Below are 55,529 nucleotides of genomic sequence, written 5' to 3'. Positions count from 1 at the left end.
GTTCGCGAATCTCGCAAAGCAGGGCAACACGCTGATCGTGCCGTCGAACCTGGCGGATCTCGGCGGTGCAATCGCATCGGCGATGTCGATCGTCAAAAACGCGTCGCCGGCTGCGGGCGGGAAGGGCTGAGCGGACGGGCGCGATTGGCTGGCGGTCGCCGCGTGCGGCTGGCGTGCGGCGAATCGTCGCGCAGCCGGGCGGGCCAGGATGATGTCCGTCGGTTGCCGGCCAACCCCTGTCGTTGGCCGAAACGACACGGCGTCCGGAATCCCGCCGCCCGCGTCCGGTCGCCGAAATGTGCGAATCACGCGGTACAAAGCAACACGGCCCGCTTCGAGCGGGCCGTGTCGTTTGCGATGCGTGTCGTGTCGCGCGCGTCAGGTGCCGGCGCGCATGATGCGTGCCTTCTCGCGTTCCCAGTCGCGCTTCTTCTCGGTTTCGCGCTTGTCGTGCAGCTTCTTGCCCTTTGCGAGCGCAATGTCGCACTTCACGCGGCCGCCCTTGTAGTGGAAGTTCAGCGGCACGAGCGTGTAGCCGCGCTGCTCGACCTTGCCGATCAGTTTCTTGATTTCTTCACGGTGCAGCAGCAGCTTGCGCGTGCGAACCGGGTCGGGATTGATGTGCGTCGAGGCTTCGGGCAGCGGGCTGATATGGGTGCCGATCAGGAAGATCTCGGCGTTCTTCACCACGACGTAGCCCTCCTTGATCTGGCCGCGCCCGGCGCGCAGCGCCTTGACCTCCCAGCCCTCCAGCACGAGCCCCGCCTCGTAGCGTTCCTCGATGTGATAATCGAAGTGCGCTTTCCTGTTGTCGATGATGCTCATGAAAGGATTGGGCCAACTCGTTTAAAATCACGATTTTAGCAAAGCGGGGCGAGAATCGCCCGGCTTGCTTTCCCACCTTCAGCGATGCCGCGCGATTTATGGCAGATGTCCAGAAAACCGTATTGATCCGTCATTCGGCGGAACAGATGTTCGACCTCGTCACCGACGTGGCCGACTACCCCAATTTCCTGCCCTGGTGCGGCGGCGTCGAAATTCGCCGTCAGGACGACAGCGGGATGGAAGCGCGCATCGATATCAACTTCAAGGGCATCAAGCAGCATTTTGCGACGCGCAACACGCAGCAGCGTCCGACGCGGATCGACATGGAGTTCACGGACGGCCCGTTCAAGAAGTTCACGGGCTCGTGGCGTTTCACCGCGCTGCGCGCCGATGCATGCAAGATCGAATTCGCGCTGCACTACGAGTTTTCGAGCGTCCTGCTCGAGAAGATCATCGGGCCCGTGTTCAGCCACATCGCGAACACGTTCGTCGATTCGTTCGTGAAGCGCGCGGACCAGCGCTACGGGAAGGGGTGACGCGATGCTGTCGATCGAAGTCTGTTATGCGCTGCCGGACCGCCAGACGCTGATTCCGGTGTCGCTGCCCGAAGGCGCGACCGTTCGCTCGGCGATCGACGCGAGCGGCGTGCTCGCGCTGCACCCGGAGATCGACCTCGCGCAAGCGAAGACGGGCGTGTATGGCAAGCTCGCATCGCTCGACGCGCCGCTCGCCGACCACGACCGCGTCGAGATCTACCGCCCGCTGATCGTCGATCCGAAGCTGGCGCGCCAGCGGCGCGTCGACAAGTCCCGCCGCGCCGGCTCCATCGAGGGCCGCAAGTGGATGCACAAGGACGCGCGCTGACGCGCGCGGTTCCGCTCCTTCCATCCCCATTCGTCTGATCAAACGCCGCGGCGCTCAGTGGGCCGCGACGTTCGCATTGACCGACGCGCTGCCTGGCGTAGCGCCGCCGGCGGGCGTGTCGCCGTGCTGTCGCACGGAGCCGTACACGCCTGCGAGCAGCAGCACGAGCGCTGCGATCTCGAGTGCGTGCGGCATCCGCTGGTCGTAGACGAACGCGTAAAGCATCGCGAACACGGTTTCGAACACGATCAACTGGCCCGACAGCGTGAGCGGCAACCGCTTCGACGCGGCATTCCACAGCCCGTTGCCGAGCCACGACGCGCCGATCGCGAGCACGAGGTTCAGCAGCCAGAACAACTGCCAGCGCGACGCCGGCACGGCCGCCTGCACCGTACCGGCCGGCAGCGCGAGGATCGCGATCCAGCAGAGCCCGCCGATCAGGCCCGTCACGACGCCCCACAGCACCGACCATTCGTTGCCGCCGAAACGATGATGGCGCTGCAGGTAGCGCGCGTTCGCGACCGCGTACCAGGTCCAGCTCGCCAGCGCGCCGGCCGCGCAGGCGATTCCCGCGAGCTTCTGGTCGAGCGTCGTCGCGTGCGCGGCCTCGGACGTGAACAGGTCGACGTTGATGCAGACGATGCCTGCGATCACCAGTGCCAGCGGGACGGCCAGCCGCCGCAACGGCACGGCGCCGTGGTCGCCGAGACCCGCGAGCGTGACGGTAACGGGCAATACGCCGACGATCAGCGAGCTGGGCGCGATGCCGATCAGGTGCACCGCGCCGGTCAGCAGCATGTAGTACGCGACGTTGCCGACGACCGCAAGCTTCACGAGCGCGACGAGATCGTCGCGGGTCAGCCGCGCGAGCAGCGAGCGGGCGGCCGGCAGTGCGGCCGCGAGCGACACGAGGCCGTACATCGCGTAGCGGCCGGCGCTCAGCAGCAGCGGCGAGAAGTCGGTCAGCAGCCGCGGAACGAGAAACACCATGCCCCACAGGGCACCTGCCAGGACACCATAGACCACACCGCGCCGCATCGACTGCTCCGAACACATGAACGAGCGCGCATCTTAGCGACGCCGGTTCGGCGGCGTCTTGTTCATTCCTGCACTCGGAGCATGGCTGGGCTTCGACGTGTTGCGCGACGGTGCGGCCGCGATCCGTTCCTGATTCTGGAGAGTTCGCGGCCGCAGTATGTTCCGGATCAGCGGTCGGTCGAATCAGCCGTCGGCCGGATCGGGCGTCGCACCGGCGCCGTCGCCCGGCGTCCGCGCTCGCGCCGGGCGCCGCACGATGCGCAGCTTGCCGCTGTTGCCGCCGCCGCAGTAGAAGCGGTCGTGGCCGTCGGATTCGAGCCCCGACACGCCGACGCCGGGCGGCATGTCGACCTGCTCGAGCACCTGACCCGTACGCGGATCGATGTGCCGCAGCTCGCTCTGGTCGGCTTCCCAGGTGCCGTGCCACAGCTCGCCGTCGACCCACGTCACGCCGGTGACGAAGCGGTTCGACTCGATCGTGCGCAGCACGGCACCCGATTCCGGATCGATCTGATGAATCTTGCGTTCGCGGTACTGGCCGACCCACAGCGTGCCTTCGGCCCACGCGAGCCCCGAGTCGGCGCCGCCGCCGGGTGCGGGGATCGTCGCGAGCACGCGGCCCGATTCCGGATCGATCTTCTCGATGCGGTCTTCGACGATCTGGAACAGGTGGCGGCCGTCGAATGCCGTGCCCGCATGCGCGGCAACGTCGAGCGAGCGGACGGTCGTGCCGCGCTCGGGATCGAGTGCATTCAGCTTGTCGCCGGACGCGTACCACACGTGCTGCCCGTCGAACGTGACGCCGTGCACGCCGTCGACGCCCGGAAACGGGCCGTACTCGCGAATGATCTCTGCATGGGAGCGTTTCATGTTCGTCACCTCGTCGTTCGGTGAGGCCATCCTAATCTCCCGGTAGCGGCGCAGGGAGTAACAAGGTCGTCGCGAATCCGGGCAGCGGCGGCGTCATCCAGCGCCGCGCGCGTCCGCGTCCGAGCGCCTGCACCTTGTCCGCTTCGGCAAGCGCGTCCAGCGCGCGCTGCACGGTGCGCTGGCTCGCGCCGAGCGCGAGCGCCAGCGCGGAGCTCGACCACGCTTCGCCGTCGGCGAGGAGCGCGAGCACGGCTGCGTGGCGATCGTCGACCGGGCGTGCGAGTACGACGGTCTCGCGTACGCCGAGCGGTTCGAGCGCGAAACCGCGCGCCGTTGCGGTGACGTTCGCGAGCGGTCGCAGCACCGCGCGCAGCCGGCCGATCTCGACGCGCAGGCGCGCGCGATGCGATTCGTCCGCATGTTTCGCGCGGAACGCGGCGGCCACGAGCGCATTTCTCGATACGTCGGCCGGCCATGCCTCGCCGAGCGTACGGGCGAGCACGAACAGCACGGGGCGGCGTGCGAGCGACACGGTCGTGCGCGCGTCGCGCACCGTGTGACGGCACGCATCGACGACGAGCGTATTCGACGCGAACAGCGTCTCGACTTCGTCGAGCTGTACGAGCCGCGACGTGCCGCGCGTTATGAGTCGCGCGGCCGGCGCATCGAGCACGCGCACGGCGGTGTCGACCTCGGCCGTCAGCGCGGCGATGCCGGCGTCGCGGGCGGCCGTGCGCGCACGGTCGAGCGCAGCGCGAGCCGCGTGCGTGCGAATGCGGCGCATCGCGATGCCGGCCGCGATCAGTTCATGGGCGGCGCGCGACGCGGCCGGCAGCGGCGCGGGATCGAGAGTCGCGAGCATCCGTTCGGCATCGTCGATATGACCGATCAGCAGCAGCCGGCGCACGCCGAGATAGCGCGCATGTGCGGCGTTCGCGCGGTCGCCGTGCGCGTCGAGCGTCGCGCACGCGGCATCGAGCGCGCGCGTCGGCCAGCGGAGGTCGCGCGACGCGAGCGCGATCTCGGCTTCCGCGACGACGCAGCGCGCACGCGCGACAGCTTCCTTCGCGCCGAACGCGCGGGCGGCGCCGCGCACGAGTACCCGCGCGCGTTCGAAATCGCCGAGCTGCGCCATCGCGATCCCGCGCAGCGCGAGCGCCGGCGCGTCGTCGCGCAGCGCGACGCGGTTCAGCGCGCCGAGCGCGTCACCGGCCGCAAGCGCGCGCGCAGCCGCGGTGATCAGCGAATCCATCCGAATCCCGACACACTTGTCACTCCCTCCGGCCCGATGCCGAGCACTAATCTAGCACCACGCACACGGCGCCGTACGCCGTGCCCGGATACCCATCGGAAGGAGGAACCCGCAATGACGACCCATCTCACCGGAACGCGCGACGAATGGCTGGCCGAGCGCAGGGCGCTGCTCGAGGCCGAAAAGGCGCTGACGCGGCAAAGCGACGAACTCGTGCGGCGGCGCCAGGCACTGCCTTGGGTGCGCGTCGACAAGACCTACCGGTTCGACACCGAAGAAGGGCAGGCGACGCTCGACGACCTGTTTCGCGGCCGTTCGCAACTGCTCGTCTATCACTTCATGTTCGGCCCCGACTACAAGGCGGGTTGCCCATCGTGCTCGGCGCTCGCGGACGGCTTCGACGGTTTTGCCGTGCATTTGGCGAACCACGACGTGACGCTCGCGGCCGTGTCGCGCGCGCCGCTCGCCAAGCTGCTCGCGTACCGGCAGCGGATGGGGTGGTCCTTCCCGTGGGCGTCGTCGGTCGGCAGCGATTTCAACTTCGACTTCAACGTGTCGTTCACCGAAACGCAGCGGCGCGCGGGCGACGTCGAATACAACTACGCGCGGGCGGCGCACGCGATGGACATGGATCCGCCGCCGGCGCCCGTCGTGCAGTTCGCGGCGACGTGCGGCACCGACGCGGCCACCTATTCGCTCGACCGGCCGGGGATGAGCGCGTTCGTGCGCGAGGACGGTGCCGTCTATCACACGTACTCGACCTATGCGCGCGGGCTCGACGGGTTGTGGGGGATGTATCAGTGGCTGGATCGCGCGCCGCTCGGGCGCAACGAGGCGGGCCCGTGGTGGCGCCGCCACGACGAGTACGCGCGCGGTTGAGCGCGGGCCGGCGACGGGCGGGAGCGCGCGATGACACGGCCGGCAACCGGCGATCCGGGCCGCGATCGGCGGGCGTTCGGCGCGGCGCTCGTTGCCGTGTTCGCCGCCGCCGCGATGGCCACGCTGGCGCAGCACGCAGCCATGGACGCGATGGGCGGCGAACCCATGCACGGCGGCTGGACGCTCTCGTCGGCGTGGCTGCGGCCGTGCGGTTGGGGCGCCGGCCGCGCGTTCGCGGCATTCGCCGGCATGTGGGGCGCGATGACCGTGACGATGATGCTGCCCGTGCTGGCGCCGACGCTCTGGCGATACCGGCAGCGCGTCGGCTCGCTGGCCTCGGCGCGCTCGACCTGGCTGGTCGTCGTCGCGGGCGCCGGGTATTTCGCAGTATGGATGGCGCTCGGCGCGATTGCGTTTCCGCTCGGCAGCGCGCTGACGGCCGCTGCGGCCCGGCTGCCGGTGCTCGCCCGCGCAATGCCGTTCGCGGCCGGCGCAGTCGTGTCGGGCGCGGGCGTATTGCAGTTCTCGGCGTGGAAGGTGCGCCGGCTGGCGTGCTGTCGCCACGCGTGGGCGCACCCGCACCCGCACCCGTCGCGGACGGATGCCGGCGCGGCATGGCGGCACGGCGTGCAAGTCGCGATGCGTTGCGGAGCGTGTTGCGGGAACCTGATGGCGGTCGCACTGGCGGCCGGCATGATGGATCTGCGCGTGATGGCCGCCGTGACGGTCGCGATCGCCGCCGAGCGCCTGGCGCCAGGCGAGCGTGTTGCGCGGCTCGTCGGTGGCATCGCGATCGGGGGCGGCATCGCGATGATCGCGCGTGCGGCCGGGCTGGTGTAAGACCGGGGAGGCGAGTGGCGTTGCGGGCCTATTCGGCGCGTTGCCGGGCCGCGGCCGTCACCGCCGTGTGGCCCGGTCGCGACAGGCGCAGTTGCCGAGGTGCAGCCCGTTGCGCGAATGGCTCGATGCGGCGGTGAAACGAAAGGCGATCGAAAACGAACCGAACGGCGATCCGAACGATTCGGCCCCTGACCGCATGAAAACGGCTAAGCCGTTGTTCGTGTTGTGAAAATTCGCAGCGCTTCGCGTATAATTCGCTTTTGCGCCCATAGGATTTGCCATGCGTCTGATCCAAAAAGCACTCACTTTCGATGACGTGCTCCTCGTACCCGCCTTCTCCGACGTTCTCCCGCGCGACACCAGCCTCAAGACCAAGCTGACCCGCAACATCTCCCTGAACATGCCGCTCGTGTCCGCCGCTATGGACACGGTCACCGAAGGTCGCCTCGCGATCGCGATGGCGCAGCAGGGTGGGGTCGGTATCGTCCACAAGAACCTCACGCCGGCCGAGCAGGCCCGCGAGGTCGCGAAGGTCAAGCGTTTCGAGTCGGGCGTCGTCCGCGATCCGATCACGGTGCCGCCGCAGATGAAGGTGCGCGACGTGATCGCGCTGTCGCGCCAGCATGGCATCTCGGGCTTCCCGGTCGTCGAAGGCCCGCAGCTCGTCGGCATCGTCACGAACCGCGACCTGCGTTTCGAAACGCGCCTCGACGAGCCGGTCAAGTCGATCATGACGCCGCGCGAGCGCCTCGTCACGGTCAAGGAAGGCACGCCGCTCGCCGAAGCGAAGGCGCTGATGCACAGCCACCGCCTCGAGCGCGTGCTGGTCGTCAACGACGCATTCGAACTGCGCGGCCTGATGACCGTCAAGGACATCACGAAGCAGACCGAGCACCCGGACGCGTGCAAGGACGAACACGGCAAGCTGCGCGCAGGTGCGGCGGTCGGCGTCGGTCCGGACAACGAAGAGCGCGTCGAGCTGCTGGTGCAAGCCGGCGTCGACGTGATCGTCGTCGATACCGCGCACGGTCACAGCAAGGGCGTGCTCGAGCGCGTCCGCTGGGTCAAGCAGAACTTCCCGCACGTCGAAGTGATCGGTGGCAACATCGCGACGGCCGCTGCCGCGAAGGCGCTCGTCGAGTACGGCGCGGACGCGGTCAAGGTCGGTATCGGCCCCGGCTCGATCTGCACGACGCGGATCGTCGCGGGCGTTGGCGTGCCGCAGATCAGCGCGATCGCGAACGTCGCGGAAGCGCTGAAGGGCACCGGCGTGCCGTGCATCGCCGACGGCGGCGTGCGCTTCTCGGGCGACGTGTCGAAGGCCCTCGCGGCCGGCGCGAACGCGGTGATGATGGGCAGCATGTTCGCGGGCACCGAAGAGGCGCCGGGCGACGTGTTCCTGTATCAAGGCCGCCAGTACAAGTCGTATCGCGGCATGGGTTCGGTCGGTGCGATGAAGGACGGCGCGGCAGACCGCTACTTCCAGGACAACTCGGCGAACATCGACAAGCTCGTGCCGGAAGGCATCGAAGGCCGCGTCGCGTACAAGGGCTCGGTCAACGCGATCCTGTTCCAGCTGGTCGGCGGCGTGCGCGCCAGCATGGGCTATTGCGGCTGCCGGTCGATCGACGAGCTGCACGACAAGGCCGAGTTCGTCCAGATCACCGCGGCGGGCATGCGCGAGTCGCACGTGCACGACGTGCAGATCACGAAGGAAGCGCCGAACTACCACGTGGACTGATCGCCGATGAAACCGCTGCTGCGAGCTGTGTTGATCATCGATGCCGTGCTGCTGCTGGCGTTCGGCGTGCTGTTCGTGCTGACGCCCTGGCAGTCGCTCTTCAACGCGCTGCAGCTGGCGAACGTCCAGCCGGCGATGCTCGGCCAGGCGTTTGGCATCGCGTTGCTCGGGCTCGCGTGGCTCGCGTTTCATGCGGCGTTCAACGGCGACCTCACGGCACCCGTCGCGCGGTCGGTCGGCCATGTGTACTGGCTGACCGGCGCGCTGACGATTGTCTGGTCGCTCGGCACCGGCAGCGGTCCCGCGCTCGCGGCCGCCGGCAGGGTGCTGTCGGTCGTGGCCGGGGGCGCGCTGATCGTGCTCGGCCTCGGCGGTGTGCGGCTCGCATCGGCCGTGCGCCGGCGCGAGAAAGCGCAGGCGCTCGAGGCGCGCGCACCGGCGCAGCGTCCGGCCGAGCCGGCGATGGCGCCGGCGTCGTCGCCGGCACCACAGCGTGTCGAGCCCGTCGCCAGCCGTCCCGCGGCGCCCGCGGCGGCGCCGTCGGCCGCATCCAGCCAATCGTCAGGCGGCATCGCACTCGACGAGCGCCCGCCGATGCAGGATTGACCGGCCATGCGTCGCGCGTGCCACCTGCCGCCCGACGCCGCCGTCCATGCTATTGACGCAGCGCACGATGCGCTGCTTTTCTTATTCTCTTCATCCCGTCCGCAGCCATGCACGACAAAATCCTGATTCTCGACTTCGGTTCGCAAGTCACCCAACTGATTGCGCGGCGCGTGCGTGAAGCGCACGTCTACTGCGAAATCCATCCGAACGATGTGTCCGACGACTTCGTCCGCGAGTTCGCGCCGAAGGCGGTGATCCTGTCGGGCAGCCACGCGAGCACGTACGAAGACCATCAACTGCGCGCGCCGCAGGCCGTGTGGGATCTCGGTGTGCCGGTGCTCGGCATCTGCTACGGCATGCAGACGATGGCCGTGCAGCTCGGCGGCAAGGTCGAGTGGAGCGACCATCGCGAATTCGGCTATGCGGAAATGCGCGCGCACGGCCATACGCGCCTGCTCGACGGCATCGAGGATTTCACGACGGCCGAAGGCCACGGGATGCTGAAGGTCTGGATGAGCCACGGCGACAAGGTCGCCGAGCTGCCGCCGGGCTTCGCGCTGATGGCGTCGACGCCGAGCTGCCCGATCGCCGGCATGGCCGACGAGGCGCGCGGCTACTACGCGGTGCAGTTCCATCCGGAAGTCACGCACACGGTGAAGGGCCGCCAGATCATCGAACGCTTCGTGCTGCAGATCGCCGGCGCGAAACCCGACTGGATCATGCGCAACCACATCGAGGAAGCCGTCGCGAAGATTCGCGAGCAGGTTGGTGACGAGGAAGTGATTCTCGGCCTGTCGGGCGGTGTCGATTCGAGCGTCGCGGCCGCGTTGATCCATCGCGCGATCGGCGACCAGCTCACCTGCGTGTTCGTCGACCACGGCCTGCTGCGCCTGAACGAAGGCAAGATGGTGCTCGACATGTTCGAGGGCCGCCTGCATGCGAAGGTCGTGCACGTCGACGCAGCCGACCAGTTCCTCGGCCACCTGGCCGGCGTGACCGATCCGGAAGCGAAGCGCAAGATCATCGGCCGCGAGTTCGTCGAAGTGTTCCAGGCCGAGGCGAAGAAGCTGTCGAAGGCGAAGTGGCTCGCGCAGGGCACGATCTATCCGGACGTGGTCGAATCGGGCGGCACGAAGACGAAGAAGGCGACGACGATCAAGAGCCACCACAACGTCGGCGGCCTGCCGGAAACGCTTGGCCTGAAGCTGCTCGAGCCGCTGCGCGACCTGTTCAAGGACGAAGTGCGCGAGCTGGGCGTCGCGCTCGGCTTGCCGCCGGAGATGGTGTACCGCCATCCGTTCCCGGGCCCGGGCCTCGGCGTGCGGATTCTCGGCGAAGTGAAGCGCGAATACGCGGACCTGCTGCGCCGCGCGGACGCGATCTTCATCGAGGAGCTGCGCAACACGACCGCGACCGCGCAGGATGCGGCTGCCGGCCTGTGCGGCGAATCCGATGTCGGCAAGAGCTGGTACGACCTGACGAGCCAGGCGTTCGCGGTGTTCCTGCCGGTGAAGTCGGTCGGCGTGATGGGCGATGGCCGCACGTACGACTACGTGACGTCGCTGCGTGCAGTGCAGACGACCGACTTCATGACCGCACACTGGGCGCACCTGCCGTACGCGCTGCTCGGCCGCGCGTCGAACCGGATCATCAACGAGGTGCGCGGGATCAACCGTGTGGTGTACGACATCTCGGGGAAGCCGCCGGCGACGATCGAGTGGGAGTAAGCATTCCTGCTGAATCAGCGCTTGATTCCGCTCTCGTCGTCGCGCATTGGTTGATGTCGCGATAGTTCGTAAGCGGATTGCTGGTTCAGTTCGTCTGCTGCCCAGTCGCAGATTCGGACAAGAAACGGCCTGGCGGTTGCCAGGCCGTTTTGCATTGGCGCGTTGCGCGAGTCAGGAAACGTCGGTTTCCGTTCCTTGGATCTCACGCGTGCGTTCGCACGAGCGAACGCAAGTACATAGGCACCTTCACCTTGCTCGTTGTCTGGACACGTGTCATCAGATCGTGATCGATACGATTCAGTCCGTAAGTCCGGGCAATGTCGTGCTGCAACCGGCACCACAGATGACTGGCCATCTCGGCGTCGACCATCGCCCGGTGAGCGCGGCCCGATTTCGGCAACTGCAGCGTCTCGGCCAGGCTCGACAGGCGGTGACTCCGGGCGTCCGGGTAGATGCGTCTCGCCACGAGCATCGTGCAAGCAAAGGAATGCTCGGCTGACATGTCGAGAAGCCCGAGCTCCGCCTGCCAGAACCGCTTATCGAAACCGGCGTTGTGTGCGACGACCGCATGCTTGCCGACGAACGCCGCCGCTTCCTTCATCACTTTCGACGCCGGGGGCGCCGATGCAATCATGTCGTTCGTGATGCCGGTCAGCGCGACGACGTCGGACGGTATGCGCCTGCCCGAATTCATCAAGCTCTGGAAACGGTCGACGACTTGTCCGTCGCGTAGAAGAATGACGGCAATTTCGGTAGCACGGTCGCCCAGATTCGGCGAAAGCCCGGTTGTTTCGAAGTCCAGTACCGCAACGGTTTGCATGGTTGAATCCTGTTGCATCATGCGATGGCGTGAGTTTGGCCGAGAGGGTAGCATCTTCGGGCCAGTGAAAGACTCGTTCAGCCCGAGAAGCGATTGTCCTCGCCATTTCGCCGTTTGCGATCCTGTGCCATGCGTTGCCGTCAACGCCCAAGTCCGGAGCGGGGCCTTGAGGTCTTGATATCAAGTTCCGCAGTCAGGCATCGTTACTCCCTCTGGATCGGGTGCCGCTGGGTTCTTTGCAATGCCGAAGATGAACTGGCGATAGGCCTCATCGGGTTGACCTGATGCTGTTCGCATGCCAGCCGTGCGTTCGCAAGCATGGCCGCTGACGAATGGCGGCTCATCGGCCTGATCGTCATGTCGGAAGTTCACTCGGGACTTCGACCATCCGGATCGAGTGCGTGGTTTGCTCCTCCCCCTGCCTGATGCTGAAGTCGATCAGCGCTTCGAAAATCTCCCGCTGCCCGGCGGGCAGCAACGGCCTCAGCGTCTCGCGGCGCTTGTCCGCGTCGAACATCGATTCCACGAGCCATCCCGTCAGATAGAGCGCTGCAAGGCACCCGCCGGCGGTCGCGACGTTGTCGCGACACAAAAGCGGCTGGTCCGGCACCTGCAGCCCGCGATCGATCAGGTCGCTACGCGCGTCGGGATGCGTTGTCGCCCGACCGTCCGGAACGAGTCCGAGCCGTTCGAGAACAAAGGCGCCCGCGCAAATCGATCCGATGCGCTGGCGAGCCGGATCGAGATCGAACGACGTCAGGAAATCCGGGCTCGCAAGCGCAGCCGGTATCCCTTGCTTGCCGCTCGAGAACAGGACCGCATCGGCGTGATTGGCGTCCGACAGCGGGCCGTGAACGGGAATGGCCAGGCCATGTGCGGAATGCAGCACCGGCTGCGCGCCGAGAATCCGGACACGCCAGTCCTGGCTGTTGCGGCCGAGAATGTCCCACATCAGGAACAGGTCGATATCGGTGAACTGGTCGAATGCAACGAGAACGATGTCTTTCAACGCGAACTCCATGAGTTGCGGCGCCGTGCCGGAAGCGGCGGCGGCCGTGATAGAGTTCGCAGCCTATCTGTCCATGCCGCACCATACACAGCCTGTATGGCGATGCCGATGAGCACACTGACTCGAAACGACTGGATTGCAGCGGGCTTCGATGCCCTCGATGGAGAAGGGTACGCAGGCATTTCGGCCGAGAGTCTCGCGCGACGGCTGAACGTAACGCGCGGTTCGTTCTATCACCACTTCCGCAATCGCGACGACTTCGTCAGGACGCTGCTGATCGCGTGGGAGGACGACTACACGACGCGCATGCTCACGTATGCGGCGGACGGCCACGGTGCTGGCGACACGTTGGCGCGCTATCTGCGCATTGCCGCCGAAAAACGACCGGGGCGTGAAGTCGCGATTCGCGCATGGGCGCTGCACGATCCGCTGGTCTCGGAATTCCAGCAGCGCGTCGACGCGGCGCGGCTCGCGTTCGCAATCGACACGTCGCATCGGCTGGTGCGCACGTCGGGCGAGGCCGAGATCGTCGGGCAGGCCGTGCATTTGTGCCTGATCGGCGGACAACAGGCCGGGCTGCGGCGCGACGCTGACCGGTTTAACGGTTTCATGCAACGCGCCTTCGCGATCGCCGAACGCGTGCTGCCGATGCGTCGCGCATGACGTGTCACGCGCGACGTGGCTGCTCGTCGGTGCGTGTGACGCGTGCCGCGTGCGTTGAGCGGATTCGGCATCAACCGGCCGCGTTCGCATGTCGATAGGCGTGCGGCGTGAACGGCAGCCCGATATCGCTCGAGCGAGGTTACGCGCGTTCCTGTGAGGACGGCCGTGCCGCGCGATAGCGCAGGTGAATCAACGGATATGCGCGCCCTTGTCCATCGAGTGCCGATCGCCCGCAACGCTCGAATCCGAGCCGCTCGTAGAATCCCGCCGCCGCTTCGTTCTGCTCGTTGACGTCGGTCGACAGGTCGGGATGGCGCCTGATCGCTTCTTCCACAAGCAGCCGCCCGACACCCGCGCCGTGGTGAGCGGGATCGACGAACAGCGCTTCCATATGACTGCCGTCGAGCAGCATGAAGCCGATCGCGCGGTCGTCATCATCGACAGCCAGATCGAGCGGCGCGACGGGCAGAAACGCGATGACTTCGGTTTCGATTGCGCGACGGTCGTCGTCGCTCAGGAAGTGGTGCGTTGCATCGACCGCGCTGCGCCAGATGTCCAGCACGCGTGTGCCGTCGGCCTCGGTGGACTTGCGAATTCTGATCATGGTTTGACGTGTAGTGACTCGGAGTTCGGCGGCTGGCCGACACCGTCATGGCCTCCGACCGGGCCGCCCGCACCGGACGCGGGAATGACGAGGATGTTTCAAGTCGTTGATGGACGCTGCGCATCGCCAAGGCCCGCGGCCCGTTCGATCGCGCGTCGCGCGACATCGCGGACACCCGCACTCATCGGCAAGTCGTCGCGATCGAGTTCGTCGAGGCCGAAGCAGCGTGCGTCGAGCGCATCGTCGCCGGCGGCGGGTGTGCCGCGCAACCATCTGCACAGCACCGCGATCATGATGAAATGCTGGCGCACGCCGCCGTCGGCATCGTAGTCGAAAGCATCCAGTGCGGTAAAGACGTCAAGCGCTTCGACGTCGACGGTCGTCTCTTCGGCGATCTCGCAGCGTTTTCGGGTGCATGGCGGCGGCGCGCATCGAGGTGCGGTTTGCCCGATGCAACGATGGCCCGACGACGGTCAGCCTGCGAGTTCGCTGGATGTGCAGATGCAATGCGCCGCGATGTTTGCATCCCTCTCGCGCTTGCCGAGTTCCATCAGATACGGCCACGGGTAGATGCCGCGCGCATGACCGTCGCCGAACAGCAGGCGGATGCCGTAACCGGCCGGTTCCACGCCGTCCAGCGTCAGATTCGGCATCACGTTGATAACGTGTCCGTCGAGCCGGATCTTTCGGCATGCGGCACAGGGGCAGTCGTTGCGCAACCGTGCGTAGCCGATGCGCTGCACGTCGCCGCCCGGCCAGCGCAATGTCAACGCATGGGCCGCGTGATCGAGCGCGATCTCGGTCGGCGGCGTCATTGCCTCTCGCCGAGTTGCCCGATCTGTCCGATCGCGATCCGCACCGCCTTGCGGACCTCGGGGTCGCGATCCTCCAGCGCGTCGTGCAGCGCGGGCAGCGTCGCGGGGGCGCGCAATTCGCCGAGCGCAAGCGCGGCTTCCTTGCGCAGATTGCTGATCGCATGCGAGAGCAGCGCAACGATGGCCGGTGCCGAGGCAGCATCGCGTAGCTGCCCGAGCGCGCGCACGGCACGCAAGCGCACTTGCCAGTAATCGTCGTCGAGCGCGGCAACGAGCGGTTCGCGCGCGTCCGCAACGCGCAGCTTGCCGAGTGTTGCGGCCGCTTCCTCGCGGACCTGCCATGCAGCGTCGCGCAGTGCCGCGAGCAACGCGGTGACGACGGCCGTGTCGCCGGGTGCCGCGAACCCGATCGCACCGACCGCAATTCGCCGCACGTCTGCATCGGCGTCGGCCGTCGCGATGCGTGCGAGCGGCGGCAGCGCGCGCGAATCCTTGAGCCAGCCGAGCACGGCGACCGCCTCGGCGCGCACGGCCGCGGTGTCGGCGTCGAGCGCGCGCAACGCAGGCGCAAACGCGTCGGGGGCGCGCAACTCGCGCAGCCCGCGCAGCACGGCGCCGCGCACGAACGGCTCGGGCCGGTCGGCCCAGCGGCACAGCACGGTACCCGATGCCGCGTTCTTCAGTTCGGACAGGCTCTGCGCGGCAGTGGCGCGCACGCCGTCGTCCGGATCGAGCAGCGCGCGGCACAGCGCGTCGACGACGTCGGGTTGTTCCCATTCGCCGAGGACGCGGGCCGCTTCGCTGCGCACGTCGGCCGACGGGTCGTCGCGCAGCGCCGCGACGAACGCGGGCACGAGATCGGATTCCTCGAGATCGGCGAGCTCGAGCAATGCGATGCGGCGCACGGATGCATCGGGCGCAGCGAGGCGGGCGACGAGCGCGGCAAGATCCGGATCGTGCGTGCCGGGCAGCGAGGAGGTGGAAGAGAAAGCGGTCATGGGCAAAAGGTCGGTTCGATGAAAGGGCGGCTGCTCACGGAGCGCGGTGCATCGGCGGTGCGGTATGGCGAAGCGAACCTGGCGAACGCGGGCCCGGCCGTCGCGTCGTCGATGCACGGCCCGCGCGGGCGGCACGACGACGATCGGCCGCGCGCCCGGTCAGCGCAGCAGGTAAGGGATATCGACCTTGACCGCGCCGGTCGGGCAATCGCGCTCGCACGGCATGCAGTACCAGCATTCGTCGAACTGCATATAGGCCTTGCCCTTGGTCACGTCGATCGCGAGCAGGTCGAGCGGGCATACGTCGACGCAGACGGTGCAGCCCTTGTCGGCGATGCACAGTGCCTCGTCGATCGTGACGGGTGCGCTGCTGCGCTGGAAGATGTCGTGCGGGGTATGGGGCACGGTAAGGCTCCTCAGAGAGAGGCCGCGAGCGCGGCCGGTTCGCGGATGCGCAGATGCGCGTAGGCGCCACGTTCGTCGTCGGCAAGCGGTACGATGTATGGTTCGACCGGCCGCTTCTCGCTGCGCATCGCGCCGTCGGCATCCTTGCGCAGCCAGGTGTGACAAAACCATTCGGCGTCGTTGCGGTGCGGAAAGTCGACCCGATGGTGATACAGCCCCCAGCGGCTCTCGGTGCGAAACAGCGACGCGCGCGCGGCCATCTCGGCGCAGTCGCGGATCGCTCGAACTTCAGCCGCGCGCATCAGTTCGTGAGGATGGCTCGCCTTTATCTCTTCGATATCCTCAGTAATCTCGTCGAAACGTTGCAGTCCGATTTCCATCTTGCGCGTCACCTTCGGCGGTTGCAGGTAGTCGTTCACCATGCGGCGCAGCTTGTATTCGACCTGCGCCGGCGCCAGGCCGCGCTCGCGAAACAGCGGGGCGAGCACGCGGGCGCGCTCGGCGTCGACCTGTTCGTCATCCACCGGTGCATGGTCGCGGCCGGCCACGTAGTCGGCCGCGTTCTGTCCGGCGAACCAGCCGTACGTGAACGCGCCGAGCATGTAGTTGTGCGGGACGGCCGCCATGTCGCCGGCCGCATAGAGCCCCGGCACGGTCGTTTCCGCGCGAGCGTTCACGTACACGCCGGATGCGCTGTGGCCGCTGCAGAAGCCGATCTCGGAGATATGCATCTCGACCATCTGGCTGCGGTAGTCGGTCCCGCGCCCGGCATGGAAGCGGCCGCGGCTTGGCCGCTCGTTCGTATGCAGGATCTGCTCGATGGTCTGGATCGTTTCTTCCGCGAGATGGTCGAGCTTCAGGAACACGGGGCCGTTTCCGCTTTGCAGTTCCTGGTAGAACTCCCACATCATCTGGCCGCTCCAGTAGTCGCACTCGATGAAGCGCTCGCCCTTGCCGTTCGCGGTGAAGCCGCCGAGCGGGCCCGTCACGTACGCGCATGCGGGGCCGTTGTAATCCTTGATCAGCGGATTGATCTGGAAGCATTCGAGATTCGCGAGCGCGGCGCCGGCGTGATAGGCCATCGCATAACCGTCGCCTGCGTTGGTCGGGTTCTCGTACGTGCCCATCAGGTAGCCCGACGCCGGCAGCCCGAGCCGGCCGGCCGCGCCGCAGCAGAGAATCACGGCCTTCGCGCGGATCACGTGGAACGCCGCGGTGCGGCAGTCGAAGCCGAGCACGCCGCTCGCACGTCCGTGCGCATCGGTCAGCACGCGCGTCGCGACGATCCGGTTCGTGATCGCGATGCGCGCGCGCTTCAGTTGCCGGTACAGCACCTTCTTGATGTCGTGTCCTTCCGGCATCGGCAGCACGTACGAGCCCATGTGATGGACCTTCTTCACCGCATAGTCGCCGGTGCCGTCCTTCTCGAACTTCACGCCCCAGCGGTCGAGCTGTTCGATCGTCGCGAAGCTGTGCGTCGCATACGCGTGCACGGCTTCCTGGTCGACGATGCCGTCGTTGGCGATCGTGATCTCGCGCGTGTATTGCTCGGGCGTCGCATGCCCGGGGATCACCGCGTTGTTCAGGCCGTCCATCCCCATCGAGATCGCGCCGCTGCGCTTCACGTGGGCTTTTTCGAGCAGCAGCACGCGCAGGGACGGGTCGCGTTCCTTCGCCTTGATCGCCGCCATCGGGCCGGCCGTGCCGCCGCCGATCACGACGACGTCGTATTCGTGCACATGGGTATTCATCGCGGGTTCCTTGCAGGTTTGCGCGCCTTCTGCCGGTCGATGCGCAACCGGTACTGGAAGGCGTCGCCGCGGAAGTAGAGGTATTCGTAGTCGATCGGCGCGCCCGATGCGTCGTGCGTGAGACGCTCGATGCGCAGCACGGGGCTGCTTTCCTCGACGTGCAGCGCATCGACGATCTCGTCGTCGGCGAGGATCGCGTCGATCGACACGTCGGCATGACCAAGCGGGATGCCGCAGTCGTTTTCGAGGATCAGGAAGATGTCGCGGGTTGCGAGATCGGCGCCCGCGAGGCGCTTGCCGAGCGCTTCGGGCACCCAGGTCTGTTCGAGCGACACGGGCTCGCGGTTCAGCAGTCGCACGCGGTGGATCTCGACGAGCGGCGCGCCTTCCGGCACGTTCAGCTTCGTCGCGAGATGGCGGTCGGCCTTCACGGTGCGAAAGCTGCGCAACTGGTTGACGATCTCGTAGCCCATCGACGACATCGCCTCGGCGAAACCCTGCAGCGACGTCACGTTCTGGAACGCCTTCGGCTTCGACACGAACGTGCCCTTGCCGTGCAGCTTGAACAGCAGGCCTTCCTTCTGCAGGTCGCCGAGCGCCTGGCGCACCGTGATGCGGCTGACGTCGAACATCGCGCAGAGTTCGTGCTCGGACGGCATCCGGCTGTGCGGCGCATAAGTGCCGTCGAGAATGCGCGCGCGCAGCGTGTCCTTGATCTGCACGTAGAGCGGGGCCGCCGACAGCGGCACGACGTTGGGTGGGGTCATCGGTCAACTTGTTATGACAAGATGGGTCGAGTGTAGCCAGCTCGATCGGGTGTCCAAACCAACCATTTCTGATTTCGACTTTCCGAATCCGGAAAAGCGGGGAGGCAGGCGGTGGGCAGAACGGGCGATCCGGCGTCCGGTGTTCGAACGATCCGCCCCTTGCCAGTCGCGCGGATTGGCCGACAATCGAAAAGATTCGCCGGCGCGTGCGCGCGCATGTCGATTTCCCGATGTGTTGCTCGTCGTATCCATGTCGACCGGGCTCGCGACAGCGTCGATGCGGCAGCCGGACAGGCTGCCGCGCGGCGCCGCAGGAGCGCGGTTTCCGAGGATTGCCGAAACGAGACAGGAGACGCCAAATGCCGGATTCCCGATACCGCTGGGTGATCGTCGCCGCAGGCGGCCTGATGGGCTGCATTGCGATCGGCGCGATGTTTTCGTTACCGGTGTTCCTGCGCGCGATTGCGCGCGACACCGGCTGGTCGATGACCGGCATTTCCGGTGCGATGACGCTCGGCTTCATCGCGATGGCCTTCGCGAGCATGGGGTGGGGCAGCCTGTCGGACCGCATCGGTACGCGCGCGGTCGTCATGACGGGCGCCGTGCTGCTGTCGGCGAGCCTCGCGCTGGCGAGCCGCGCGCCGTCGCTGCTCGCGTTCCAGCTGACCTTCGGTCTTGCCGTCGGCAGCGCGACGGCCGCGATATTCGCGCCGATGATGGCGTGCGTGACGGGCTGGTTCGACACGCACCGCAGCCTCGCGGTGTCGCTCGTGTCGGCCGGCATGGGGATGGCGCCGATGACGATGTCGCCGCTGGCCGCGTGGCTCGTATCGACGCACGACTGGCGCACGTCGATGCTGCTCGTCGCCGCGCTGGCGGCCGTCGTGATGATTCCGGTGTCGCTGCTGGTGCGCCGGGCGCCCGCGCTCGACCGCGCACACGCGGCGCCTCCGTCTGCCGGCGCGCCCGCGGCGATGTCGGTCGCGGACGCGCTGCGCTCGCCGCAGTTCATGGTGCTGGTGCTGACCAATTTCTTCTGCTGTGCGACGCACTCGGGCCCGATCTTCCATACGGTCAGCTACGCGGTGACGTGCGGGATCCCGCTGATCGTCGCGGTATCGATCTACAGCGTCGAAGGGCTCGCGGGCATGGGCGGCCGGATCGCGTTCGGACTCCTCGGCGACCGCGTCGGCGCGAAGCGCATGCTGGTGGCCGGGCTGCTCGCGCAGGCGCTGGGCGCGCTCGGCTACTACTTCGTGCGCACGCTCGACGGGTTCTACGCGGTCGCGACGCTGTTCGGCTTCATCTATGCAGGCGTGATGCCGCTGTATTCGGTGCTCGCGCGCGAGAACTTCCCGCTGCGGATGATGGGCACCGTGATCGGCGGCTGCGCGATGGCCGGCAGCCTCGGGATGGCCGCAGGGCCCGTTGCCGGCGGCCTGATCGTCGATACGTTCGGCAGCTACGGCTGGCTGTATATCGGTTCGTTCGCGATCGGTCTCGGTGCGTTCCTGATCGCGATGATGTTCCGCCCGTTTGCGAAAGCGCGGTCGGAAACGTTAGCCGCGTGATCCGGCAACGGCGCACCGACGCCTGCCGTTTCACCGGATTCGCGACACCCGTCCTGTGTCGTCGCAGATAAAAACAGGGCCCGACACCGCTTGTATTTGCCGGTGTCCGGAAGGCGCTCCGCCTGCTGCGGCGCAGCAGAGCGGCAAGTGGCGCCGATCGTCACGCATGCGTCGCGATTCGGCCCCTAAAAAACACAATATCGAGCATATATTCGAAGGGCCTGTCATACCCGCGTCACCCTGCTAGAATTCGGCCTGCCGCATTGTTCCAATTGACTGATGAGATTGCTTGACGCCCTGGTCGAACAACGTATCGCCGCCGCCGCCGCGCGGGGCGCGTTCGACGATTTGCCGGGTACCGGCGCGCCGCAGGCGCTGGATGACGACCTGCTCGTGCCCGAGGAGGTGCGGGTGGCCAACCGTATCCTGAAGAACGCGGGCTTCGTGCCGCCTGCCGTCGAGCAATTGCGCGCGCTGCGCAACCTGCATGACGAAGTGCAGGCGGTCAGCGACCGTGCCGCGCGCTGCCGGCTGCAGGCGAAGATCCTGGCGCTCGACATGGCGCTCGAATCGCTGCGCGGCGGCCCGATGGTGATGCCGCGCGACTACTGCCGTCGCATCGCGGAACGCCTGTGCGAGCGCGGGCTCGACGAGGTGCCCGCCGAAGCGGGGCCGATGTGACGTCCGACGCGCTGCACGACGCAGCCCGATCGGCGGCCGACGCGGCCGCTGAACCCGCCGCCAAGTCTCCTGCTCCCGAAGCTGCGCCCGTATCGGCGCGCGACCTGCATTTCATGCGGCTCGCGCAGGCCGCCGCGGAAGAGGCGCGCGCGGCCGGCGAAGTGCCGGTCGGCGCGGTGCTCGTGCGCGGCGACGAAGTGATCGCACGCGGCTTCAACCATCCGATCGGCGGGCACGACCCGTCGGCCCATGCGGAAATGGCCGCGCTGCGCATGGCCGCGCAAAATCTGCAGAATTACCGGATGCCCGGCTGCGAGCTGTACGTGACGCTCGAGCCGTGCCTGATGTGCGCGGGTGCGATCATGCATGCGCGCATCGCGCGGGTCGTCTACGGCGCGGCCGATCCGAAGACGGGCGCGTGCGGCAGCGTGATCGACGCGTTCGCGAATCCGCAGCTCAACCACCATACCGAAGTGACCGGCGGCGTGCTCGCCGACGAGTGCGGCGCCGCGCTGAAGTCGTTCTTCGCCGAGCGCCGTCGCGCGCTGCGCGAAGCACGGCTGGCCCGCGACGCCGAAACCGGCGCGTCATAGTCGCGCCGACCGTGCCTGTCGCTCCGGGCGCACACGGTTCCCTGAACCGAAGACGGTTCGGACCCTCTAAGCAGGTTTGACGACCCGACACCTTTCGCCATGTCCTTCCAGCCCGCCGCGTCCTACACCATCCGCCTGCTGGCGCCGTCCGGTTATCCGCACGATCCCGACGCGATCAATCGCGCGCTCGAACGCCTCAGCACCGCGCAGCAACGCATCGAGAACATCGAAGCGACGCAGCGGCGCTTCCAGCGTTTCGGCGGCACCGACGGCGAGCGGGCAGGCGACCTGAACCGCCTCGCCGATCCCGAGCGGCCGCTGCCGGACATCGCGCTCGCGGTGCGCGGCGGCTACGGTGCCGCGCGGATCCTGCACGGGCTCGACTATCGCGGGCTCGAGCGCAGGCTGCGCGACCAGCCGGTCGCGCTCGTCGGCCACAGCGATTTCACGGCGATCCAGCTCGCGCTGTACGCGAAGGCGCGCATCAAGACGTTCGGCGGCCCGATGCTGTCCGCCGATTTCGGCGCGGAAACGCCGAGCGACTTCACGATGCAGCACTTCTGGCAGACGCTGACGCAGTCGAGCACGACGATCATCGCCGAGGCGCCGCAGGTGCAGACCGTGAACGTGACGGGCACGCTGTGGGGCGGCAATCTTGCAATCCTCACGTCGCTCATCGGCACGCCGTTCATGCCCGACATCGAGGGCGGCATCCTGTTCATCGAGGACGTCAACGAACAGCCGTTCCGGATCGAGCGGATGATCTATCAACTGCATCTGTCGGGGTTGCTCGCGCGCCAGCAGGCGCTCGTGCTCGGCCAGTTCACCGGCGCGCGGCCGTTCGAATACGACAACGGCTACGACATGCAGGCGATGATCGACCAGGTGCGCGAGGTGGTCGGTATTCCGGTTGTCACGGGGCTGCAGTTCGGCCACGTGCCCGACCTGCTGACGCTGCCGTTCGGCGCGCAGGCGCAACTGGTCGCGAATGCGCACGGGTTCCGGCTTACGCTGTCGGACTATCCGCACCTCGGCTGATGCGGACGCGGGTGATCGAAAGGCGGGTTTCCCGCCTTTTTCTTTATTTGAGTGTGCAACTAACGGTCAAAAATTTCGGCGGGCGCTGACAGGGTCGTCACCGTGTTTTGCACCAGTATTGTCAACAAAATGTCCGGAAGAGTATACGACGAGAACGGCCTCTGCCATGGCATTCAGGCTTGATATGCATGGACTTCGCGCATCATGCACCGATTGGAGTCGCGTCCATGCACGCCGATTGTGCGAAATTCCGGAAAAGAATTGTTGACAATCTTTATGTCCATCCTAGGATGAGGACCATCACACGATGCAGATCATGAACGAGCCCGATTCCCACCCGTCCGGTGCAGCCAGTCCCGAAGCGATCGCCGAACGGATCCGCACGGCGATCCTCGAGCATCGGCTCGCGCCCGGCGCGAAGCTGACGGAGGCGCAGCTCTGCGACGTGTTCGGCGTGAAGCGCGGGACGATTCGCCAGGCGCTCGCGCAGCTCGCGACCGACAAGCTGGTCGAACTCGAACCGAACCGCGGTGCGTTCGTCGCGAGCCCGACGCTGCAGGACGTGCACGAGGTGTTCGAGATGCGCCGGATCATCGAGCTCGCCGTGGTCGAACGGCTCGCGGCCGGGCCCGGCGCGAAGCGGCTGAAGGGCGTCGCCGCGCTGATCGACAAGGAACGCAAGGCGTTCGAGCGGCACGACTTCGCGGCATGGATCCGCCTGTCGGGCGAATTCCATACGGCGCTCGCCACGCTGATGGGCAATGCGACGCTCAGCGAGTGCCTCGAAGGGCTCGTCGCACGCTCGACGCTGATGTCGGCGCTGTACGAATCGCACGGGCGCAGCCCGTGTTCGTGCGACGACCACGACGAGATCCTCGCCGCGCTGGAGGCGGGCGATCCGAAGCGGGCGGTGACGCTGATGGCGCACCACCTGCAGCATGTCGAACTGAAGATGCTGGACCGGCCCGCGCAAGGGCAGGTCGATTTGCGCGAAGTGTTCGGCGGCGCCTGAGCGGCGACGCGAACCCGGCCGCGCGCCACAGAACGAGAGCAATGCAGGCCTGCGGCGTTCGCCGCGGGCCGCTGGTCCGACTCCGGGCGACGATCCGGAGCGATATCGATGACGGTGGAGCGGCCACCCGGCCGCGTCAAGGAGAAGTCATGGCTCAGTTCAGTGTGGCGCACGACAGCGCCTATCCGGCGGAAGAAGGCGGCGAGGGCGGCGATCCGACGCTGCCGGGCGGTTACAGCGAACGTCTGTACAACGAAGATTTGGCACCCCTGAAGAATCAGACATGGGGCTCGTACAACATCTTCGCATTCTGGATGTCGGACGTGCACAGCGTCGGCGGCTACGTATTCGCGGGCAGCCTGTTCGCGCTCGGGCTGACGAGCTGGCAGGTGCTGATCGCGCTGATCGTCGGGATCGGCATCGTGAACCTGCTGTGCAACCTGATCGCGCGGCCGAGCCAGCAGATCGGCGTGCCGTATCCGGTCGCGTGCCGCGCGACGTTCGGCGTGCTCGGCGCGAACGTGCCGGCCGTGATCCGCGGGCTGATCGCGATCGCGTGGTACGGCATCCAGACCTATCTCGCGTCGAGCGCGCTGGTGATCGTCGTGCTGAAGTTCCTCCCGCAATGGCTGCCGTACGCAGACGTCCATCGCTACGGTTTCCTCGGGCTGTCCGCGGTCGGCTGGGCCGGGTTCATGCTGCTGTGGGTGCTGCAGGCGTTCGTGTTCTGGAACGGGATGGAGACGATCAAGAAGTTCATCGACTTCGCGGGCCCGGCCGTCTATGTCGTGATGTTCATCCTCGCAGGCTACATGGTGTGGCGCGCGGGCTGGCGCAACATCGGCCTCAACCTCGGCGGCGTCAAGTATCACGGCGCGGAAGTGATCCCGGTGATGATCACGGCCGTGTCGCTGGTCGTGTCGTACTTCTCCGGGCCGATGCTGAACTTCGGCGATTTCTCGCGCTACTGCCGCTCGTTCGGCGACGTGAAGCGCGGCAATTTCTGGGGGCTGCCCGTCAACTTCCTCGCGTTCTCGCTCGTCACGGTGATCACGACGGCCGCGACGCTGCCCGTGTTCGGCGAACTCATCACCGATCCGGTCGAGACGGTCGGCCGCATCGACCATCCGACCGCGGTGATCCTCGGCGCGCTGACGTTCACGATCGCGACGATCGGCATCAACATCGTCGCGAACTTCGTGTCGCCCGCGTTCGACTTCTCGAACGTCGCGCCGCGGCTGATCAGCTGGCGGGCGGGCGGGATGCTCGCGGCCGTCGCGTCGATCTTCATTACGCCGTGGAACCTGTTCAACAACCCGGCCGTGATCCACTACACGCTCGACGTGCTCGGCGCGTTCATCGGCCCGCTGTACGGCGTGCTGATCGCCGACTTCTATCTCGTCAAGCGCGGCCGGCTCGTGCGCGACGACCTGTACACGATGTCGGAAAGCGGCACCTACTGGTACACGGGCGGCGTGAACCGTCGTGCGCTCGCCGCGCTGCTGCCGGCCGCGGTGATCGCGGTCGTTTGCGTGATGGTGCCGGGCTGGCAGGGCGTCGCGAACTTCTCGTGGTTCATCGGCGCGGGGCTCGGTTTCGTGTTCTACCGGCTGCTCGTGAGCGCGAAGGCGTGAGGAGCATGCGATGAAGATCCGACTGATCAATCCGAATACGACGCAGCGGATGACCGACGCGATGGGCCGCTGCGCGCGCGACGTCGCGGCCGCGGGCACGGAGATCGTCGCGGTGAGCCCGCCGATGGGGCCGCCGTCGATCGAAGGGTATTACGACGAGGCGCTCGCGACGCCCGGGTTGCTCGCCGAGATCGCGCAGGGCGAGCGCGACGGCTGCGACGCGTACGTGATCGCGTGCTTCGGCGATCCGGGCCTCTATGCGGCGCGCGAGCTCGCGCGCGGGCCGGTGATCGGCATCGCCGAGGCCGCGATGCATGCGGCGAGCGTGCTCGCGCCGGGCTTTTCGGTCGTCACGACGCTCGCGCGCACCTGCGGGATGGCGTGGCACCTGGCTGAACGCTACGGGATGAAGCGGTTCTGCCGCAACGTGCGCGCGACCGACGTCGCGGTGCTCGAACTCGACCGGCCGGGGTCGGCCGCGCGCCGGATCATCGTCGACGAATGCCGGCGCGCGCTCGACGAGGACGGCGCGGACGCGATCGTGCTCGGCTGCGCCGGGATGGCGGAGTTCGCGCACGAGATCGAGCAGCAGATCGGCGCGCCGGTGGTCGAGGGCGTCACGGCGGCCGTCAAGTGGGCCGAGGCGCTCGTTGCGCTGCGCCTCGCGACCGCGAAGCGCGGCGACTACGCGCGGCCGCTGCCGAAGCGCTACGACGGCGCATTCGCCCGCTTCAGCCCGCCGGACGGGGATGCGGCGGAACCGGTCCCGAATTTGCCGCAACCGCACATACACACCGTGTGACATGCACTATCTGCGCCGCTGTATGGGCGCGTATGGACGTTTTCGCTACACTGGGCCGTCATCGCATCGGCCCGCGCGGCCGGCCTGCGGCACCCGCGCGGTCGATGCGAACCCATTATTTCAGCGAACTTTCGCCGTACTTCGAACCATGTCACTCGATCCCAACTATCCTCGCGACCTGATCGGCTATGGCCGCCATCCCGTGCAGGCGAACTGGCCGGGGCGCGCCCGCGTCGCCGTGCAATTCGTGCTGAACTACGAAGAAGGCGGCGAGAACTGCGTGCTGCACGGCGATCCGGGCTCCGAGCAGTTCCTGTCCGAAATCGTCGGCGCGGCCGCGTATCCGGACCGCCACATGAGCATGGAGTCGATCTACGAATACGGTTCGCGGGCCGGCGTGTGGCGCATCCTGCGCGAATTCGAGAAGCGCGGGATGCCGCTGACGGTATTCGGCGTCGGCATGGCGATCGAGCGTCATCCGGAGCTCGCGCGCGCGTTCGTCGAGCTCGGCCATGAAATCGCGTGCCACGGCTGGCGCTGGATCCATTACCAGAGCATGACGCCCGAACTCGAGGCCGAGCACATGCGCCTCGGGATGGAAGCGATCGAGCGCGTGACGGGCGAGCGCCCGCTCGGCTGGTATACCGGCCGCGACAGCCCCAATACGCACCGCCTGGTCGCGGAATACGGCGGCTTCCTGTACGACTCCGACAACTACGGCGACGACCTGCCGTTCTGGATGGACGTCGGCGTGTCGGGCGGCGGTACGTCGCCGCAACTGATCGTCCCGTACACGCTCGACACGAACGACATGCGTTTCGCGACGCCGCAGGGCTTCAACACCGGCGATCACTTCTTCGACTACCTGCGCGACGCGTTCGACGTGCTGTACGCGGAGGGCGACGAGGCGCCGAAGATGCTGTCGATCGGCATGCACTGCCGACTGCTCGGCCGGCCGGGCCGGTTCCGCGGGCTGCAGCGTTTCCTCGATCACATCGAGAAGCACGATCGCGTATGGGTGACGCGCCGTGTCGATATCGCGCGTCACTGGCGTGAACATCATCCGTATCAGCCCAATCATCGAAACGAAGGGAAAGCATGAAGGCGATGCGTTACACGTTGAATCAACTGAACACGATGGCGCCGAGCGCATTCGTCGCGGCGCTGTCGGGGATCTTCGAACATTCGCCGTGGGTGGCCGAGGTCGCCGCGGGCGAGCGGCCGTTCGCGAGCATCGATGCGCTGCACAAGACGATGTCGGGCGCGGTGGAAACGGGCGGCGAAGTGCGCCAGCTCGCGCTGATCAACGCGCACCCGGAGCTGGCCGGCAAGGCCGCCGTGCGCGGCGAGCTGACGGCCGAGTCGACGCGCGAGCAGAGCGGCGCGGGCCTCGACCAGTGCACGCAGGAAGAGTTCGACAAGCTGCTGACGCTGAACCGCACGTATCGCGAGAAGTTCGGCTTCCCGTTCATCCTCGCGGTGCGCGGCTATGACCGGCACGGCATCATCGCGAACTTCGAGTCGCGCGTGAATCATTCGCGCACCGAGGAACTGCGCGCGAGCCTCGACCAGATCTACCGGATCGCGCGCTTCCGCCTCGACGACCTGATCGACGCCTGACACCCCAATACGGCCTGCTGCACAGCAGCGGCCCGATCGCCTCACTGAAACAAGGAAACATCATGGCTGTTCCGCTTCTCGATCCCAACGCTCCCGATTTCACGCGGCGCTACGTGAATCTCGCCGACCCGCGTCTCGGTGCGCAGGCGCTCGAAGCCAGCGACGATTTCTTCGCGCCGAAGGACCGGATGCTGAACCCCGAGCCGGCCGTGTTCATTCCCGGCAAGTACGACGACCACGGCAAGTGGATGGACGGCTGGGAAACGCGCCGCAAGCGCACGACGGGCTACGACTGGTGCATCGTCAAGCTCGCGCGCCCGGGCGTGATCAAGGGCTTCGACATCGACACGAGCCACTTCACCGGCAACTTCCCGCCGGCCGCATCGATCGAGGCCGCCTTCGTGGCCGACGGCGCGCCGACGCACGCGACCGAGTGGGTCGAGATCGTGCCGTCGACGACGCTGCAGGGCAACAGCCATCACTACGTCGAAGCGAGCGACGCACGCGCATTCACGCACTTGCGCGTGAACATCTACCCGGACGGCGGCATTGCGCGCCTGCGCGTGTACGGCCAGCCGCAGCTCGACTGGGCCAGCGCGAGCGCGACCGAGCAGTTCGATCTCGCGGCGATGGAAAACGGCGGTTATGTCGTGGCCGCGAACAACCAGCACTTCGGCGTCGCGTCGAACTTGTTGCTGCCGGGCCGTGGCGTGAACATGGGCGACGGCTGGGAAACCCGCCGCCGCCGCGAACCGGGCAACGACTGGGCGATCATCGCGCTCGCGCAGCCGGGCGTGATCCGCAAGATCGAAGTCGATACCGCGTTCTTCAAGGGCAACTACCCGGACCGCTGCTCGATCCAGGCTGCGTACGTGTCGGGCGGCACCGACAGCTCGCTGATCACGCAGTCGATGTTCTGGCCGGTGCTGCTCGGCGAGCAGAAGCTGCAGATGGACAAGCAGCACTACTTCGAGCACGGCATCGCGTCGCTCGGCCCTGTCACGCACGTGCGACTGAACATCATTCCGGATGGCGGCGTGTCGCGCCTGCGTTTGTGGGGGACGCTCGACAAATGAAGACGCTGGTTATCGAACCGCTGACCAAGGAAGCGTTCGCGCCGTTCGGCGACGTGATCGAAACGGCAGGGGCGAAGCAGATCCCGATCAACCTCGGCACGACGATCCGCTTTCACGATCTCGCGAAAGTCGACGTGACCGACGAAGACGGCCGCACGCTCGTCAACCTGTTCCGCGGCCAGCCGCGCACGCTGCCGTTCGAAGTGAAGATGCTCGAGCGGCACCCGCTCGGCAGCCAGGCATTCGTGCCGTTGAACGACCTGCCTTATCTCGTCGTCGTGGCGCCTGCCGGCGATCTCGATCCGGCAAGGATCCGCGCGTTCGTGACGAGCGGCTGGCAGGGCGTCAACTATGCGAAAGGTGTGTGGCATCACCCGCTGATCGCGCTCGGCGGCGTCAGCGACTTCATCGTCGTCGACCGTGGCGGTGATGGTCTGAACCTCAACGAGCAGGATCTGCAGGAGTCGCTGTGGCTCACCGACGAGGCGCTAACCGCGCTGACCGCCTGAGTCGCCGGCGTTTGCGCACCAGCTTGTCAAAACCCGCGCATGTTGCGCGGGTTTTTTTATGTGCGGCCGTTGATGCGCGATTCAGGTCGCCACAGCCTTGCGCGTGTCGCGCGAACCGTTGCCGCCGCGACGCCGGTTCGCGACCGGCGCATGCTGCGCCATCAGGTCGGCGATCCAGTCGACGAAGACACGCAGCTTCGCGCTGACGTGCCGGTTCGGCGGGAACGCGACGTACATCGGCATCGGTTCGAGCTGCCACGCTTCGAACAGCGGCACCAGTTCGCCACGCGCGCGATGCGCGGCAGCCATGTAGTCGGGCAGCCACAGAATGCCCAGCCCGGCGAGGCCGGCCTCGAGGTACGCATTGCCGTCGTCGACCGCGAGCACGTAGCGCCCGCGCACATCGACGCGCTCGCCGTCGCATTCCATCGCAAACGGCAGCGCCTTGCCGGTACGCGCCCACAGGAAACCGACGATCCGGTGATGCGTGTCTTCCAGTTCATCCGGATGCGACGGCGTGCCGGCACGCGCGAGATAGGCCGGCGACGCGTACACGCCGAGCCGCAGGTCGCCGACGCGGCGCGCGACCAGCGAGCGGTCGGCCGGTTCGCCGCCGCGCACGACGCAGTCGACGTTCTCGCCGATCACGTCCACCACACGGTCGCTCACGCCCATGTCGAGCTGGAGGTCCGGATAGCGCGCATGGAACGCCGGCAGCGCGGGAATCAGGATCAGGCGCGCGAACGGGCTCGGCACGTCCACGCGCAGCCGCCCGCGGGGCGACGCGGACGCGGCGGACAGGCTCGTTTCGGCATCGTCCATGTCGGCCAGCAACCGCACCACGCGCTCGTAGTACGCGGCGCCGTCGGCCGTGACGACGACCTTGCGCGTCGTGCGGTTGAACAGCTTCACGCGCAGCCGTGCTTCGAGCTGCTGCACCAGTTGCGTGACGGTGGTGCGGCTCATGTGCAGCGTCTCGGCTGCCTTCGTGAAGCTGCCGGCTTCCACTACGCGGGCGAACGCCTGCATTGCGTCGAATCGGTCCATCGGGTCGGGGCTCCGCGTCGTCGGGAATTGTTTGGGGCGCGCAAACAGTGTTGGACAGGGTTGCCGGTTTATCCGCCGGGCAACGGTCCTTAAAGTGCCTTCATCGTTGATGCAGGGGCGGCGTCGCCCCACTGACTGATGGAGGTGTTGGATGGCAAAGCGTAGCGTAGTTTTCCCGCCCGGTCGCCAGGCGCTGTATGAGCGCAACCGTTATTCGCCGGCGCTGCGCTCGAACGGCTTCCTGTTCGTGTCCGGGCAGGTCGGCAGCCGCGACGACGGTTCGCCCGAGCCGGAGCTGGGCGCACAGGTCCGCCGCGCGTTCGACAACCTGAACGCGGTGCTGCGCGCGGCCGGCTGTACGTTCGACGATGTCGTCGACGTGACGGTATTCATCGTCGACCCTGAAGCGACGTTCGAGCGGATCTGGGAGATCGTCCCGGAGTATTGGGGCGACGCGCCGCACCCGACGCTGACCGCCGTCGGCGTGACCTGGCTGTACGGCTTCCAGTTCGAGATCAAGGCGATCGCGCGGCTGCCGGAGTCTGTCGACGGGTGAGGTGACCGGCAGCGCACGCGCGTTTCGTGTCGGTGCGCGTCACAGGGCGATGAGCGGCTCCTGCTCATACGCGCGATGCAGCAGCGCGGCGAACGACGGCGAGTCGGGCAACGTCGCCGTGCCGAGCCGGCGCACGGCGATGCCGGGCGTCCACGAATTCATCGCGACGGCGCCGGCCATCGAAGGAATATCGGCCGGCGTCAGTTCGCGATCGTGCTGCGCGACGCCGAGGCGCGCCAGCTGCCGGCGCGCGATGCGCATCGTGATGCCGCCGAGCATGCCGGCCACCGGCCATACGACTGCGTTGCCGGTCCAGAACGCCAGGTTCCAGATCGAGCCTTCACTGATGCGCCCGTGGCGATCGGTGAACGCCGCATCGTCGAAACCCTGCGCGACCGCGCGGCGCAGGAAGTGTGTCTTCGCGACTTCGCCGACGTGCTTGATGTCGGGCAGCACGCGCTCGTATTCGAAGAGCGCGAGGTCGAGCGGGCCGGCCGGCCCCGACGACGGCGTGGCGGTACGGACCAGCACGTCGAGTGCTTCGTCGTCGCGCGCCGCGACGAATTCGCCTGTCGTCGCATGCACGGTCGCGGTCAGCGACAGCGCCGATGGTGCGCGCTCGAGCGCGGCGCACAGGAACGCGCGAATCCGCTCGTCGGGTAACGCCTGGCCGAACAGTGCGTTCGATGCGTCGCGCAACCGCGCGAGGTGCAGGTCGAGGCCGCGCACGCGGCCGTCGCGCACCTGCATCGCGGTGAAATGCGCATGGCCCGCGAACGCCAGCGCGGCGAGCGCGTCTTGCGTGGCGGCCACGCCGTTGAGCTGGGCGACGGACGGGAACGGGGCAGCGGTCATCGGCGAATCTCCGGGTTCGGCCGCGGGCACGGGGCGGCTCGCGGCATCTTCAAGAAAGCCTATTGTTTGCCGATTGATGGCGTGCTGAAAAACGAGTAGTTTTGCAACAGTCATCAAATTTTTCTTGAAGATCGATGGAACGCATGTGGCCCGGTACGCGCGCGCTGAGAACGTTCGATGCGGCGGCGCGGCACCTGAATTTCTCGCGGGCGGCCGACGAGGTCGGGCTGACGCCGGCGGCGGTCAGTCACCAGATCAAGGAAATCGAGGCGCAGCTCGGCATCGAGTTGTTCATCCGCACGAGCCGCAGCATCCGGCTGACGCCGGCCGGCGTCGTGCTGGCTGGCGCGGCCGCCGATGCGTTGGCGGGCCTGCAGCGCGCGACCGCACGGGCGCGGCGCACCGCGCGGGAGCAGACCGAGCTTCGCGTGTCGGTCGGCGCGCGCTTTGCGACGCACTGGCTGCTGCCGCGCCTGCTGCGTTTCAGGGCCGCGCATCCGGCGTTCGAACTGACGTTTGACATCACCGACCGGTTGCGCGATTTCGATGACGACGACGTGGATGTCGCGATCCGCTTCGGCACCGGGCGTTACCGCGACGCGTGCGCGCAGCGCCTGTTCGGCACGTCGGTCGTCGCGGTCTGCAGCCCGGCGCTGCTGTCGGCCGGGCCGCCGCTGCGCAAGCCGCGCGATGTGCTGCGCCACACGCTTTGCCACGTGGACTGCGAAGTCGACGGCGTGATCTGGCCGCGCTGGTCGGCATGGATGGCCGCGGCCGGCGTCGACGGTTTCGACGACAGCCGGTGCGTCGCGTTTCCGGATTCGAGCCACGTCGTGCAGGCCGTGACGGACGGCGCGGCGGTCGGTCTCGCAGAGCCGCACATGATCGCGCGCGATCTCGCGGACGGACGCCTCGTGCAGCTGTTCGACGTGGGCGTCGCGCTGTCGCCCGAGGTGGCGTATCACGTCGTGTATCCGGCGCGCACGCAGGACGATCCGCGCATCGTCGCGTTGCGCGGTTGGCTCGCGGACGAAGTGGCAATGGTGCATGCGTAGTGCCATCGCCGCGCGTGCTATCGTGCCCGCATCGCCACCGCATGACGTCCGGTTCCGGACGTGTTCCTTCGATGAGCCAACCTGAAAACGACCTCTCGATCCTGCTGCGCACGATGCAACCCGAACTGCATCCGGGTGCGTTCGCGTTCGTATCGCTGCCGACCGATGCAGACGTATCGTTATCCGAAACGATTGCGACGTTCCGCGAAGCTGAAGGCCTGACGGTCGTGGTCGGCGAGGAGGTGGCCGCGCGTCGCGGCTGGCCGGTGCTGTTCCGCGCCGCGTGGATCACGCTGACCGTGCATTCCGATCTTGCGGCCGTCGGCCTCACCGCGGCATTCGCGCGGGCGCTCGGTGCGGCCGGCATCAGTTGCAACGTGATGGCCGCCGCGTACCACGACCACATCTTCGTGCCGTTCGACGACGGCCCGCGCGCGCTCGATGCGCTCGTCGCGCTCCAGCGCGACGCGATGCGCGGTTAGCGAGCGGCGCATTCGGAACAGGCAAGAAAGATTCTTCGCGGATTTCCGAGGGTGTTGCCAACCACCGTCGGCTTGTTCACACAGACTTCGGCCAGCCGGCTAGGAACGCGGCCCGAATCCCCGATAGGGAGCTAACGGCACGATGTGGGTGATCTCGAGCATGCCGGCTGCAACGAGCGGGAGCGATTCCAGTCCTTCTCGTACCTGTACTTCGTCGTCGGCTTCAAGAAGCAGGCAAGCGCCAGGCATGTCGCCGCGTTGCCAGATTTGACGAATGAACCCCTCGGAATAAAGCGTTCTGGCACGCTGCGCCTCGGCCTCGAGCCGGGATTGAAACTCCGTGTCGGAAAACTGCTCCGTTCTGCGGCGCGATAGTGTCAGGAATTGCATGGCGTTCCCCAAGTAGCGATTCACGCCAGTTTCCTACCGGATATCATTGCGGCATAGGACTGATCCGGTCATGGATCGGACCGAAAAGGGCCGACATGATAAATCTCCGACAGCTCGATTGCTTTGTTGCGGTAGCCGAATGTGAAAACCTTGCGGGGGCCGCACTGCGTCTTAACATCTCGGCTTCGCCGCTGAGTCGTCAGATCCTTGCCCTCGAGGAACGGCTCGGACTGCAGCTTTTTGAGCGGTCCCGTCAGCGCTTGTTCTTGACCGAAGCGGGGCAAGCCTTCCTTGACGAAGCGCGCACGCTGCTGGCTCATGCGGCACGTGTGGAGAACAGCGCGAGAGCCTTGGGCCGCGGCGAAATCGGGAGAGTCACGGTCGGTTATGTCGAGGCTGCGGTGCACACCGGCGTACTTGCGGCAGCCATACGCGGCCTCAGAAGGCACTTTCCAGATATCGAAGTACAGCTTCAATCGCTGCGTTCGGCACAGCAGTTAAGCGCGTTGCTCGACCGCGAGATAGATTTTGGCTTGTTGCATACCCCACCGGACAACGTGGACAGGCTGGTTTGCGAACCGGTCTGCGAGGACGCGTTGCTGCTGGCAGTCCCGGCATCGGATGCGCTTGCAGCGGCAGACAGCGTGTTGCCGGAACAGCTTGACGGTCGGGTCTGGATCACACGGCGTCGCAGTCTCAACCCGTCGGCGCACGAACGATTCCTCGCGGCTTGTCGCGCTGCGGGATTTTCCCCCGACAATCGATTTGAAGCGGACGACGTTCTGACTTTGCTTGGCATTGTCGGAGCGGGCCTCGCCGTTGGTCTCGTGCAGGCCAGTGTGTGCCACATCGTTGGGCCTGACGTGGTCTTGAAGCCGATTCCGTGGTTCCCCCAGCGCGTACCCATCCATCTTGCCCATCGGCATGGCGACGGCCGTCCCGCTATCGAAGTGTTGCGCAACATGGTTCTCGATACGGCTGGGCCAACCTCGCGACAACGTCAACACACCGTTTGATCGTGCGATAAGAGTGTGAGTCCAGCGACCGCTTGCTGAATGGAGCCGACGTCCGAGCCGACGTCCGAGCCGACGATCGAAGGTACGAGCGAGCGACACGTCATGGCGAATGCCGACAGTCTGTCGAGCGCTCGCCGGAATTCCGCGATGAACCAAAAAAAACGGGCCCGTCACCGGGCCCGCGAACGGAGAGGATTGCGCCGGCAACCGGCGCACGGCGGCTTACTTGACCGCGCCACCCTCGAACCAGGCGGCGAGCTTCGTGCGCTCGTCGTCGGTCATGTGCGTGACGTTGCCGATCGGCATCGCCTTCAGGCGCACGGCCTGTTCGTAGATACGCTGCGCGTTCTTCGACACTTCGTCCGGCGTGTCGAACATCACCCCCGCGGGTGCGCTGCCCATCAGCGTCGGCTTCGACGAGTGGCACTCGACGCAGCGCTGCTGCAGGATCGGCATGATGTCGTTGATCACGATCTTCGGCGCGTTCGCGGCTTGCGCCTCCGGTGCGACCGGCTTCGGCATCGTCCACACCAGTGCGCCCGACAGCAGCGCGACGCCGCCGATCGGCAGGTACCACAGCTGCTTGCCGCGGTGACGCATCACGAAGAACTGGCGGATCAGCGCGCCGGCCAGCATGATCAGCACGAGCACGACCCAGTTGAACTTGTTCGTGTACGTCATCGCATAGTGGTTCGACAGCATCGCGAACACGACCGGCAGCGTGAAGTACGTGTTGTGCACCGAGCGCTGTTTGCCGCGCTTGCCGTAGATCGGGTTCGGCTCTTCGCCCTTGAGCATCTTGTCGACCATCTTGCGCTGGCCGGGGATGATCACGAAGAACACGTTCGCCGACATGATCGTCGCGAGCATCGCGCCGACGATCAGGTACGCCGCACGGCCCGCGAAGATGTGACACGCGAGGTACGCTGCGACGACGACGTAGAGGCCGACGCAGATGCCGAGCACGCGGTCGTTGGTGCCGAGGATGCGGCACAGCGAGTCGTAGACGATCCAGCCGGCGGCGAGGAAGCCGAGCGCGGATGCGACGGCGACCACCGGGCCCATGTCGAGCACGCTCTTGTCGATCAGGTAGGTGTTCGGTGCGAGCAGGTATAGCACGAAGAACAGCGAGAAGCCCGACAGCCAGGTCGTGTACGACGGCCACTTCGACCAGTGCAGGTCATCCGGCATTTCCGGCGGGGCGACCGTGTACTTCTGCATGTTGTAGAAGCCGCCGCCGTGGACGTGCCACAGTTCGCCGAACACGCCGCGCTTGCGCTGGTTCGGGTCGGTCGGCGGTTTCAGGCTGTTGTCGAGCGCGACGAAATAGAACGACTCGCCGATCCACGCAATGGCGACGATGACGTGCAGCCATCGCAGCGCGAGGTTCAGCCAGTCGGTGATGAAGCCTTCCATGAAACTCCTCCAGACTCAGATCGTTTGTCTTTGATGTGGGCGCCGATACGTATGTCAGCTGCCGCGATAGGTGCTGTACGACCACGGCGACACGAGCAGCGGCACGTGGTAGTGCGAGCCGGTGTCGGCGATGCCGAAGCGCAGCACGACGCGGTCGACGAAACGGGGTTCGGGCACCTTCACGCCGAGCGACGCAAAGTAGTCGCCGGCATGGAACACGAGTTCGTATTCGCCGGCGGCGAGCGCGGCGCCTTCGAGCAGGGGTTCGTCGCAGCGGCCGTCGCTATTGGTCAGTACGGTCTTGATCGCGCGGCGCGATTCGCCGTCCAGCGCGTAGAGATCCACCTTGAGTGCGGCGCCGGGACGACCGTGCGCCGTATCGAGTACGTGGGTAGTGAGCTTTCCCATTCGTGTGTCCTTGAGTGAATGCGAGGTTCGGCGGCGACTCGATCCATTGACCGTGCGGCGGATCGAGGCTCCACGTCACGTGGCTACATACCCGTCGGCGAGGTGAAGCGAGCGCCGTGCAGGCATTGTAAAAAGGTTCCCCGAGCAAATACGGGCGCGATATCAAAGATAATGCGCCGCGCATGAGCGGCTGTCGACGGCACGCCGGCAGGGCTTCCAGCGGGCGTTTCGGGCCTCCGGCGGCAGGACGGACCACGCGCGCGCGGCGTACCATATCGAATCCGTGAAGCGCGGTATTCCGGATCGCGCATTGTGTGCCGCGCGTGCTTGGGCGATCCTCCCGCCGTGCGCGTCGGCCTGTGGCCCGCGCGTACCCCGAAGACGGCGAGCACGCCGGGTAACCGGGCCAGGGCGTTCGAACGGACGCAGGCACCGGGGCGTGCCGCGAATCAGCGTTCGAACGGCTTTGTGACCGTCCCCAGGATCAGCCCCTGGGGGCAGACCGACGCGGAGAACGCATGAACCTCGAGCAGCACGCCGGCGCACGCGCGCCGAACGCATCCCCATCCCGCCCGAAAACCCTGCTGGTCAAGCACGCCGACGTGCTCGTGACCATGGACGACACGCGCCGCGAGCTGCGCGACGCAGGGCTCTACATCGAAGACAACCGGATCGTCGCGGTCGGCCCGACCGCCGAGCTGCCCGACACGGCCGACGAAGTGCTCGACCTGCGCGGCCACCTCGTGATCCCGGGGCTCGTGAACACGCACCACCACATGTACCAGAGCCTCACGCGCGCGGTGCCGGCCGCGCAGAACGCCGAGCTGTTCGGCTGGCTCACGAACCTGTACCGGATCTGGGCGCACCTGACGCCCGAGATGATCGAGGTGTCGACGCTCACCGCGATGGCCGAGCTGCTGCAGTCGGGCTGCACGACGTCGAGCGACCACCTTTACATCTACCCGAACGGCAGCCGGCTCGACGACAGCATCGGCGCCGCGCAGCGGATCGGCATGCGCTTTCATGCGAGCCGCGGCGCGATGAGCGTCGGCCAGCGCGACGGCGGGTTGCCGCCCGATTCCGTGGTCGAGCGCGAACCCGACATCCTGCGCGACACGCAGCGCCTGATCGAGTCCTATCACGACGAAGGCCGCTACGCGATGCTGCGCGTGGTGGTCGCGCCGTGCTCGCCGTTCTCGGTGAGCCGCGACCTGATGCGCGACGCGGCCGTGCTCGCGCGCGAGTACGGCGTGTCGCTGCATACGCACTTGGCGGAGAACGTCAACGACATCGCGTACAGCCGCGAGAAGTTCGGGATGACGCCCGCCGAATATGCGGAAGATCTCGGCTGGGTCGGCCACGACGTATGGCATGCGCACTGCGTGCAGCTCGACGATGCGGGCATCGGCCTGTTCGCACGCACCGGCACGGGCGTCGCACACTGTCCGTGCTCGAACATGCGGCTCGCGTCGGGTATCGCGCCGGTGAAGAAGATGCGTCTCGCGGGCGTGCCGGTCGGCCTCGGTGTCGACGGCTCCGCGTCGAACGACGGCGCACTGATGGTCGCGGAAGTACGGCAGGCGCTGCTGCTGCAGCGGGTCGGCTTCGGGCCCGATGCGATGACCGCGCGCGAAGCGCTCGAGATCGCGACGCTCGGCGGCGCGAAGGTGCTGAACCGCGACGATATCGGCGCGCTGAAGCCCGGCATGGCCGCGGACTTCGCCGCGTTCGACCTGCGTCAGCCGTTGTTCGCGGGCGCGCTGCACGATCCGGTTGCGGCGCTGGTGTTCTGCGCGCCGTCGCAGACGGCGTACACGGTGGTGAACGGAAAGGTGGTGGTGCGGGAAGGGCGGCTGGCAACGCTCGATCTGCCGCCCGTCATCGAGCGCCATAACGCGCTCGCGCAGGCGCTGGTCGAGGCATCGCGCTGAGCGAAGCCTGAAGAAGCGAGTCGGCGGCCGCCTTGCCGGGCGTGCCGCTGGCCGTCGCCACGTTGCTCCGCGCCGCGACGGCGCGGGCGGCGTGTGCCGTTACGCCTCGATCAGCGTGCGGGTGGCTTCGGCGACGAGGCTGCGCAGCCAGCGCACTTCGTCGGAGTAGTGGCAGCGCTCGTGCCACAGCTGGTAGTACTGCATCGGCGGGAAGTCGAGCGGCGCCGGCACGACCGACAGCGGCAGGAACTTCGCGTAGTGATCGGCGAACAGGCGCGTGGTCGTGAAGATCAGGTCCGACTTCACGAGCACGTACGGCGCGAGGTTGAAGTACGGCAGCGTGACGACCACGTGGCGCTTGAGCCGTTCGCGCGCGAGATGCACGTCGATCGCGCCGCGCTGGCCGACCGAGTACGGCGTCGGCGCGAGATGCGGCGCGTTCAGGTACTGGTCGAGCGTGAGCCCGCCGCGCTTCGCGAACGGGTGCGTGTTGCTCATCAGGCAGACGATCTCGTCGACGAACAGGTTCGACAGGTGCAGTTGCTCGGGCGGTTCGGGCCAGTTGCCGACGACGATGTCGAGCTTGCCGTCTTCCAGCGCGAGTTCGTAGTCGAACGCGGGGCCGAGCGAGTGAAACTCGAGCGTCGCGTTCGGCGCGGCCAGGCGGAAGCGCTCGACGACGGTCGGCACGAACAGCACGTTCAGGTAGTCGGGGCAGCCGATCCGGTAGCAGCGGATCGACGTGGCCGGGTCGAAGTTGTGCTGCTGGAACTTGATGCGCTCGATTTCACGCAGTGCGTTCTGCACGGGCTCGAGCAGACGCAGCCCGTATTCGGTCGGCACCATGCCGGATTTGCCTCGCACCAGCAGCGGGTCGCCGGTGATGTCGCGCAGTCGCCGCAGCGCGGCGCTGATCGCCGGTTGCGACTGGTTCAGTTTGACGGCCGCGCGCGTGACGCTGCGCTCCATCAACAAGGTGTGCAAGACGCGCAAGAGGTACGTGTCGATCGCCTCGCGTTGCTGACTCATGATTTCTCCGGGTTATATGTCTGGGCTGATCGAGGGGTACTGTGGGTATATCGTTTTTAATATGAACGAAAGTCAGCGTCAAGAGATGGATACCCGCAGGCACCCGCCGGCCAGGCCTGGGCAAGGGGCCTGAACGGGGCGGAATGCGGGGCGCGCGGCGCCGCGCGGAGGCGCATGGCGCGCATCCGGATCGCGGCGCGGCGTGTGACGCGGCGTGCGCGTCAGTCGTCGATGCGCATGCCGACCTTCAGCGTGACCTGCCAGTGAACGACCTGGTCGCCTTCGATGTGGCCGCGCGTTTCGGTCACCTGGAACCAGTGCAGGTTGTGCAGCGTCTTGCCCGCTTTCGAGATCGCGTTGCGGATGGCATCGTCGCTCGATTGCTGCGACGAACCGGTCAGTTCGATCATCTTGTACACGTGGTCGCTCATGATGCGCTCCCTGGGATATCGGCATATATCGTCGGTGCAGGTTGCGGTCCAGAAGCTGCGCCGCGCGTGCCCGGCTTCTTGAGTGATAGGTATGATGGGCGGCAAGTGCAACCCATATCGGAGACGAGGAACATCGTGGAAGTCGGATTTTGCGGACCGGGATTGATGGGCGCGCCGATGATTCGGCATTTGCTGGCGGCCGGGCGTCGGGTCAGCGTGTGGAATCGCTCGCGCGACAAGGCCGAGGCGCTCGTGAAGGACGGCGCGCAGGTGGTCGGTACGCCGCGCGAACTGGCTGAACGCGTCGATACGGTATTCGTCTGCGTGCTCGACGGGCGCGCGGTCGGCGACGTCGTGTTCGGCGAGTACGGGCTGCTTTCCGGCGATGTGGCTTCGCGCCGCCTGCAGCGCATCGTCGATCATTCGAGCATTGCGCCTGCCGCGACGCGCGACTATGCGGCGCGCGCGGCCGCGCTCGGCGTCGGCTGGGTCGATGCGCCGGTGTCGGGCGGCGTGCCGGGCGCGCAGGCCGGCACGCTCGCGGTGATGGCCGGCGGCCGCGCGGCCGATCTCGACTCGGTGCGGCCGCTGATCGGCACCTACGCGTCGCGCATTACGCACATGGGCGACGCGGGCGCGGGCCAGACGGCGAAGCTGTGCAACCAGGCGATCGTCACCGCAACGGTGACCGCGATCGCCGAGGCCGTCGGCCTGGCGCAGGCGAGCGGCATCGACGCCGCGCGCCTGGCCGAGGCGCTGGCCGGCGGCTGGGCCGATTCGGTGCTGCTGCAGACGTTCGTGCCGCGCATGACGTCGGGCGGTCACACGCCGATCGGCGCGCTCGGCACGTTCCAGAAGGATGTCGATGCGATCGCCGACGCGGCGCGCGACACGGGTGCGGTGATGCCCGTGTCGGCCACCGTGCAGCAGGTGCTGCGGCTCGGCGCCGCACAGGGGCTCGCCGGCGCCGATTTCGCCGCGTTCATCGACATCGTGCGGCCCGGCAACGGGCGTCGGCAGCCCGCGTGACGGAAACGCGGGGCGCGTGAATGGCAGATGGGCCGCCCGGAGGCGGCCCATCGAATGACTGGCGGTTCAGCCGAGGGAGCGTGGTGTCGTGTCGCCGGCGTTCTGGCGACCGAGCCCGCCGCGCAGGCTCGCTTTCGTGCCTGCACCAAACTCGGGCAGGATACGCGCGCGTGCCCGGCTCGCGAATACCAGGAAGCCGAAGCCGTTCGCTTCGTACCAGTACCCGCCGTTTTCGAGGCCGTCCAGCGGCTGCTCGAGCGCGTTGGCGATCGATTCGATGCAGCGCTTGCGCAGCTCGGCAATGGCCGGATAGGGCGGCTGTGCGCCGCGCACGCTGCACAGGAGCACGTCGAGACCGGGCAGCACATGCGCGTACAGGACGGGTTCGTCCTGCGCACGGGCGCGGGCAATCTTGGTGTCGAGCTGGGCGAAAGGTTTCGAGTGGCGCAAAACCGCGAGGAATGACTCCTGGCCATCCTGTTGGGCACGCCGACGTTTTTTCGGGAAGGACATAAACACTCGCCTCAAAAACAATTGCAAGAAATGCGGCACTTTCATGCGACCCACTCCCGGCTATGTACGCCGCATGTCGATCCTTTATAGCACACGAAAATGCTGCATTCGTGCAGTACGACGATCAATGTCTCCCGTCGACCTGCTCGCCATGATCGACACAGCCAGCGTCTTGGCGCCCGTACTGTCGTTTAGTCTCCATCATAGACCTGCTTTCCCCGCACGTGCATTCGCGCGTCACAAAAAAGTGAGATAGGCCGCATGCGGCGGGCGGTGCACGGCACGCGCAATAAAAAAGGCCCGCACGGGGCGGGCCTGGCAGGCGGGGTGCGCGGCGCTCAGCGCTGCTTGAGCGAATCGCGGATCTCGCGCAGCAGCACGGTGTCTTCCGGCGTCGCGGCCGGCGCGGCTTCGTCCGGCTTGCGCAGCTTGTTGATGAATTTCACCATCAGGAAAATGATGAACGCGAGGATGACGAAATTGATCGCCACCGTGATGAACGAGCCGTAGCCGAACGCGGCGACGCCGGCGGCCTGCAGGTCCTTGAACGAATCGGGATTACCCTTGAACGTCGGGGGGATGGTGCCGAGCAGAACGAACTTGTTCGAGAAATCCAGACCGCCGGTCAGCACGCCGATGACCGGCATGATGAGATCTTTCACGATCGAGTCGACGATCTTCGAGAACGCGCCGCCGATGATCACGCCGACGGCGAGATCCATCACGTTGCCCTTGACGGCGAACTCCTTGAATTCCTTGATGATGCTCATGAGCGGCTTTCTCCTTGTTGGGGCGAAGGGAGGCGTGCCGCGACGCGCAGGGATGCATTGCGTCGAATGAGGGTCGGTGGCACGCCGATGGCCGCATGATAGCGAACGCTCCCCATTGCCGGTAGTCCATCTTGAAATGATTGACAAATCCGCGCGTCGGCGCGGCCGGTCATGCAGGGGGGAGCGTGGCGTGCATTGCGGCGCGTCGTCGGGAACGTCGACGCGCCGCGCAAGGTCAGGTGTTGTCGTCCGTCCAGCCGTCGTCGTTGCTGCCGAGATCGACGTTGCCGCTGCCGCCGTCGCTCCAGTTCGACGCGTCGCCGCGGCCGAGGTCGAAGCCCGGGTCGGTTTCCTGCCGGCGTCGCTCGCCGTCGACGATCACGTCGCGTTCGACCACGCGTTCGCGGCCGCCCGACATCGCCTCGCCGAGCAGCACGCCGGTCAGCAGCCCGCCCATCCCGCCGCCGAAACCGCCGCCGCCTTGCTGGATCACCACCGGCGGCTGCTGTTGCGGGTAGGGCTGCTGCGGATACGGCTGGCCTTGCGCGCCCGTAATGCGATCGGCTTCCTGCGCGTACACGGAGCCGCTGCCGTTCGCCGGTGGCGCGGGTTGCGCGGCCGGATCGGGGCGGCCTTCGACGCGTGCCTTCACGCTCGCATGACGCTGTTCGAGTTCGTCGACGCGATACGGCGGCACCGGATTCTTGCCGTTCGACAGCGCCTCGACGAGCGTGCGCGCGTCGGTCTCGATCGCTTCGAGTTCGCCCATGAACGCCGCGGCGCCGGGCGCCGTCGACAGCTTCGCGTCGAGTTTGAGCGGACGGATGTCGTTCAGCACGTCGGTCGCACGCTTGAGTTGCGTGCGGCGTTCATCGTCGGCGCGGCTGTTGTCGGCCGTGCGTGCACGCCGCAGCGTCCAGCGCAGCACCAGCGCGATCACCGCGACGATCAGCCCGAGGCCGATCCACATGCCGGTCGACGGGCCGTGTTTTTCGGCGGGCGCGACGGCGGGCGCGAGCGACGACTGCAGCGTGCCGGCCTGTGTGGCCGACGGCGCGTTGCCGCTTACGCGCGCGACGTCGGCGCGAATGCGCGACTCCGTCTGCGCGAAGTGCGACGCGTCCGTGAAGCGCAATTGCGGATCGAGCGACTTCGCACGCTGCAGTTGCGCGAGCGCGTCGGACGCGCGGCCTTCGCGGTCCAGTACCTGCGCATACAGGTAGCGCGCATGCGCGTTGTTCGGATGGGCGTCGATGACTTGCGACAGCTGCGTGTCGGCTTGTTGCCAGTTGCGCTGCGCGATCGACTGCTCGACCTGCTGCAGCGACGGTACCGCAAACGCGGCGGACGACAGCAACATCAGCGAGAGGCCGAGTGCGGCGAGAGATTTCTTCATGGTCGAACCGGGCGCGGGCGCCCGTCTCCTGACGATCGGTTCGCGCCGCGCGCCCGGGCGGGCCGCGGCGCGGTTGCCGTTACTGCGCGGGCGTGTCGAGCTGCTTCTTCAGCGCGGCGAGGCGATCCTCGACCGACGGGCCCTTGTTCAGCGCGGCGAGCTTGTCGTCGAGCGCCTTGCCGCTCGACGTGTCGGCCGAATTGAGGCGCGCGTCCGAGCGTGCGTTCTGCAGCGCGACCTTGTCCTCGAGCTTCTGGAAATCCTCGGACAGGTTCGTGCCGCCGATGCCGCCCAAGGCGCTGGCCGCGACATCCTTCGCCTGCGCGATTTCCTGCTTGGCCTGCAGGATGTTCGAGCGCGCGTTCAGGTCGTTGCGGCGCTGGCGCATGTCGGCGATCTGCCCCTTCAGCTTGTCGACCGACGGTTCGAGCGTCGTCAGCTCGGCGGCGAGCGCGTCGCGCTCGGCTTCCGCGTTCGACTGCGCGGCCAGTGCCTCGCGTGCGAGCGCTTCGTCGCCGGACTGCAGCGCGCGCTTCGCGCCGTCTTCGTACTTCTTCACCTTGTCGTCGGCCGCGTCGCGCTTGCTGCGCTGGGTCGCGACCTGTGCCTCGATCTCGATCAGCGAATTCTCGGCACGGCCGATGCTGTCGTCGAGCTCCCGCACGATCTGCCGTGCGTCGCGCGACGGATCCTGTACCGAATCGGCAGCATCGTTCAGCAGGCCTTTGATCGTGCGCGAAACAGAGTCGAAAAGCGACATGAAATCCTCCGTGGTTGAAAGGCGCCGCGTGACCGCGGCAGTGCCCGCCGCGAGCCGGTTGCGACCCGCGTGAGCCGGCGGATATTACACCACCGGTTCACTTAAATACGGCTTAAACGCGCGAGTTCAAGCGGCTGGCGTATCAGGATGCCAAACCTTTCGCGATTGAAAGAAAATCGGCCGCGCGCGCCATATTGCGTGTCCATGATAGGCCGAGGATGCCGACAATACGTTCCGCAAATCACGGCGTTGCGGGAATTTTTACAAAAAATCGCGAAGTCACCCGGTCGATTTCATTAAAATGCGCTGTCACGTCGCGGGAACGGATCGCCGCGCGGCGGGTCTGTCGACGTGACAGTCGCATCTCGATGCACCCGCTCTGATCCATCCGCTTGCATTTCCGCATGCGTTCGAGGGCGCCATGTACGCCCGCCATTCCGACATGCCAATTATCAAACGACCGCCTTCTCCTTCCGACAGGAACGAACCCCACTACACGCTGCGCCGTTCGCCGTCCGGAGCCTATTACCCCGATGACGACGATCGCGACCCTCGCAACGACGACCGCCGCGCACAGCGCAGCGGCGGCGGCGGGGGCCGCCGCTCGTTCGGCTCGCGCGTCGCGCTGTGGTTCGTCGGCCTGTTCGTCACGCTGGCGATCGTCGGTGCGTTGATCGTCGGCTACGCGCTGGTCGTGATGGCGCCGCAACTGCCGTCGCTCGATGCGCTGACCAACTACCAGCCGAAGGTGCCGCTGCGCGTGTTCACGGCCGATCACGTGCTGATCGGCGAGTTCGGCGAGGAGCGCCGCAGCCTCGTGCGCTTCCAGGACATTCCCGACGTGATGAAGAAGGCCGTGCTCGCGATCGAGGACTACCGCTTCTACGAGCACGGCGGCGTCGACTTCCTCGGCATCCTGCGGGCGGGCGTCGCCGACCTGATGCACGGCGGCGCGCGCCAGGGCGCGAGCACGATCACGATGCAGGTCGCGCGCAACTTCTTCCTGTCGAGCGAGAAGACCTACACGCGCAAGATCTACGAGATGCTGCTCGCGTACAAGATCGAGAAGGCCCTGACGAAGGACCAGATCCTCGAGCTGTACATGAACCAGATCTATCTCGGCCAGCGCTCGTACGGCTTCGCGGCCGCTGCGCGCGTGTACTTCGGCAAGGACCTGAAGGACATCACGCTCGCGGAAGCGGCGATGCTCGCGGGGCTGCCGAAGGCGCCGTCCGCGTATAACCCGGTCGTCAATCCGAAGCGCGCGAAGGTGCGCCAGGAATACATCCTGAAGCGCATGCTCGAGGTCGGCTACATCACGCAGCCGCAGTACGACGCGGCCGTGAAGGAAGAGATGCGCGTGCGCACGCCGGGCAACCAGTATGCGGTGCACGGCGAGTACGTCTCCGAGATGGTGCGGCAGATGATGTACCAGCAGTACAAGGACGAAACCTATACGCGCGGGCTGACCGTCACGACGACGATCAACTCGGCCGATCAGGAAGCGGCGTACCAGGCCGTGCGTCGCGGCATTCTCGATTACGAGCGCCGCCACGGCTATCGCGGGCCGGAAGCGTCGATCAACCTGCCCGCGGCCGGCGACGACCGCGACGAGGCGATCGACGACGCGCTCGCCGATCACCCGGACAACGGCGACCTGCAGTCGGCAGTCGTGCTGTCGGCCTCGCCGAACGCGGTCGAGGTGCAGTTCGTCGGTGGCGCGACGACGACGATCGGCCCGGCCGGGCTGCGCTTCGTGTCGGCCGCGCTTGGGGCCCGTGCGAACGACGCGCTGCGCATCAAGCCGGGCTCGATCGTGCGCGTGCTGAAGGACGGCAAGACGGGCTGGCAGGTCGTGCAGCTGCCGCAGGTCGAAGGCGCGCTCGTCGCAATTGCGCCGCAGGACGGCGCGATCCGCTCGCTCGTCGGCGGCTTCGACTTCAACAAGAGCAAGTTCAACCACGTGACGCAGGCATGGCGGCAGCCGGGCTCGTCGTTCAAGCCGTTCATCTATTCGGCGTCGCTCGACAAGGGCATGGGGCCGGCGACGATGATCAACGACGCGCCGCTGTACTTCCCGCCGAGCGTGCCGGGCGGTACCGCGTGGGAGCCGAAGGACGACGACCAGCCGGACGGCCCGATGACGATGCGCACCGGCCTGCAGCGTTCGAAGAACCTCGTGTCGATCCGGATCCTCGCATCGATCGGCACGCAGTATGCGCAGCAGTACGTGACGCAGCGCTTCGGCTTCGATCCCGCGAAGACGCCGCCGTACCTGCCGATGGCGCTCGGCGCGGGCCTCGTGACGCCGCTGCAGCTCGCGACCGGCTACGCGGTGTTCGCGAACGGCGGCTACAAGGTCGATCCGTACCTGATCGCCGAAGTCGACGACGCGCGCGGCCAGCCGCTGCAGAAGTCGCAGCCGGTGATCGCGGGCAGCACGGCGCCGCGTACGATCGAAGGCCGCAACGCGTACGTGATGAACAGCCTGCTGCATTCGGTCGCGACGGCCGGCACGGGCGCGGGTAGCAACGCACTGGGCCGCAGCGACCTGCAGGGCAAGACGGGTACGACGAACGACGCGAAGGACGGCTGGTTCGCCGGCTACCAGCAGTCGCTCGTCGCGGTCGCGTGGATGGGCTTCGACCAGCCGAAGAGCCTCGGCAGCCGTGAATTCGGCGCGCAGCTCGCATTGCCGATCTGGGTGAACTACATGCGCACCGCGCTGAACGGCGTGCCGGAGCAGCAGATGCCGATGCCGGACGGGCTGACCTCGATCGACGGCGAACTGTTCTACGCGGATCGCACGCCGGGCAACGGCTTTGTCGCGAATGTCGACATCAACCCGGCCGAGAATGCGATCAGCGCGAACGACGCACTCGGCTCGGCCGGCGCGGCAGGGCTCGCGCCGCCGCCTGTCACGGCGCAGGAGAAGCAGCAGATCATGGACATGTTCGAAAGCAAGTAAGCGGTACGCCGCTGTTCCGGCATGCGACGGGCGCCTTCGGGCGCCCGTTTTGTTTGCCGCGGCCTGCGCATGCGGCGAAAGGGTGCGTGCCGCATTGAGGAATTGCTGAGGATCGTTTGCGCGCGACGCAGTGCGCGAGACACTCGCTCCTTTTCCAAGAGCACGGCGATCGCATCGGCCGCCGTGCCACCGCAAAGGAGTCCTTTATGTCAACCGTCATGCTGCCGGGCATCGCGCCGGCCGTGCCGCGCCGCCGGTACGACGCGCTGTCGCGCACGCTGCACTGGGTTTTCGCCGTCGTGATTCTCTATACGATGGCGGCCGGTTTTTCGTTGCATTTCATCCGCGATCCGGCGATCTGGAAGTTCGTGTCGACGCTCAACATGTCGCTCGCGTCGTGTCTGATCGTGCTGTTTCCGGTCCGCTATCTGTGGACGTTCTTTCGTGACGCGCCGCCCGAACTCGACGCGATTCCCGCGAAGCAGCGCGCGATCGCGCACGTCGTCCACTCGCTGATCTACGCGCTGATCGCGTTCGTGCTGTTCAGTGGCTTCGTGATGGTGCCCGACGGCTACTGGTTGTTCGGCGTCTTCTACATCCGGACACCGTTCGCCGCGGGGCCCGTCACCGAGCACTGGTTCGTGCTTCACCGCGCGGCCTGCTATACGCTCGCGCTGCTGGTGGCGCTGCACGCGGGGGCCGCGCTCAAGCATCACTTCGTGTCGAAGAACGATGTGCTGAAACGGATGCTGTGACGGCGGTGGCGCATCGTGCCGTCAGAACGACGCGCAGGTCGGCGCGAGCGTCATGCCGACCGATTGCTGCCGGAATCGCTCCACGTACGCTTGCCGGATCGCGGCGAGCCGCGCATGCATGTCGGGCGTATCGTCGGCGACGATACGGATCACGAAGCTGTCTTCGCGTGTGATCCCTCCGGTCGCGCGGTCGCGCCACTGGCCGTGCGTGTCCCAGTAGGTGAGGCCGTCGGGGAAACGCGGCGTGACCGTGTCGGCGAGGAATGCGGCGCGTTCCGTATCGGTAACGGGGCCGCGCCCCGCGATGTCGCGCCCGAACAGCAGGTCTGCTTGCAGCATGCGGCTTTCGCCGGGCTGCGTGCAGGCCGGCTGCGCGCTGACGACGGGCGAGGGCGGTGCCGCGCAACCGGCGAGCAGCGCGATTGCCACGGCGGCGATCGACGGCCGCGCGCCGTGCCGCCACATTGCAGCCCATAGCGGCCGCATCTGCCCAATTCGTGTCGATCGACCTTCGCGCGCGCAAAACGCTGCGCGCTCAACCACTTGCGTGCTTGTTCGGCGGGTTATCAACAGGGCTGTCAACATAATCTGGGGATAACCCTAGGTTGGTCCACTTGCGCCCGGCGCGCGGTCAGTGCTGCAGTTTCGCGTGCGCGAGATGCATGCCGAGCGTGCCGGGGTCGGTGTTCGTGCCCGACAGCAGCACGCCGACGCGCTTGCCTTGCAGCGTTTCGCGCAGCGGGCCGAGCAGCGCGGCGAGTGCGGCCGCGCATGCCGGTTCGACCGACAGCTTCAGGTGCGAGAACAGGAACAGCATCGCGGCGCGCAGCGCGTCGTCGGATACGGTGACGATGCGGTCGACGTGGCGCCGGCACAGCTGGTAGCTGTATTCCTCGGTATGCGGTGCCATCAGCGAATCGGCGATCGTCTGCATCGCGCTCATCTTGATCGTGTGATTCGCGGCGAAGCTGCGGCTCATCGCGTCGGCGCCTTCCGGCTCGACGCCGTACACGTGCACGCGCGGATTCGCGAGCCGCAGCGCGGTCGCCATGCCGGCCGCGAGCCCGCCGCCGCCGATCGGCACGATCACCGCGTCGAGGTCGGGCGTCTGCGTCGCCCATTCGTAGCCGAGCGTCGCGGTGCCGAGGATCGTGTGATAGCCGTTGAACGGATGGATGAAGAAGCGGCCTTCTTCGGCCTCGATCCGCCGCACGAGATCGAACGCCTGCGATGCGCTGCCCGCGAGCACGACTTCCGCACGGTACTGCTTGCACTGCGCGATGCGCGTCGGGCTCGCGGTATGGAACATCACCACCTTCGCGCTGCTGCCGAGCCGCATCGCCGCATATGCAACGGCCGCCGCATGATTGCCGGCCGACACGCAGGTGACGCCGGCGTCCTTGCGTGCCTCGTCGAGCGCGAGCAGGTTCGTGAATGCGCCGCGCGCCTTGAAGCTGCCGCTCACCTGCAGCAGTTCGAACTTGAAGTTGACATGCGTGCCCTCGAGGGACGGCAGGTCGGCGCGTTCGAACACGGGCGTGCGCGCGACCCAGGGCGACAACGCGAAATGCTGCGCGGCGATTTCGTCGAGCGTCGGAATCGGCTCGCCGTCGATCGTCGTATGGGCAGTGCCCTGTTGGTCAGTCGACATGACGTGGCGGGTGGCAGAGTGGGCCGGCCCGCACACGCGGGCCGGCGTGGCGGGAGGCAGTCAGTGCGCGTCGACCGACATGCTGCGGATGAACTTGCGCAGGAACTGCTCGCAGCCGGCGAGCTGCGCGAGCTCGACATATTCGTTCGGCTTGTGCGCCTGCTCGATGTTGCCGGGCCCGCACACGACGCTCGGGATGCCCGCGCGTTCGAACAGGCCGGCCTCGGTGCCGTATGCGACCTTGCGCTTGTCCTGGTCGGCCGTCAGCGCGCGCACGAGCTGCGTGATCGCGGCCTGTTCGGTCGCGTCGAGCCCGGGCGCCGCGGCGATCTTCGAGAACTCGATCGCCGCATTCGGATGCTCGCGAAGCATCTGCGGCAGCAGCGTTTCCTGCGCATACGCTTCGATGCGTGTGAAGATCTGCTCGGGATCGAGCGTCGGCAGGTTGCGGAACTCGAAGTCGAACCGGCATTCGGCCGGCACCGTGTTGATCGCGTTGCCGCCCTGGATCGTGCTCGTCTGCGCGGTCGTAAACGGCACGTCGTACAGCTCGTCGAACGGGCCTTCGGCGCGAAAGCGCTCGGCGATGTCGCGGATGTGGCAGATCAGGCGTGCCGCGTACTCGATCGCGTTGAGCCCCTTCGGCGTCAGCGACGAATGCGCCGCGTGGCCGCGCACGCAGCAGCGGTACGCGTTGATGCCTTTGTGCGCGATGATCGGCCGCATGCTGGTCGGCTCGCCGACGATGCAGCCGGACGGTTGCACGCCGCGCTTGACGAGGTCGGCGATCATCAGCGGCGCGCCCGCGCAGCCGATTTCCTCGTCGTAGGACAGCGCGAAATGGATCGGCTTCGCGAGCTTCGTCGCCTGCATCTCGGGCAACAGCGCGAGCGCCGTGCCGATGAAGCCCTTCATGTCGCAGGTGCCGCGACCGTACAGGCGGCCGTCGCGGATTTCAGGTGCAAACGGGTTGCTGTCCCATTGCTGGCCGTCGACCGGCACGACGTCGGTATGCCCCGACAGCACGATGCCGCCGTTCGTCGAGCCGTCGTGCGCGGGCACCGTCGCGAACAGGTTTGCCCAGCCTTCGCGCGGATCGTGCGTGATCGTCGATGCGATGCCTTTCGCGGCGAGCGCGTCGCGCACCGTTTCGATCAGGCCGAGATTCGGCACGCGGCTCGTCGTGTCCATCGACACCAGTTGCTTGACCCAGGGCAGGCTGACCAGCGATGCGTCGCCTTGGGTTGCGGCGGACGGCGCCGTCGCGTCGAGAGTGGACATGGCAAAACTCCGTCTGATGAATGGGAAAATCATACTCAAAAACGCGTCGGCCCGCCTGCGCCGGGCGCGGTGCGGTGCAGCATCGCCGCCCCGTTAGCGCGCCGCGGCGGCCGCTCCCTGTTTCGGACCGAGCGCGCGCAGCGTTTCCTTGATCGTCGACACGCGGATCGCGAGATCGGGCGAGCGGGTTTCGATGCGCAGCTTGTCCTGGCCCGCGAGCTTGATGTGGCGGTGTTTCTGCACCATGTCGATGATCCGCATCGGATCGATCGGCGGATTCGGCTCGAACTGCAGCCCGATCGCGGCCTCGCTCGCGTCGATCTTCACGATGCCGAGCGGCTTCGCGGCGATGCGCAGCCGGTGCGTCTCGACGAGTGCGTGCGCCTGCGGCGGCAGCTTGCCGAAGCGGTCGATCAGTTCCTCCTGGATGCCGTCGATCGCGTCGCCGTGCTCGCAGTTCGCGAGACGCTTGTACAGCGACAGCCGCTCCTGCACGTCCGCGCAGTAGTCGGCCGGCAGGATCGCGGGCGCATGCAGGTTGATTTCCGTCGTCGCGGCAAGCGGGGCAGTGAGGTCGGGCTCCTTGCCGTTCTTCAGCGCCTTCACCGCGTCGTTCAGCATGTCCGTATAAAGCTGGAAGCCGATCTCGTGGATCTCGCCCGACTGCTTGTCGCCGAGCACCTCGCCGGTGCCGCGGATTTCGAGGTCGTGCATCGCGAGATAGAAGCCCGAGCCGAGTTCCTCCATCTGCTGGATGGCCTCGAGCCGGCGCTGCGCCTGCTTGGTCAGCGCCTGCGGATCGTGGACCAGCAGGTACGCATAGGCCTGGTGATGCGAGCGGCCGACGCGGCCGCGCAACTGGTGGAGCTGCGCGAGGCCGAACTTGTCCGACCGGTGCATGATGATCGTGTTCGCGCTCGGCACGTCGATGCCGGTTTCGATGATGGTCGTGCACAGCAGCACGTTCGCGCGCTGCGCGACGAAATCGCGCATCACGCGTTCGAGCTCGCGCTCGTGCATCTGGCCGTGCGCGATCACGATGCGTGCCTCGGGCACGAGTTCCTCGAGCATCGCCTTGCGGTTCTCGATCGTCTCGACCTCGTTGTGCAGGAAATACACCTGGCCGCCGCGCTTCAGCTCGCGCAGCATCGCCTCGCGGATCACGCTTTCCTCCTCGCGGCGCACGAAGGTCTTGATCGCGAGCCGCTTCTGCGGCGCGGTCGCGATCACCGAGAAATCGCGCAGCCCTTCGAGCGCCATCCCGAGCGTGCGCGGGATCGGCGTCGCGGTGAGCGTCAGCACGTCGACTTCCGCGCGCAGCGCCTTCAGCGCTTCCTTCTGGCGCACGCCGAAGCGGTGCTCCTCGTCGATGATCACGAGGCCGAGACGCTTGAACTGCACGTCCGACGACAGCAGCTTGTGCGTGCCGATCACGATGTCGACCGTGCCTTCGTTGATCTGCGCGATCGCCGCGTTCACTTCCTTCGCTGTCTTGAAGCGCGACAGCTCGACGATCCGCACCGGCCAGTCCGCGAAGCGGTCGGCGAAGGTCTGCGTGTGCTGCTCGGCGAGCAGCGTCGTGGGCGACAGCAACGCGACCTGCTTGCCGCCCAGCACCGCGATGAACGCGGCGCGCAGCGCGACCTCGGTCTTGCCGAAGCCGACGTCGCCGCACACGAGGCGGTCCATCGGCTTGCCGCTCGTCATGTCGCCGATCACGGCCGCGATCGCCGCGGCCTGGTCGGGCGTTTCCTCGAAGCCGAAGCTTTCCGCGAATTTCACGTAGTCGCGCGGATCGAGCGCGAACGCGTGGCCCTCGCGGGCCGCGCGGCGCGCGTACAGGTTCAGCAGCTCGGCGGCCGTGTCGCGGATCTGCTGCGCGGCCTTGCGCTTCGCGCGCTCCCACTGGCCGGAGCCGAGCGCGTGCAGCGGCGCGCTGTCGGGATCGGCGCCGCTGTAGCGCGAGATCACGTGCAATTGCGCGACGGGTACGTAGAGCTTGCTGTCGCCCGAGTATTCGAGATGCAGGAATTCGGTCTCGCCTTCGCCGAGATCCATCGACACGAGGCCCATGTAGCGGCCGATGCCGTGCTGCGCGTGGACGACCGGGTCGCCGACCTTCAGCTCCGACAGGTCGCGCACCATCGCGTCGACGTTGCTGGCCTGTTCTTGCCGGCGGCGGCCCGCGCGGCGGCCGAGCGCGCCGTACAGCTCGGTTTCGGTGACGATCGCATAACCTTCGCCCGGCACCGCGAAGCCGCTCGACAGCGGCGCGACGCCGAGTGCGAAGCGTTCGTCGCTCGCGATCCAGCCCGCGAAGTGGTCGTTCGACGCGGGGCGCAGGTGATGTTCGGCGAGCAGTTGCAGGATCGTCTCGCGGCGGCCGGCCGATTCGACGGTCAGCAGCACGCGCTTGCCCGACGATTCGACGAACGTGCGCAACGACGCGAGCGGATCGTCGGAATGGCGGTCGACGGTGAGCTCGGGCAGCGCGGTCGCCCAGCCGCCGGCCGGTTGCGCGGGCAGCACGACGCGTGCGAACGGCTTCGCGAATGCGAAGAAATCCTCGTCGGACAGGAACAGGCGCTGCGGCTCGAGGATCGGCCGCTCGCGATCGTGCGACAGGAATGCGTGGCGCTGCTTCGTATCGGCCGTGAAGCGGCGGATCGAGGCTTCGAGATCGCCGGTGAACACGAGGTGCGCGTCCTGCGGCAGGTAGTGGAACAGCGTGGCCGTTTCGTCGAAGAACAGCGGCAGGTAATACTCGATGCCGGCCGACGGCACGCCGTTGCCGATGTCCTTGTAGATCGGCGCACGGCTCGGGTCGCCTTCGAAGGTCTCGCGCCAGCGGCTGCGGAAGGCCGTGCGCGCGGCTTCGTCGAACGGAAACTCGCGGCCGGGCAGCAGCCGCACGTCGCGCACCGGGTAGAGGCTGCGCTGCGTGTCGGGGTCGAATGCGCGGATCGAGTCGACCTGGTCGTCGAACAGGTCGATCCGGTACGGCAGCGGCGAACCCATCGGGTACAGGTCGATCAGCGAACCGCGCACGCAGTATTCGCCGGGTCGCACGACCTGGCTCACATGTTCGTAGCCGGCCAGCGTGAGCTGCGCCTTCAGCTTCGCCTCGTCGAGCCGTTCGCCCTGCGCGAACGCGAACGTGTACGCGGCCATGAACGACGCGGGCGGCATCCGGTACAGCGCGGTGGTCGCGGGCACGAGCAGGATGTCGCAGCGGCCTTCGCCGAGGTCGTGCAGCGTCGCGAGCCGCTCGGACACGAGGTCCTGGTGCGGCGAGAACGTGTCGTACGGCAGCGTTTCCCAGTCCGGCAGCAGGCGCACGCGCGCGTCGGGCGAGAAGTAGCGGATTTCCTGCGAGAGCCGCTGCGCGTCGACCGCGTTCGCGCAGATCACCGCGAGGAGCGGCACGCCCTGGCGGTTGTCGGCGAGATAACGGGCGATGGCGAGCGCGTCGGCGGAACCGTGCGCGCCGTCGAAGGCAAAGCGCTGGCCGGGTTTGACGCGGGCAACGGGCGAGGCGGACGGGTTGGAATCGTTATCTGGCATAGGGACGGCAGGGGTGGCGTGCACGGGCGCATCGCGGTGCGCCGGTCGAGACGAAAGACCTATTATAAAATCCACTTCTCGATTTCATTTTTCCGGCGTTTCCTTTCGTGACTCCCCGACTTTTCGCCCTGATTCCCTGTGCCGGTACGGGCAGCCGTTCCGGTTCGGCCGTGCCGAAGCAATATCGCACGCTGGCCGGCCGCGCGCTCCTGCATTACACGCTCGCCGCGTTCGACGCGTGCAGCGAATTCGCGCAGACGCTCGTCGTCCTCGCGCCCGACGATTCCCATTTCGACGCGCGCCGCTTCGCGGGCCTGCGCTTCGCGGTGCGCCGCTGCGGCGGCGGCTCGCGTCAGGCGTCGGTGCTGAACGGGCTGCTCGAGCTGACCGAATTCGGCGCGACCGACCACGACTGGGTGCTGGTGCACGATGCCGCGCGCCCGGGCATCACGCCGGAGCTGATCCGCACGCTCGTCGCGACGCTGAAGGACGACCCGGTCGGCGGCATCGTCGCGCTGCCGGTGGCCGATACGCTCAAGCGCGTGCCGGCCGGCGGCGACGCGATCGCGCGCACCGAATCGCGCGACGCGCTGTGGCAGGCGCAGACGCCGCAGATGTTCCGCATCGGCATGCTGCGCGAGGCCATCCTGCGCGCGCAGCGCGAAGGGCACGACCTGACCGACGAAGCGAGCGCGATCGAATGGGCCGGCCATACGCCGCGCGTCGTGCAGGGCAGCCTGCGCAACTTCAAGGTCACGTACCCGGAAGATTTCGCGCTCGCGGAAGCGATCCTCGCGCGCTCCGCGAACGCTTCCTGACTTTCACCCCATCTCAATCGGAACACGCATGGATTTCAGAATCGGACAAGGCTACGACGTGCACCAGCTCATCCCGGGGCGCCCCCTCATCATCGGTGGCGTGACGATTCCGTACGAGCGCGGCCTGCTCGGCCACTCGGACGCGGACGTGCTGCTGCACGCGATCACCGACGCGCTGTTCGGCGCGGCGGCGCTCGGTGACATCGGCCGCCATTTCTCCGACACCGACGCGGCGTTCAAGGGCGCGGACAGCCGCGTGCTGCTGCGCGAGTGCGTCGCCCGCGTGAAGGCGGCCGGTTTCACGATCCAGAACGTCGACAGTACCGTGATTGCGCAGGCGCCGAAGCTCGCGCCGCATATCGACGGGATGCGCGCGAACATCGCCGCCGATCTCGGGC

The 55,529-nt window shown here is 67.0% G+C and carries 57 protein-coding genes and 1 pseudogene (2 of these 58 running past the window's edge); 30 read left to right on the top strand and 28 right to left on the bottom strand.

What is annotated here, in order from left to right; genetic code table 11:
• Positions 1–130: the 3' portion of an SPFH domain-containing protein gene (locus tag R9B84_RS10460; RefSeq protein ID WP_423757913.1), read on the top strand. 806 nt of this gene lie to the left of the window's left edge; 130 of the gene's 936 nt are visible here — the last part of the coding sequence; its start codon lies beyond the left edge, outside the window; it ends in the stop codon at positions 128–130.
• A 248-nt stretch (positions 131–378) separates the two neighbouring features.
• Here R9B84_RS10460 and smpB read toward each other — a convergent pair whose 3' ends face one another.
• Entirely contained in the window at positions 379–825 is a 447-nt protein-coding gene (smpB, locus tag R9B84_RS10455) for an SsrA-binding protein SmpB (RefSeq protein ID WP_047900992.1), read from the bottom strand.
• A gap of 98 nt (positions 826–923) precedes the next feature.
• Between smpB and R9B84_RS10450 the strand changes: the two genes are divergently transcribed.
• Positions 924–1,361, top strand: coding sequence for a type II toxin-antitoxin system RatA family toxin (locus tag R9B84_RS10450; RefSeq protein ID WP_423757912.1), 438 nt, complete (start codon positions 924–926; stop codon positions 1,359–1,361).
• 4 nt (positions 1,362–1,365) lie between these two features.
• Positions 1,366–1,689, top strand: a complete 324-nt coding sequence (locus tag R9B84_RS10445) for an RnfH family protein (RefSeq protein ID WP_423757911.1) — start codon at positions 1,366–1,368, stop codon at positions 1,687–1,689.
• 54 nt (positions 1,690–1,743) lie between these two features.
• Here the strand turns inward: R9B84_RS10445 and R9B84_RS10440 are convergent, their stop codons facing one another.
• From R9B84_RS10440 to R9B84_RS10430, 3 genes are all read right to left on the bottom strand, one after another.
• Positions 1,744–2,727: a DMT family transporter gene (locus R9B84_RS10440; protein ID WP_423757910.1), complete on the bottom strand. Its 984-nt coding sequence runs from the start codon at positions 2,725–2,727 to the stop codon at positions 1,744–1,746.
• Between the two features lie 183 nt (positions 2,728–2,910).
• Entirely contained in the window at positions 2,911–3,597 is a 687-nt protein-coding gene (locus R9B84_RS10435) for a DUF5074 domain-containing protein (RefSeq protein ID WP_423757909.1), read from the bottom strand.
• 31 nt (positions 3,598–3,628) lie between these two features.
• Positions 3,629–4,849 carry a helix-turn-helix domain-containing protein gene (locus R9B84_RS10430; protein ID WP_423757908.1) on the bottom strand — a complete coding sequence of 407 codons (1,221 nt, stop codon included), beginning with the start codon at positions 4,847–4,849 and terminating at the stop codon, positions 3,629–3,631.
• Between the two features lie 114 nt (positions 4,850–4,963).
• Here R9B84_RS10430 and R9B84_RS10425 point away from each other — a divergent pair, with 114 nt between their 5' ends.
• From R9B84_RS10425 to guaA, 5 genes are all read left to right on the top strand, one after another.
• Positions 4,964–5,728 (top strand): DUF899 domain-containing protein, encoded by a 765-nt coding sequence (locus R9B84_RS10425; protein ID WP_423757907.1) that lies wholly within the window; start codon positions 4,964–4,966, stop codon positions 5,726–5,728.
• Between the two features lie 30 nt (positions 5,729–5,758).
• Positions 5,759–6,568 (top strand): DUF2182 domain-containing protein, encoded by an 810-nt coding sequence (locus tag R9B84_RS10420; RefSeq protein WP_423757906.1) that lies wholly within the window; start codon positions 5,759–5,761, stop codon positions 6,566–6,568.
• A gap of 280 nt (positions 6,569–6,848) precedes the next feature.
• The gene (gene guaB / locus R9B84_RS10415) at positions 6,849–8,309 is read left to right on the top strand and encodes an IMP dehydrogenase (protein ID WP_047900987.1); all 1,461 of its coding nucleotides are present in this window, start codon (positions 6,849–6,851) and stop codon (positions 8,307–8,309) included.
• Between the two features lie 6 nt (positions 8,310–8,315).
• A complete protein-coding gene (locus R9B84_RS10410; protein WP_423757905.1) occupies positions 8,316–8,915 on the top strand; it encodes a hypothetical protein in 600 nt (199 codons plus the stop codon).
• Positions 8,916–9,022: 107 nt separating this feature from the next.
• Positions 9,023–10,642 carry a glutamine-hydrolyzing GMP synthase gene (gene guaA, locus R9B84_RS10405; protein WP_423757904.1) on the top strand — a complete coding sequence of 540 codons (1,620 nt, stop codon included), beginning with the start codon at positions 9,023–9,025 and terminating at the stop codon, positions 10,640–10,642.
• Positions 10,643–10,844: 202 nt separating this feature from the next.
• Here guaA and R9B84_RS10400 read toward each other — a convergent pair whose 3' ends face one another.
• The gene (locus R9B84_RS10400; protein ID WP_423757903.1) at positions 10,845–11,462 is read right to left on the bottom strand and encodes a PolC-type DNA polymerase III; all 618 of its coding nucleotides are present in this window, start codon (positions 11,460–11,462) and stop codon (positions 10,845–10,847) included.
• 355 nt (positions 11,463–11,817) lie between these two features.
• Positions 11,818–12,414 (bottom strand): DJ-1/PfpI family protein, encoded by a 597-nt coding sequence (locus R9B84_RS10395; protein ID WP_423757902.1) that lies wholly within the window; start codon positions 12,412–12,414, stop codon positions 11,818–11,820.
• Between R9B84_RS10395 and R9B84_RS10390 the strand changes: the two genes are divergently transcribed.
• Entirely contained in the window at positions 12,343–13,134 is a 792-nt protein-coding gene (locus R9B84_RS10390; RefSeq protein WP_423757901.1) for a TetR/AcrR family transcriptional regulator, read from the top strand. The two genes, R9B84_RS10395 and R9B84_RS10390, sit on opposite strands and share 72 nt — an antisense overlap.
• A 139-nt stretch (positions 13,135–13,273) precedes the next feature.
• Here R9B84_RS10390 and R9B84_RS10385 read toward each other — a convergent pair whose 3' ends face one another.
• The 7 genes and pseudogenes from R9B84_RS10385 to R9B84_RS10355 all read right to left on the bottom strand — a co-directional run bounded on the left by R9B84_RS10385 (position 13,274) and on the right by R9B84_RS10355 (position 18,474).
• The gene (locus R9B84_RS10385; protein WP_423757900.1) at positions 13,274–13,738 is read right to left on the bottom strand and encodes an acetyltransferase; all 465 of its coding nucleotides are present in this window, start codon (positions 13,736–13,738) and stop codon (positions 13,274–13,276) included.
• 98 nt (positions 13,739–13,836) lie between these two features.
• A pseudogene (locus tag R9B84_RS10380) lies at positions 13,837–14,136 on the bottom strand (ADP-ribose pyrophosphatase); the annotation flags it as partial.
• Positions 14,137–14,211: 75 nt separating this feature from the next.
• Positions 14,212–14,553 (bottom strand): gamma-butyrobetaine hydroxylase-like domain-containing protein, encoded by a 342-nt coding sequence (locus R9B84_RS10375; protein WP_423757899.1) that lies wholly within the window; start codon positions 14,551–14,553, stop codon positions 14,212–14,214.
• Positions 14,550–15,551 (bottom strand): HEAT repeat domain-containing protein, encoded by a 1,002-nt coding sequence (locus R9B84_RS10370; RefSeq protein WP_423757898.1) that lies wholly within the window; start codon positions 15,549–15,551, stop codon positions 14,550–14,552. The genes R9B84_RS10375 and R9B84_RS10370 overlap by 4 nt, the downstream gene beginning before the upstream one ends.
• A 159-nt stretch (positions 15,552–15,710) precedes the next feature.
• Positions 15,711–15,956 carry a 4Fe-4S dicluster domain-containing protein gene (locus tag R9B84_RS10365; RefSeq protein WP_047900978.1) on the bottom strand — a complete coding sequence of 82 codons (246 nt, stop codon included), beginning with the start codon at positions 15,954–15,956 and terminating at the stop codon, positions 15,711–15,713.
• Between the two features lie 11 nt (positions 15,957–15,967).
• Positions 15,968–17,707, bottom strand: coding sequence for a fumarate reductase/succinate dehydrogenase flavoprotein subunit (locus tag R9B84_RS10360; protein WP_423757897.1), 1,740 nt, complete (start codon positions 17,705–17,707; stop codon positions 15,968–15,970).
• Complete coding sequence (locus R9B84_RS10355; protein ID WP_423757896.1) at positions 17,704–18,474, bottom strand: GntR family transcriptional regulator; 771 nt, start codon at positions 18,472–18,474, stop codon at positions 17,704–17,706. Before R9B84_RS10355 ends, R9B84_RS10360 begins: the two co-directional genes overlap by 4 nt.
• A gap of 359 nt (positions 18,475–18,833) precedes the next feature.
• On the opposite strand from R9B84_RS10355, the gene R9B84_RS10350 reads away from it, so the two are divergent.
• The 11 genes from R9B84_RS10350 (at position 18,834) to R9B84_RS10300 (ending at position 29,010) form a co-directional block, all read left to right on the top strand.
• On the top strand, positions 18,834–20,045 hold the full coding sequence (locus R9B84_RS10350) for an MFS transporter (RefSeq protein ID WP_423757895.1): 1,212 nt from the start codon (positions 18,834–18,836) through the stop codon (positions 20,043–20,045).
• Positions 20,046–20,324: 279 nt separating this feature from the next.
• Positions 20,325–20,726 (top strand): DnaJ family domain-containing protein, encoded by a 402-nt coding sequence (locus R9B84_RS10345; RefSeq protein ID WP_423757894.1) that lies wholly within the window; start codon positions 20,325–20,327, stop codon positions 20,724–20,726.
• Complete coding sequence (tadA, locus tag R9B84_RS10340) at positions 20,723–21,319, top strand: tRNA adenosine(34) deaminase TadA (RefSeq protein WP_423757893.1); 597 nt, start codon at positions 20,723–20,725, stop codon at positions 21,317–21,319. The genes R9B84_RS10345 and tadA overlap by 4 nt, the downstream gene beginning before the upstream one ends.
• 99 nt (positions 21,320–21,418) lie before the next feature.
• Complete coding sequence (gene ldcA, locus R9B84_RS10335; RefSeq protein WP_423757892.1) at positions 21,419–22,357, top strand: muramoyltetrapeptide carboxypeptidase; 939 nt, start codon at positions 21,419–21,421, stop codon at positions 22,355–22,357.
• A gap of 307 nt (positions 22,358–22,664) precedes the next feature.
• Positions 22,665–23,369, top strand: a complete 705-nt coding sequence (locus tag R9B84_RS10330; protein ID WP_423757891.1) for a GntR family transcriptional regulator — start codon at positions 22,665–22,667, stop codon at positions 23,367–23,369.
• A gap of 149 nt (positions 23,370–23,518) precedes the next feature.
• Positions 23,519–25,003 carry an NCS1 family nucleobase:cation symporter-1 gene (locus R9B84_RS10325; protein WP_423757890.1) on the top strand — a complete coding sequence of 495 codons (1,485 nt, stop codon included), beginning with the start codon at positions 23,519–23,521 and terminating at the stop codon, positions 25,001–25,003.
• Positions 25,004–25,013: 10 nt separating this feature from the next.
• Positions 25,014–25,805, top strand: a complete 792-nt coding sequence (locus tag R9B84_RS10320; protein WP_047900969.1) for an aspartate/glutamate racemase family protein — start codon at positions 25,014–25,016, stop codon at positions 25,803–25,805.
• Positions 25,806–25,953: 148 nt separating this feature from the next.
• On the top strand, positions 25,954–26,907 hold the full coding sequence (puuE, locus tag R9B84_RS10315) for an allantoinase PuuE (RefSeq protein WP_047900968.1): 954 nt from the start codon (positions 25,954–25,956) through the stop codon (positions 26,905–26,907).
• On the top strand, positions 26,904–27,425 hold the full coding sequence (gene uraD, locus R9B84_RS10310) for a 2-oxo-4-hydroxy-4-carboxy-5-ureidoimidazoline decarboxylase (RefSeq protein WP_047900967.1): 522 nt from the start codon (positions 26,904–26,906) through the stop codon (positions 27,423–27,425). Before puuE ends, uraD begins: the two co-directional genes overlap by 4 nt.
• 62 nt (positions 27,426–27,487) lie before the next feature.
• Positions 27,488–28,501: an allantoicase gene (gene alc, locus R9B84_RS10305; RefSeq protein WP_423757889.1), complete on the top strand. Its 1,014-nt coding sequence runs from the start codon at positions 27,488–27,490 to the stop codon at positions 28,499–28,501.
• The gene (locus R9B84_RS10300; RefSeq protein ID WP_423757888.1) at positions 28,498–29,010 is read left to right on the top strand and encodes an ureidoglycolate lyase; all 513 of its coding nucleotides are present in this window, start codon (positions 28,498–28,500) and stop codon (positions 29,008–29,010) included. Before alc ends, R9B84_RS10300 begins: the two co-directional genes overlap by 4 nt.
• 81 nt (positions 29,011–29,091) lie before the next feature.
• Here R9B84_RS10300 and R9B84_RS10295 read toward each other — a convergent pair whose 3' ends face one another.
• Positions 29,092–30,057 (bottom strand): LysR substrate-binding domain-containing protein, encoded by a 966-nt coding sequence (locus tag R9B84_RS10295; RefSeq protein ID WP_423757887.1) that lies wholly within the window; start codon positions 30,055–30,057, stop codon positions 29,092–29,094.
• A 151-nt stretch (positions 30,058–30,208) separates the two neighbouring features.
• Between R9B84_RS10295 and R9B84_RS10290 the strand changes: the two genes are divergently transcribed.
• Positions 30,209–30,613, top strand: coding sequence for a RidA family protein (locus R9B84_RS10290; RefSeq protein WP_423757886.1), 405 nt, complete (start codon positions 30,209–30,211; stop codon positions 30,611–30,613).
• A 39-nt stretch (positions 30,614–30,652) separates the two neighbouring features.
• Here the strand turns inward: R9B84_RS10290 and R9B84_RS10285 are convergent, their stop codons facing one another.
• Positions 30,653–31,468, bottom strand: a complete 816-nt coding sequence (locus R9B84_RS10285) for an aminotransferase class IV family protein (protein ID WP_423757885.1) — start codon at positions 31,466–31,468, stop codon at positions 30,653–30,655.
• Positions 31,469–31,602: 134 nt separating this feature from the next.
• Between R9B84_RS10285 and R9B84_RS10280 the strand changes: the two genes are divergently transcribed.
• Together R9B84_RS10280 and R9B84_RS10275 are read left to right on the top strand one after the other, a co-directional pair.
• Positions 31,603–32,523, top strand: coding sequence for a LysR substrate-binding domain-containing protein (locus R9B84_RS10280; RefSeq protein ID WP_423757884.1), 921 nt, complete (start codon positions 31,603–31,605; stop codon positions 32,521–32,523).
• Between the two features lie 71 nt (positions 32,524–32,594).
• A complete protein-coding gene (locus tag R9B84_RS10275) occupies positions 32,595–33,005 on the top strand; it encodes an ACT domain-containing protein (protein ID WP_423757883.1) in 411 nt (136 codons plus the stop codon).
• 99 nt (positions 33,006–33,104) lie between these two features.
• Here the strand turns inward: R9B84_RS10275 and R9B84_RS10270 are convergent, their stop codons facing one another.
• The gene (locus tag R9B84_RS10270; protein ID WP_423757882.1) at positions 33,105–33,419 is read right to left on the bottom strand and encodes a muconolactone Delta-isomerase family protein; all 315 of its coding nucleotides are present in this window, start codon (positions 33,417–33,419) and stop codon (positions 33,105–33,107) included.
• 71 nt (positions 33,420–33,490) lie between these two features.
• Between R9B84_RS10270 and R9B84_RS10265 the strand changes: the two genes are divergently transcribed.
• On the top strand, positions 33,491–34,411 hold the full coding sequence (locus R9B84_RS10265) for a LysR family transcriptional regulator (RefSeq protein ID WP_423757881.1): 921 nt from the start codon (positions 33,491–33,493) through the stop codon (positions 34,409–34,411).
• Positions 34,412–34,633: 222 nt separating this feature from the next.
• On the opposite strand, the gene R9B84_RS10260 is transcribed toward R9B84_RS10265, so the two are convergent.
• The gene (locus R9B84_RS10260) at positions 34,634–35,827 is read right to left on the bottom strand and encodes a urate hydroxylase PuuD (protein WP_174382098.1); all 1,194 of its coding nucleotides are present in this window, start codon (positions 35,825–35,827) and stop codon (positions 34,634–34,636) included.
• 54 nt (positions 35,828–35,881) lie between these two features.
• A complete protein-coding gene (gene uraH, locus R9B84_RS10255; protein WP_047900958.1) occupies positions 35,882–36,235 on the bottom strand; it encodes a hydroxyisourate hydrolase in 354 nt (117 codons plus the stop codon).
• A 518-nt stretch (positions 36,236–36,753) separates the two neighbouring features.
• Between uraH and R9B84_RS10250 the strand changes: the two genes are divergently transcribed.
• Positions 36,754–38,166: an 8-oxoguanine deaminase gene (locus tag R9B84_RS10250; RefSeq protein WP_423757880.1), complete on the top strand. Its 1,413-nt coding sequence runs from the start codon at positions 36,754–36,756 to the stop codon at positions 38,164–38,166.
• A 99-nt stretch (positions 38,167–38,265) separates the two neighbouring features.
• Here the strand turns inward: R9B84_RS10250 and R9B84_RS10245 are convergent, their stop codons facing one another.
• Positions 38,266–39,195: a LysR substrate-binding domain-containing protein gene (locus R9B84_RS10245; RefSeq protein ID WP_006478550.1), complete on the bottom strand. Its 930-nt coding sequence runs from the start codon at positions 39,193–39,195 to the stop codon at positions 38,266–38,268.
• 221 nt (positions 39,196–39,416) lie between these two features.
• On the bottom strand, positions 39,417–39,626 hold the full coding sequence (locus tag R9B84_RS10240; RefSeq protein WP_021160372.1) for a dodecin: 210 nt from the start codon (positions 39,624–39,626) through the stop codon (positions 39,417–39,419).
• Positions 39,627–39,761: 135 nt separating this feature from the next.
• On the opposite strand from R9B84_RS10240, the gene R9B84_RS10235 reads away from it, so the two are divergent.
• Positions 39,762–40,655 carry an NAD(P)-dependent oxidoreductase gene (locus R9B84_RS10235; protein ID WP_423757879.1) on the top strand — a complete coding sequence of 298 codons (894 nt, stop codon included), beginning with the start codon at positions 39,762–39,764 and terminating at the stop codon, positions 40,653–40,655.
• A gap of 66 nt (positions 40,656–40,721) precedes the next feature.
• On the opposite strand, the gene R9B84_RS10230 is transcribed toward R9B84_RS10235, so the two are convergent.
• The 4 genes from R9B84_RS10230 to R9B84_RS10215 form a co-directional block, all read right to left on the bottom strand.
• Positions 40,722–41,168, bottom strand: coding sequence for a hypothetical protein (locus R9B84_RS10230; RefSeq protein ID WP_027784713.1), 447 nt, complete (start codon positions 41,166–41,168; stop codon positions 40,722–40,724).
• 338 nt (positions 41,169–41,506) lie between these two features.
• Positions 41,507–41,938 carry a large conductance mechanosensitive channel protein MscL gene (mscL, locus tag R9B84_RS10225; protein ID WP_048248527.1) on the bottom strand — a complete coding sequence of 144 codons (432 nt, stop codon included), beginning with the start codon at positions 41,936–41,938 and terminating at the stop codon, positions 41,507–41,509.
• Between the two features lie 235 nt (positions 41,939–42,173).
• The gene (locus R9B84_RS10220; protein ID WP_423757878.1) at positions 42,174–43,334 is read right to left on the bottom strand and encodes a tetratricopeptide repeat protein; all 1,161 of its coding nucleotides are present in this window, start codon (positions 43,332–43,334) and stop codon (positions 42,174–42,176) included.
• A 79-nt stretch (positions 43,335–43,413) separates the two neighbouring features.
• The gene (locus R9B84_RS10215) at positions 43,414–44,094 is read right to left on the bottom strand and encodes a PspA/IM30 family protein (RefSeq protein ID WP_423757877.1); all 681 of its coding nucleotides are present in this window, start codon (positions 44,092–44,094) and stop codon (positions 43,414–43,416) included.
• Positions 44,095–44,536: 442 nt separating this feature from the next.
• Between R9B84_RS10215 and R9B84_RS10210 the strand changes: the two genes are divergently transcribed.
• Complete coding sequence (locus tag R9B84_RS10210; RefSeq protein ID WP_423757876.1) at positions 44,537–47,062, top strand: penicillin-binding protein 1A; 2,526 nt, start codon at positions 44,537–44,539, stop codon at positions 47,060–47,062.
• A gap of 206 nt (positions 47,063–47,268) precedes the next feature.
• Complete coding sequence (locus R9B84_RS10205; RefSeq protein WP_423757875.1) at positions 47,269–47,817, top strand: cytochrome b; 549 nt, start codon at positions 47,269–47,271, stop codon at positions 47,815–47,817.
• Between the two features lie 21 nt (positions 47,818–47,838).
• Here R9B84_RS10205 and R9B84_RS10200 read toward each other — a convergent pair whose 3' ends face one another.
• The 4 genes from R9B84_RS10200 to mfd form a co-directional block, all read right to left on the bottom strand.
• A complete protein-coding gene (locus R9B84_RS10200) occupies positions 47,839–48,303 on the bottom strand; it encodes a DUF3574 domain-containing protein (RefSeq protein WP_423757874.1) in 465 nt (154 codons plus the stop codon).
• Between the two features lie 145 nt (positions 48,304–48,448).
• On the bottom strand, positions 48,449–49,468 hold the full coding sequence (locus R9B84_RS10195; protein ID WP_423757873.1) for a threonine/serine dehydratase: 1,020 nt from the start codon (positions 49,466–49,468) through the stop codon (positions 48,449–48,451).
• Between the two features lie 60 nt (positions 49,469–49,528).
• Positions 49,529–50,749 (bottom strand): acetylornithine deacetylase, encoded by a 1,221-nt coding sequence (gene argE, locus R9B84_RS10190; RefSeq protein WP_034181171.1) that lies wholly within the window; start codon positions 50,747–50,749, stop codon positions 49,529–49,531.
• 93 nt (positions 50,750–50,842) lie between these two features.
• Entirely contained in the window at positions 50,843–54,313 is a 3,471-nt protein-coding gene (gene mfd, locus R9B84_RS10185) for a transcription-repair coupling factor (RefSeq protein ID WP_423757872.1), read from the bottom strand.
• Positions 54,314–54,420: 107 nt separating this feature from the next.
• On the opposite strand from mfd, the gene ispD reads away from it, so the two are divergent.
• Positions 54,421–55,131, top strand: a complete 711-nt coding sequence (gene ispD / locus R9B84_RS10180) for a 2-C-methyl-D-erythritol 4-phosphate cytidylyltransferase (RefSeq protein ID WP_423757871.1) — start codon at positions 54,421–54,423, stop codon at positions 55,129–55,131.
• A gap of 28 nt (positions 55,132–55,159) precedes the next feature.
• Positions 55,160–55,529 carry the 5' portion of a 2-C-methyl-D-erythritol 2,4-cyclodiphosphate synthase gene (gene ispF, locus R9B84_RS10175; protein WP_423757870.1) on the top strand. It continues 116 nt past the right edge of the window, so the window shows 370 of its 486 coding nt (coding positions 1–370); it begins with the start codon at positions 55,160–55,162; its stop codon lies beyond the right edge, outside the window.

It is taken from the genome of Burkholderia sp. NLJ2, from assembly GCF_049487195.1.
Classification (GTDB): Bacteria; Pseudomonadota; Gammaproteobacteria; order Burkholderiales; family Burkholderiaceae; genus Burkholderia; species Burkholderia pyrrocinia.
This window is presented reverse-complemented; position numbering and strand designations above follow the sequence as displayed.

Coding starts and splice junctions, on each gene's coding strand:
- smpB (WP_047900992.1), bottom strand. CDS start 825: ATGAGCATCATCGACAACAGGAAAGCGCACTTCGATTATCACATCGAG.
- R9B84_RS10450 (WP_423757912.1), top strand. CDS start 924: ATGGCAGATGTCCAGAAAACCGTATTGATCCGTCATTCGGCGGAACAG.
- R9B84_RS10445 (WP_423757911.1), top strand. CDS start 1,366: ATGCTGTCGATCGAAGTCTGTTATGCGCTGCCGGACCGCCAGACGCTG.
- R9B84_RS10440 (WP_423757910.1), bottom strand. CDS start 2,727: ATGCGGCGCGGTGTGGTCTATGGTGTCCTGGCAGGTGCCCTGTGGGGC.
- R9B84_RS10435 (WP_423757909.1), bottom strand. CDS start 3,597: ATGAAACGCTCCCATGCAGAGATCATTCGCGAGTACGGCCCGTTTCCG.
- R9B84_RS10430 (WP_423757908.1), bottom strand. CDS start 4,849: ATGGATTCGCTGATCACCGCGGCTGCGCGCGCGCTTGCGGCCGGTGAC.
- R9B84_RS10425 (WP_423757907.1), top strand. CDS start 4,964: ATGACGACCCATCTCACCGGAACGCGCGACGAATGGCTGGCCGAGCGC.
- R9B84_RS10420 (WP_423757906.1), top strand. CDS start 5,759: ATGACACGGCCGGCAACCGGCGATCCGGGCCGCGATCGGCGGGCGTTC.
- guaB (WP_047900987.1), top strand. CDS start 6,849: ATGCGTCTGATCCAAAAAGCACTCACTTTCGATGACGTGCTCCTCGTA.
- R9B84_RS10410 (WP_423757905.1), top strand. CDS start 8,316: ATGAAACCGCTGCTGCGAGCTGTGTTGATCATCGATGCCGTGCTGCTG.
- guaA (WP_423757904.1), top strand. CDS start 9,023: ATGCACGACAAAATCCTGATTCTCGACTTCGGTTCGCAAGTCACCCAA.
- R9B84_RS10400 (WP_423757903.1), bottom strand. CDS start 11,462: ATGCAAACCGTTGCGGTACTGGACTTCGAAACAACCGGGCTTTCGCCG.
- R9B84_RS10390 (WP_423757901.1), top strand. CDS start 12,343: ATGCAGCACCGGCTGCGCGCCGAGAATCCGGACACGCCAGTCCTGGCT.
- R9B84_RS10395 (WP_423757902.1), bottom strand. CDS start 12,414: ATGTGGGACATTCTCGGCCGCAACAGCCAGGACTGGCGTGTCCGGATT.
- R9B84_RS10385 (WP_423757900.1), bottom strand. CDS start 13,738: ATGATCAGAATTCGCAAGTCCACCGAGGCCGACGGCACACGCGTGCTG.
- R9B84_RS10375 (WP_423757899.1), bottom strand. CDS start 14,553: ATGACGCCGCCGACCGAGATCGCGCTCGATCACGCGGCCCATGCGTTG.
- R9B84_RS10370 (WP_423757898.1), bottom strand. CDS start 15,551: ATGACCGCTTTCTCTTCCACCTCCTCGCTGCCCGGCACGCACGATCCG.
- R9B84_RS10360 (WP_423757897.1), bottom strand. CDS start 17,707: ATGAATACCCATGTGCACGAATACGACGTCGTCGTGATCGGCGGCGGC.
- R9B84_RS10355 (WP_423757896.1), bottom strand. CDS start 18,474: ATGACCCCACCCAACGTCGTGCCGCTGTCGGCGGCCCCGCTCTACGTG.
- R9B84_RS10350 (WP_423757895.1), top strand. CDS start 18,834: ATGCCGGATTCCCGATACCGCTGGGTGATCGTCGCCGCAGGCGGCCTG.
- R9B84_RS10345 (WP_423757894.1), top strand. CDS start 20,325: ATGAGATTGCTTGACGCCCTGGTCGAACAACGTATCGCCGCCGCCGCC.
- ldcA (WP_423757892.1), top strand. CDS start 21,419: ATGTCCTTCCAGCCCGCCGCGTCCTACACCATCCGCCTGCTGGCGCCG.
- R9B84_RS10330 (WP_423757891.1), top strand. CDS start 22,665: ATGCAGATCATGAACGAGCCCGATTCCCACCCGTCCGGTGCAGCCAGT.
- R9B84_RS10325 (WP_423757890.1), top strand. CDS start 23,519: ATGGCTCAGTTCAGTGTGGCGCACGACAGCGCCTATCCGGCGGAAGAA.
- R9B84_RS10320 (WP_047900969.1), top strand. CDS start 25,014: ATGAAGATCCGACTGATCAATCCGAATACGACGCAGCGGATGACCGAC.
- puuE (WP_047900968.1), top strand. CDS start 25,954: ATGTCACTCGATCCCAACTATCCTCGCGACCTGATCGGCTATGGCCGC.
- uraD (WP_047900967.1), top strand. CDS start 26,904: ATGAAGGCGATGCGTTACACGTTGAATCAACTGAACACGATGGCGCCG.
- alc (WP_423757889.1), top strand. CDS start 27,488: ATGGCTGTTCCGCTTCTCGATCCCAACGCTCCCGATTTCACGCGGCGC.
- R9B84_RS10300 (WP_423757888.1), top strand. CDS start 28,498: ATGAAGACGCTGGTTATCGAACCGCTGACCAAGGAAGCGTTCGCGCCG.
- R9B84_RS10295 (WP_423757887.1), bottom strand. CDS start 30,057: ATGGACCGATTCGACGCAATGCAGGCGTTCGCCCGCGTAGTGGAAGCC.
- R9B84_RS10290 (WP_423757886.1), top strand. CDS start 30,209: ATGGCAAAGCGTAGCGTAGTTTTCCCGCCCGGTCGCCAGGCGCTGTAT.
- R9B84_RS10285 (WP_423757885.1), bottom strand. CDS start 31,468: ATGACCGCTGCCCCGTTCCCGTCCGTCGCCCAGCTCAACGGCGTGGCC.
- R9B84_RS10280 (WP_423757884.1), top strand. CDS start 31,603: ATGGAACGCATGTGGCCCGGTACGCGCGCGCTGAGAACGTTCGATGCG.
- R9B84_RS10275 (WP_423757883.1), top strand. CDS start 32,595: ATGAGCCAACCTGAAAACGACCTCTCGATCCTGCTGCGCACGATGCAA.
- R9B84_RS10265 (WP_423757881.1), top strand. CDS start 33,491: ATGATAAATCTCCGACAGCTCGATTGCTTTGTTGCGGTAGCCGAATGT.
- R9B84_RS10260 (WP_174382098.1), bottom strand. CDS start 35,827: ATGGAAGGCTTCATCACCGACTGGCTGAACCTCGCGCTGCGATGGCTG.
- uraH (WP_047900958.1), bottom strand. CDS start 36,235: ATGGGAAAGCTCACTACCCACGTACTCGATACGGCGCACGGTCGTCCC.
- R9B84_RS10250 (WP_423757880.1), top strand. CDS start 36,754: ATGAACCTCGAGCAGCACGCCGGCGCACGCGCGCCGAACGCATCCCCA.
- R9B84_RS10245 (WP_006478550.1), bottom strand. CDS start 39,195: ATGAGTCAGCAACGCGAGGCGATCGACACGTACCTCTTGCGCGTCTTG.
- R9B84_RS10240 (WP_021160372.1), bottom strand. CDS start 39,626: ATGAGCGACCACGTGTACAAGATGATCGAACTGACCGGTTCGTCGCAG.
- R9B84_RS10230 (WP_027784713.1), bottom strand. CDS start 41,168: ATGTCCTTCCCGAAAAAACGTCGGCGTGCCCAACAGGATGGCCAGGAG.
- mscL (WP_048248527.1), bottom strand. CDS start 41,938: ATGAGCATCATCAAGGAATTCAAGGAGTTCGCCGTCAAGGGCAACGTG.
- R9B84_RS10220 (WP_423757878.1), bottom strand. CDS start 43,334: ATGAAGAAATCTCTCGCCGCACTCGGCCTCTCGCTGATGTTGCTGTCG.
- R9B84_RS10215 (WP_423757877.1), bottom strand. CDS start 44,094: ATGTCGCTTTTCGACTCTGTTTCGCGCACGATCAAAGGCCTGCTGAAC.
- R9B84_RS10210 (WP_423757876.1), top strand. CDS start 44,537: ATGCCAATTATCAAACGACCGCCTTCTCCTTCCGACAGGAACGAACCC.
- R9B84_RS10205 (WP_423757875.1), top strand. CDS start 47,269: ATGTCAACCGTCATGCTGCCGGGCATCGCGCCGGCCGTGCCGCGCCGC.
- R9B84_RS10200 (WP_423757874.1), bottom strand. CDS start 48,303: ATGCGGCCGCTATGGGCTGCAATGTGGCGGCACGGCGCGCGGCCGTCG.
- R9B84_RS10195 (WP_423757873.1), bottom strand. CDS start 49,468: ATGTCGACTGACCAACAGGGCACTGCCCATACGACGATCGACGGCGAG.
- argE (WP_034181171.1), bottom strand. CDS start 50,749: ATGTCCACTCTCGACGCGACGGCGCCGTCCGCCGCAACCCAAGGCGAC.
- mfd (WP_423757872.1), bottom strand. CDS start 54,313: ATGCCAGATAACGATTCCAACCCGTCCGCCTCGCCCGTTGCCCGCGTC.